We start from the raw sequence: 56,222 nt of genomic DNA, 5'->3' as shown, positions 1-56,222 counted from the left end.
AGCGGCGCCGCGGCGCGCTTGCAGGTGACGGCGAAGCCGACAACAACCGGGTCCGCCGATACGTCGCGAAATACACCATCTGCCCGGCGATCGCGCACGGCCTCGACCGGGAGATCGGCTCGGTGGAGGTCGGCAAGCTGGCCGACCTGGTGCTGTGGGAGCCCGCGTTCTTCGGCGTGCGCCCGCACGCGGTGATCAAGGGGGGCATGATCGCGTGGGCGGCCATGGGCGACGCGAACGCGTCCATCCCGACGCCGCAGCCCGTGCTGCCCCGGCCGATGTACGGGGCGGCGCCCGCCGCGGCCGCGGCCACCTCGGTGCATTTCGTTGCGCCGCAGGCGATCGAGGACGGATTGGCCGAACGGCTGGCGGTCAACCGCCGCCTGGTCCCCGTCGCCGACGTCCGCAAGGTCGGCAAGGCTGACATGCCGCTCAACGACGCGACCCCGCGCATCGAGGTCGAACCGGACACGTTCACGGTGCGCATCGACGGCGAGGTCTGGCAGGAGCAGCCCGCCGCCGAACTGCCCATGGCACAACGATATTTCCTGTTCTGATGGCCACCCTGACGACGCTGCTCGCGCTGGCCGACTCCCGGCTGCCGACCGGCGGGCACGTGCACTCCGGCGGCGTCGAAGAGGCGATCACCAGCGGGCTCGTCGTCGACCTCACGACGCTGCGGGCGTTTCTGCGCCGCCGCATCGCCACCACCGGGCTGGTGACGGCGTCGGTGGCGGCCGCCGTGCACACCGGCGCGCTGTCGATCGCCGCCGCCGACCGCGAAACCGACGCGCGCACACCCTCTCCCGCCGCCCGGCAGGCGTCGCGGGCGCAGGGCCGCGGACTGGTCCGGCTGGCGCGGCGGGTGTGGCCCGACGCCGGCTGGGACGCGCTCGGCGGCACCCCGCATCTGGCGGTGGCGGCGGGCGTCGTCGGTGCGGCGAGCGGCATGACCGCACAGCAGACCGCGCTCTCGGTCGTCTACACGACGATGACCGGCTCGGCGACCGCCGCACAACGGCTGCTGGCGCTGGATCCGGGCGACGTGGCGGCATTGACGTTCGAACTCGCCGCTGGGTGCGACGCGACCGCAGAGCTGGCCACCAAGGAACTCGCCGACCTGTCCGATCCGCTGCTCGACGCGCTGGCTGAGCGCCACAGCGCGCGCGGGCGACCCCTGTTCGTCTCCTGAAAGTCTCCTGGAAGGCCGAAACCGACACCATGCCACCACATTTCATCGACGGTCAGCCGCACCGCCATCCGCCCGACCGGCCGAAGCGCACACGCACGCCGGGGGAGCCGCTTCGCATCGGCGTCGGCGGCCCGGTCGGATCGGGTAAGACCGCTCTGGTGGCCGCGCTGTGCCGCGAACTGCGCGACGACCTGTCGCTCGCGGTGCTGACCAACGACATCTACACCACCGAGGACGCCGACTTCCTGCGCAGGCACGCGGTGCTGCCCGACGACCGGATCGCCGCGGTGCAGACCGGCGGCTGCCCGCACACCGCGATCCGCGACGACATCACCGCCAACCTGGACGCGATCGAGGATCTGATCGCCGCCCACGACCGACTCGATCTGATCCTGGTGGAGTCCGGCGGCGACAACCTGACCGCGACGTTCTCCTCCGGGCTGGTCGACGTGCAGATCTTCGTCGTCGACGTCGCGGGCGGGGACAAGGTGCCCCGCAAGGGCGGACCCGGGGTCACCTACTCGGACCTGCTCGTAGTCAACAAGACCGACCTGGCGCCGCTGGTCGGCGCCGACCTCGACGTGATGCGCCGCGACGCCGCGGCCGTCCGCGCCGGCCGTCCGACGGTGCTGATCTCGCTGGCCGACGACCCGACGGCGGGGCCAGTGCAGTCGTGGGTGCGCGAACAACTGCGGGTGGCCGAGGCATGCATTCCGACGTCCTGATCGTCGCACGGGCGGGCCTGTGGCCGCGGTTGGAGTGTGCCGGCGGCATCGCGGCCCGCGCGACCGAAACCGACACGATTCACCTCGTGTCCACCGCGGCCACGCCGCTCGGCGGCGACACGATCGTGGTGCGTGTCGTCGTCGAACCGGGCGCCCGGCTGCGGGTGCGCACGGCTGCGGCGACGGTGGCGCTGCCCGGCCGCGGCACCGCCGAGTCCACCGCGCACTGGCATCTGGAGGTGGCAGGGACGCTCGACGTCGACACGGAACCGACCGTCGTCGCCGGCGGGTCGCGGCACACATCGTCAACGCGGCTGTCGATCACCGGGGCCGGGCGTGTCCGGTTGCGCGAACGCGTGCAGATCGGCAGAACCGATGAGCGCCAAGGCTTTTGGTCCGGCATACTGCACGCCGACGTGGACGGCGCTGCGCTGCTGCGCCACCGCGTCGAGCTCGGCGACGGCACCGTGGCCCACGACGAGCTCGGGGCACCGCTGGCCTGTGTCAGCGAGTTGCGCTATCCGGACGCCCACGCCGATGCGCCCGGCTGTGTGCTGGAACTGGCGCACGGCGGCTGCCTGGCCACGTGGCAGGGCGACCGCCTGGGCGCGGCCTAGCGCTAACTGGCGGCTTTTTCGCCCTCGACGGCGGCGGCGATCTCCTCGAGTTCCTCCAGCCGGATGCGGGCGTAGGCCTGCTGCTCGGTGATGGTCAGCTGGCCGCGCCGGTTGGCGACGAATGTGGCGAACCAGGAGATCAGCGTCGTCAGTTTGCGGCGGAAACCGACCAGATAGATCAGGTGCAGGAACAGCCACGCCAGCCACGCGATGTAGCCGCCGAACTCCAGCGGGCCGATCTTGGCGACCGCGCTGTTGCGCGAGATCGTGGCCATCGAGCCCTTGTCGAAGTAGTCGAACGGCTCGCGCTCGAACGGATCGGCGCCGCGCAGTTCCGCCTTGATGGTGTTGGCGACGTACTTGCCGCCCTGGATCGCGCCCTGCGCCATGCCGGGGACGCCTTCGACGGCGGCCATGTCACCGATGACGAACACGTTCGGGTAGCCGGGAACCGACAGGTCGGGAAGCACTTTCACGCGGCCGGCCCGGTCCACTTCGGCGTCGGACTGGTCGGCGATCTGCTTGCCAAGCGGGCTGGCCGACACACCGGCCGACCACACCTTGCAGGCCGATTCGATGCGCCGGGTCGTGCCGTCGGGGTCCTTGACCGTGATGCCGTTGCGGTCGACGTCGGTCACCATCGCGTTGAGCTGGATCTCGACGCCCATCTTCTCCAGCCGGGCCTGCGCCTTCTTGCCGAGCTTCTCGCCCATCGGCGGCAGCACCGACGGCGCGGCGTCGAGCAGGATCACCCGCGCCTTCGTCGAGTCGATGGCCCGGAACGCGCCCTTGAGCGTGTGGTCGGCGAGTTCGGCGATCTGACCGGCCATCTCGACGCCGGTCGGTCCCGCGCCGACGACGACGAAGGTCAGCAGCTTCTCGCGCCGCATGGGGTCGTTGGACCGCTCGGCCTGTTCGAACGCGCCGAGGATGCGGCCGCGCAGCTCCAGCGCGTCGTCGATGGACTTCATGCCCGGCGCCCACTCGGCGAAATGATCGTTGCCGAAGTAGGACTGGCCCGCGCCCGCGGCCACGATCAGGGTGTCGTAGGGCGTGATGTAGGTGTGCCCGAGAAGCTCGGACTTCACCGTCCTGTTGGCCAGGTCGATGCCGGTGACGTCGCCGAGCAGCACCTGCGCGTTCTTCTGCTTGCGCAGAATCACCCGCGTGGCGGGCGCGATCTCACCTTCGGAGATGATGCCGGTCGCCACTTGGTACAGCAGCGGCTGGAACAGGTGATGCTGGGTGCGCGCGATCAACTTGATGTCGACGTCGGCGCGCTTGAGAGCCTTCGTCGCGGTCAAACCGCCGAAACCCGATCCGATCACCACGACTCTGTGCCGGTCGGACGGGGTCGCTCCCGGGTGGCTCATCAGCTGCTGCTCCTCGAACGGCTTCACGTTCTATTCAGCGTCTACCGTAGTCGCCCCCATCCTTGCGAGAGCACTCATACGGGTGAGATTTGCCACGTTAAAGCGTGTTTAACCCTCCAGGGCGGCTTTCAGCGCTTTGCTAGCGGCGGCGACGGCGCCGGGCTGGTGGCCGGTGAGCGGCATGTTGACGATGACGCCGTCGATGCCTTTGTCCAGCACATTGGCCTTGATCTGCTCGGTCACCCGCTCGGCGCTGCCGACGACCATGCGGCCCTTCATGGCTTCGGGGATCATGTCGTCGGTGGCCTTGTCGTCGATCACCACTGTGATCAGGGCGCTGGTCTCCAGCGTGGCGGGGTCGCGGCCGATCTCCTCGCAGGCCCGGTTCTTGGCGGCCACCTTGTCGGCCAGCTGGTCGAAGCCGGCGATGATGTTGAGGTGGTCGAACTGGCGCGCCGCCAGGGGGATGGTCTTCTTCTCGCCGCTGCCACCGATCATCAGCGGAATGCGTTCGCGGAAGCGGGGATTCGCGAGGGCTTCCTGGGTCCGGTAGTACTTGCCGGAGAACGTCGGGCGCTCACCGGAGATCATCGGCACGATGATCTCCAGCGCCTCGTAGAGCTTGTTGAACCGTTCGGTGAACGTACCGAACTCGTAGCCGAGCTGGTCGTGCTCCAGCTCGAACCAGCCGGTGCCGATGCCGAGGATGGCGCGGCCCTGGCTGATGACGTCGAGCGCGGTGATGACCTTGGCCAGCAGCGTGGGGTTGCGGTAGGTGTTGCCGGTGACCAAGGTGCCCAGCTGCAGCCGTTCGGTCGCCGTGGCCAGCGCGCCCAGCGCGGTGTAGGCCTCGAGCATCGGCTCCTCGGGCGCCCCGAGGCCGGGCAGTTGGTAGAAGTGGTCCATCAGGAACACTGAGTCGAAGCCCGCGGCCTCGGCTTCCTGCGCCTGAGAGATGACCGTCGGAAAGAGCTCGCTGACTGAAGTGCCGTAGGAGAAGTTCGGGATCTGGTAGCCGAGTTTGATCGTCACGGCGTTCACGTAACCACAGTCAAGCGGGGCGGTCACCCCGTTTAGCTTGGGGCGAACGGGGGAATAATCGCGCAGGTCAGCCGAGGTGAGCCAGGGCGCCGTTGCTGACGTGCATGGTCTGTCCCGTGATGTGCCGCGCAGCGGGCGTGCTCAGGAACAGGGCCAGCTTTGCGATCTCCGAGGCGACCGGCGCCTCGCTGCCGATGCCCGCATAACCCTCCTGGGCGCGGCGGCCCGACGCGACGGTGTTGACGGTGATGCCGCGGGTGCCGAAATGGGTGGCCTGTCCCTGGGTCCAGTTCGCGAGCGCCGCCTTGATGGCGGCGTCGGCGCTGCCGTCGCGGGGGTTTTCGGGGACGACGCTGATGATCGAGCCGCCCGAGCGCAGGTGATCGCCGACGACCTGCACCGTCAGCATCGCCGAGAGCAGCGTGGCGTCCAGGGCGTGCCGCCAGGCCGCGGCATGGTCGGCCAACGAGAACGTGCGCGGGTCGCCGGCGTCCCACATCGGGGCGGGCACGTTGACGATCGTGTCCAGGTGGTGCGGGAACAGGCTGCGGACCTGTTCGAGGCTGGCCGGGTCGGTGTTGTCGCATACGATCGCGTCGACGTCGAGCTCCTTGGCGGCGACCTCCAGGTCGTCGCGGCGGGCGCCGCTGATCACGACGCGGTGGCCTGCGTCGCGAAAGCTCTCTGCGATTGTGCGGCCCAGATCGGTGTCTCCGCCGGTGACCAGCACCTCCATCGCCATACCTCCTGTCAGCGGGGGATCCCCGCGCGTCATGGGGCGATCCGCCGACGATGTTACTGGACGGTAGCTATATGGCGAAACCCGACTCGCGTGAGGGCTATGCAGTGATTTCTCGTCGATTTCGCATCGCAATACGTCGGTGACCTAGGGTTTGGCCGTGCCGAAATCCTCCTCGTTGTCTCTCGTCCTCGCCGCTGTCCTGTTGCTGGTCGGCTGTAGCTCGTCGGAGGAGGAATCGCAGAACACGATCACCGTTTTCGCCGCCGCATCGTTGAAGGATTCGTTCACTGAGATCGGCGAGCAGTTCAAGACCGACAACCCGGACGCGTCGGTCGAGTTCAACTTCGCCGGTTCCTCCGACCTCGTCACGCAGCTGGTCCAGGGTGCCGGCGCTGAGGTGTTCGCATCCGCCGACACCAACAACATGGTCAAGGCCGAGCAGGCCGACCTCGTCGACGGCGAGCCGGTGAACTTCGCGTCCAACGTGTTGACGATCGTCACCGCACCCGGCAACCCGCAGCAGATCGCCTCGTTCGCCGATCTCACCAAGCCGGATGTGTCGGTGGTGGTGTGCGCCGCGCAGGTGCCGTGCGGTTCGGCGACCGAGAAGATCGAGGCGGCGACGGGCACCCAGCTGAACCCGGTCAGCGAGGAGTCGTCGGTGACCGACGTGCTCAACAAGGTGACCAGCGGCCAGGCCGACGCGGGCGTCGTGTACGTCACCGACGCGCGCGCCGCGGGCGACAAGGTGGCGACCGTGGAGATCGCCGAATCAGGCGCCGCCGTGAACACCTATCCCATCGCGGTGCTCAAGGACGCGCCGCAGAAGGATCTGGCGAAGAAGTTCGTCGAGACGGTGACGGGTGAGTACGGTCAAAAGGTGCTGTCCGAGGCGGGTTTCGGGAAACCTTGACGCTACCGCGGTGGATCTATCTCCCCGCGGCGGTCGGGGCACTGTTTGTTGTGGTGCCGTTGGTCGCGGTGGTCGCGAAGGTGGATTGGCCGCAGTTCTGGACGCTGATCGGTAGCGAATCCTCGCGCACCGCTTTGGTTTTGAGCCTGAAAACCGCGAGTGCCAGCACGCTGCTGTGCGTACTGTTCGGTGTTCCGCTGGCGCTGGTGCTGGCCCGCAACGACGGCCGCGCCGTGCAGTTGATGCGCTCGCTGCTGCTGCTGCCTCTCGTGCTGCCACCGGTGGTGGGCGGCATCGCGCTGCTTTACGCGTTCGGCAGGCTGGGACTGATCGGCCAGTATCTGGACGCGGCGGGTATCCGGATCGCGTTCACCACGACGGCGGTGGTGCTGGCGCAAACCTTTGTGTCGCTGCCGTTTCTGGTGATCGCGATGGAGGGCGCCGCCCGCACGGCGGGCAACGACTACGACGTGGTGGCGGCCACGCTGGGCGCCAGGCCGACGACGGTGTGGTGGCGGGTGTCGCTGCCGCTGCTGGCGCCCGGTCTCGCCTCGGGGGCGGTGCTGGCGTTCGCCCGCTCGCTCGGCGAATTCGGGGCGACGCTGACCTTCGCGGGTTCGCGTGAAGGTGTCACCAGGACGCTGCCGCTGGAGATCTACCTGCAGCGCGAAACCGACGCCGACGCGGCCGTCGCGTTGTCGGTGTTGTTGGTCGCGGTCGCGGCCGTCGTGGTGTTCGGGTTGGGCGCGCGCCGACTGCGATCGGGCAGCGTGACATGACCGACCTGTATCTGCGTGCCGTCGTCGAGCGGCGGGGGATCGACGTCGAATTCGACGTCGCCGCAGGCGAAGTGCTGGCCCTTCTCGGGCCCAACGGCGCGGGCAAGACCACCGCGCTGCATGTGATCGCGGGCCTGCTGCGACCGGATCGCGGCGTTGTGCGGCTCGGCGAGCGTGTGCTGACCGACACCGATGCCGGCGTGTTCGTCGCAACCCACGCGCGCCGGGTCGGGTTGCTGCTGCAGGCGGCGCTGCTGTTTCCGCATTTGAGCGTCGCCGCCAACGTGGCTTTCGCGCCGCGCAGCGGACACGGCAAGCGCCCGCGCCGGCAAGCCCGCGCCGCGGCCGCGCAGTGGCTCGCCCAGGTCGACGCCGCCGACCTCGCCGACCGCAAGCCGCGCGAGCTGTCCGGCGGGCAGGCGCAGCGGGTGGCGCTGGCGCGTGCGCTGGCGGCCGAGCCGCTCGCGTTGCTGCTCGACGAGCCGCTGGCAGGCCTTGACGTGAACGCCGCAACAGCGATGCGAAAGGTGTTGCGGGAGACGCTGACTCGCGACGGCCGATCGGCGGTGCTGATCACTCACGACCTGGTCGATGTGCTGACCCTGGCCGACCGCGTCGCCATCCTGGAGGCCGGGAGAATCGTCGAAAGCGGTACCACGGCAGCGGTTCTGGCCGCACCGCGCAGCCACTTCGGCGCGCGGTTCGCTGGGGTGAATCTGGTCAGTGGCACCGCAGGGCCGGACGGCACGCTGACCACCGAGTGGGGCGCGAGCTGGCACGGCACGGCGGCCGCCGATGTGGTGGCGGGCCGGCCCGCCGTCGCGGTGTTCCGCCCGGCGGCCGTCGCCGTCTACCGCGACAAACCGCACGGCAGCGCGCGCAACACTGTCGAGCTGGTGGTGGCCGAACTGGACAGCAGCGGGCCCGCCATCCGGGTGCGCAGCGACCGCCAGCCCGACGGCGCGCCCGGCCTGGCGGCCGATATCACCGCCGAGTCGGTCGCTGAACTACGGTTGGCGCCGGGGGAGCGGGTCTACTTCTCGGTGAAGGCCCAAGAGATCAGTGTCCATCCGGCCGTAACGGCGCGCGGGGAGGCGCCGACGTAATTGGCGACAACCTCGCGCCGCCGCGCGGGGACTCTGTCATGCCAGCAATTTGCCGTATAGACGCTAGCTGTTCTTATTGCACTGCCAGCAATTTCACAGATTGACACTCTGAGACCGCCGCACACTTGCGTCACGCCAGCAACACTGTAGTTTCGTCTCCATGCATGAGCCGGATGCACACCCGCAAGACCGCAAGCGTCGAACGAAGACGCTGGCGATGGCCACGCTGACCGGTGCCACGGTGGTGGCGCTCACGCTGCCTTCGGTGGCTCAGGCCGAACCCGAACCGTCGCCGTCGCCGGCCCCGCCGCCGCCGTCGGGTAACACGTTCTTGCAAGGTCCGCCGCCGGACCCGAACGCCCCGGCGCCGCCCCCTCCCGCGGACCCCAACGCGCCGCCCCCTGCCGCGGCTCCGGCACCGGCACCGGCACCGGCTGAGGCTCCGCCGCCGGCCGACCCGAACGCACCGCCGGCCGATCCGAACGCTCCACCCAACGCCGAAGCGGCGCCCGCGCCCGAACCCGGCCGGGTCGACAACGCCGCGGGCGGGTTCAGCTATGTGGTGCCCGGGGGCTGGAAGGTCTCCGACGCCACCCAGCTGTCCTACGGCCAGGCGCTGCTGACCAAGGAGCGCCCGGAAGGGGAAGCGCCCGCCGAGCCCGGCAACCCGCAACCGGCCAACGACACCAGCATCCTGCTCGGCAGGCTGGACATGAAGTTGTTCGCGGGCGCCGAGCCGGACAACGCCAAGGCGGCAACGCGGCTGGCCTCCGACATGGGCGAGTTCTTCATGCCGTTCCCCGGCACCCGGATCAACCAGGAGAACGGGGCGCTGACCGCCGGTGACATGCCGGGCGCATTCTCGTCGTACGAGGTCAAGTTCACCGACACGAACAAGCCGAACGGCCAGATCTGGGCCGGTGTCGTCGGCAACGCAACCCCGACGGTCGCGCCGGGACAGCCGCTGACGCCGCGCGGTCAGCGCAACGAGCGCTGGTTCGTGGTGTGGTTGGGCTCGGCGAACAACCCGATCGACAAGGGCGCCGCCACCACGCTGGCGCAGTCGATCCGGCCGTACGCGCCGCCGCCACCACCGCCGCCGCCGGACCCGAACGCGCCGCCGCCGCCGCCCGATCCGAACGCCCCGCCGCCTGATCCGAACGCGCCGCCCGCGCGTCCGCCGGTAGGCGTGGGTGTCCCGGTGGACCCGGCGACCGCGCCGGAGATGCTGCCGCCGAGCTGACAGCTTGGACGAATGCGGCCGATCCCGTTGACGGGGTCGGCCGTTTTCGTGCGCGGCCGAGTCGATCGTGTCCCAATCGGCGGTCGAAATGTTATGCGGCGGGCGTATACCGAAAGTATCGGAAGTGGCCCAGCGGCCGCGACAGGCAGGAGATCGCGACATGGATGCGATGGCAGCAACCGAGTTTCTCGCTCGGTCAACGACACTGACCAGCGTCGGCTGGATCGGCTACATCATCATCGGAGCAATCGCCGGATGGATCGCCGGCAAGATCGTCAAGGGCAGCGGCTCAGGCATTCTGATGAACATCGTCATCGGCGTCATCGGTGCGCTGATCGGCGGGTTCCTGCTGAGCTTCTTCCTCGACACCGCCTCTGGCGGCTGGTGGTTCACGCTGTTCACCGCGATCCTGGGTGCGGTGATTCTCCTGTGGATCGTCGGCATGGTCCAGCGCAAGAAGGTGTGACGAGCTAACCCGTTGGCGCACGGCGTTATCGACGGCCGGGCCGCCGTGCGTCACCATGAACATATGAGTACCGGCACGTCGATGACCGCGTGGCAGGTTCGTCGCCCCGGCCCGATGAGCACGCACCCGTTGGACCGCGTCACCGTGGACGTGCCCACGCCGGCGGCGGGCGAGTTGCTGGTCGCGGTGCAGGCATGCGGCGTGTGCCGCACCGATCTGCATGTCTCAGAAGGAGACCTGCCGGTGCACCGGCCGAATGTCATTCCCGGGCACGAGGTCGTCGCCGAGGTGGTCGCGCTCGGGCCCGACACCGAAGGCGAGTTCAAGGTCGGCGATCGCGTCGGCATCGCCTGGCTGCGACACACCTGCGGGCAGTGCAAGTTCTGCCTGCGCGGCGACGAGAACCTGTGCCCGAATTCCCGCTACACCGGTTGGGACGCCGACGGTGGCTATGCCGAATTCACCACGGTCCCAGCCGCTTTCGCGCTCCCGCTGCCGGAGGGCTATAGCGATACCGAGCTGGCGCCGTTGTTGTGTGCGGGCATCATCGGTTATCGCGCGCTCATACGCGCCGAGTTGCCCCCGGGTGGCCGGCTGGGGATCTACGGCTTCGGCGGCAGCGCCCACATCACCGCTCAGGTGGCGCTGGCGCAGGGTGCCGAGGTGCATGTGATGACCCGCGGCGAACACGCCCGCGAGTTGGCGCTGGCGCTGGGGGCGGCCTCGGCCCAGGGTGCCGACGAGCCACCGCCGGAGAAGTTGGACGCGGCGATATTGTTCGCTCCGGTGGGCGAGTTGGTGCTGCCCGCGCTCGAGGCGCTCGACCGCGGTGGCACGCTTTCCGTCGCCGGCATCTACCTCAGCGACATCCCGGTCCTGAACTACGAGCGACACCTGTTCTACGAGAGGCAGATTCGTTCGGTGACGTCCAACACCCGCGAGGACGCCCGCAACTTCCTCGCTTTCGCCGGGCGGCACCGCATCGCCGTCACGACGCCGGAGTATCCGCTGGACCGGGCCGAAGACGCGCTGACCGATCTGGCCGCCGGACGTATCGCAGGCGCCGCCGTGCTACGCGTTTAACCCGCTCACAGCGCCGCGAGTGCCGCGCCGAGCCGACCATCGAGGTCGCCGTGCCCGTATCGATACAGCGGGCCGGTGCCGTCGGAGAGCAACAGCCGCAGCCGGGCCATGCCGCGCGCGCTCACCGGCAGCGGCGAGTGCAGCCGCAGGGCGATCTCTTCGATGCGCTGGCGCGCTGCGGCGATGTTGCGCGCGTTGAGCGGAACCCGCGCCGACATCGGCGCGTTCCTGTCGCCGGCGTCCAGGACCGAGCGCAGCGTGCGGGCCAGGCCTACACGTTCGTCGAACGACGTCAATCGCGCGGCGTGTGCGGCCAAGGCGCTGCCCGCTGGGGCAGGCACTCCCACGGCGAGCATGCGGTCGAACTTGCCTGCGCACAAGCGCGCGGCGATGCGCTTGGTCAGGGGAGCGCGAACCACCTCTTCCCGGCGCACATCCTGGCGCTGCGCCTCCGACAGAAACCCGAGCGACATCCTGTTCTCAGTCATGGTGGCTAATCCGTTCCGTACCTGTTTCGTTTCTACTGTGTGACTGTCAAACACGTTACACAGGTCATGCATGACTAGTCAAATTGATTTACCGGTCATGAAAATTTAGACTGGGGGCATGTCATCGCCGCATGGTCACTGGCTGGGCGACACCGAGTCCAAACCGGCGCCGCCGCCGCTGAACCGCGTTCAGGCCCTGGTCAACACCCTCGAATTGCCGACGGGTCCGGACCGGTTGGCCGATCCCGCCGATGCGGTGCCGTGGCTGGTCGACAACGGTTTCGCCGCGCCGGGCGCCGACGTCGGGCCCGACGATCTCGCGCTTGTGCGCGGCGTCCGGGAGGCGCTGCGCGCGATGCTCGTGCACAACGCCGGCGGACCGCCGCCGGGCGCCAAGGCCATCGCGCCGCTGCGCCAGGTCGCGGCCGTCGGCGCGGCGCGCTCCGACCTGGGCGAGCACGGCGAAATCATGTTGTCGGCCACCGGCGATACTGTGCCCGCTCGGCTGGTGGAGTTGCTCCTGATCGTCCGCGACGCCCAGCGCGACGGCACCTGGGCGCGGCTCAAGGCCTGCGGCAACGACGAGTGCCGGTGGGCCTTCTACGACCAGTCCCGCAACCACGGCGGCACGTGGTGCGACATGGCCTCGTGCGGCAACAAGCTGAAGAACCGGCAGTTCAGGGCCCGCAAGCGGCAGGCGCGTTCAGGTTGACAGGTGCCACACCAGCGCCGCCGCCAACGCGCCGAGCCCGTTGAGCGACCAGTGCAGCGCGATCGGGGCGATCAGGCTGCCGCTGCGGCGCCGCAGCCAGGTGAACACGAAGCCGGCCACCGCGGTCGCCGCCACCGCCAGTACCACCCCGGCGACCGTGCCCAACAGGCCGCCGCCGAAGATGCGGGTGAACCCGACGTTGCTGCTGGTCAAGCCCAACGAGGTGGCGATGTGCCACAACCCGAACAGCAGGGAGCCGGCCGCCGCGACGCCCCGGAAGCCCCACGCCCGATTCAACGCGCCGTGCAGCACCCCTCGGAACGCCAACTCCTCGGGGATCACGGTCTGCAACGGGATGATGATCATCGACGCGATCAACGCGCCGGACAGCGTGGCGTAGTTGTTGTTCATGAACATCGGCCGGGTCCACGGCAGCAGCGCCCCGACGGCGATCACCGACAGCACGACGGCCACGGCCGCCACCGCATAGCCGACACCTGACTTCCAATGTTCGCGGCTCAGCCCGAGTTCGGCCCAGCCCAGACCGCGCGACCGCACCAGAAGCAGCAGGCCGACGGCCGCCGCGGGCACTGTCGCGATACTGGCCCACGGCGTGGTGAAGTGCGCGATCAGGTTGGTGATGGCAAGCACCACTACGACGATGCCGATGTCGATGTAGGTGCGGAAATGATGAAGGGCCGACAACTGAGCTACCGCGGGATGCGTGGTCACTGCGTGGTCGGACACCCCGCCGAGTCTACCGACGCCAGAAAGCGCACCGAACGTCACTCGTTGTCACCCGTGTCCTGCGCCATCGATGTCGCTTCCGACGCGCGGAAGCCAGAGTCCCACGTCCAGCCCGAGATGTTCGGGTCGTCTTCGCCGTGCTCGCGGGTGTAGCGCCGGGCGTTCAATCGCGCGTCGGCCATCCGCTGACGCAGCGTCGCCGCCTTGGTGCCGAGCCCGTCGACACGGTCGATGACGTCCATCACCAGGTGGAAGCGGTCCAGGTCGTTGAGCATCACCATGTCGAACGGCGTCGTCGTCGTGCCGCGCTCCTTGAACCCGCGGACGTGCATCTGCGCGTGGTTGGTGCGCCGATACGTCAACCGGTGGATCAGCCACGGATAGCCGTGATAGGCGAAGATCACCGGCTTGTCGGGGGTGAACACGGCGTCGAACTCGCGGTCGGACAGCCCGTGCGGATGTTCGGAGTCCGGCTGCAGCCGCATGATGTCGACGACGTTGACCACCCGCACCGCAAGGTCGGGCAGCTCGCGGCGCAGGATGTCGGCGGCCGCGAGCGTCTCGAGGGTCGGGATGTCCCCGGCGCAGGCCAGCACGACGTCGGGCACACCGGTGGCGTTGCTGGCCCATTCCCAAATGCCAAGTCCGCGAGTGCAATGCGCGATCGCCTCGTCCATGGTCAGGTAGGTCAGGGCGGGTTGCTTGCCCGCGACGATGACGTTGACGTAGTGCCTGCTGCGCAGGCAGTGGTCGGCCACCGACAGCAGCGTGTTCGCGTCCGGCGGCAGGTAGACCCGCACCACCTCGGGCCTCTTGTTGGCGACGTGGTCGATGAAGCCGGGGTCCTGATGGGACGCGCCGTTGTGGTCCTGGCGCCAGACATGTGACGTCAGAAGGTAATTCAGCGACGCGATCGGCCGCCGCCAGGTCATCTCCGAGCTGCTGAACAGCCACTTGGCGTGCTGGTTGAGCATCGAGTCGACGATGTGCACGAACGCCTCGTAGCAGTTGAACAACCCATGCCTGCCGGTCAGCAGATAGCCCTCGAGCCAGCCCTGACACAGGTGCTCGGACAGCACCTCCATCACCCGGCCCGACGGGGCGAGGTCCTCGTCTACGGGATCGATCTCGGCGAGCCAGGTCTTGTCGGTGGACTCCAGCACCGCCGACAGCCGGTTCGACGCGGTCTCGTCGGGACCCATCAGGCGGAACCGGTCGCGGTTGCGGTCGATGACGTCGCGTAGGAAGGTGCCGAGCACCCGCGTCGCCTCTGAGGTTTCGGCGGCGGGTTTGTCGACGGCGACGGCGTAGTCGCGGAAGTCGGGCAGGTCGAGGTCGCGCAGCAGCAGCCCGCCGTTGGCGTGCGGATTGGCGCTCATCCGCCGCGTCCCTTCCGGGGCGATGGCGCGCAGCTGCGGACGCAGCGCGCCGGTGTCGTCGAACAGTTCGTCGGGCCGGTAGCTGCGCAGCCACTCCTCGAGTTGGGCCAGGTGTTCCTTGTTGTTCCGGGTCTCCGCCAGCGGCACCTGATGCGACCGCCACGTGCCCTCCACCGGCTTGCCGTCGACCTGCCGCGGGCCGGTCCATCCCTTCGGCGTGCGCAGCACGATCATCGGCCAGCGCGGGCGCTGCGTCTCGCCGTCCACCCGGGCGGCCTGCTGGATGGCGGCGATCTGGTCAAAGGCCTCGTCGAAGGCGACGGCCAGCTGTTGGTGCACGTTGGCAGGGTCGTCGCCGGCCACGGTGATCGGCCGGTAGCCGTATCCGGCGAGCAGCGCCTCGAGTTCGTCGTGCGGGATGCGGGCCAGCACCGTCGGGTTGGCGATCTTGTAGCCGTTGAGGTGCAGGATCGGCAGCACCGCGCCGTCGGTGACCGGGTTGAGGAACTTGTTGGAGTGCCAGCTGGCGGCCAGGGGACCGGTTTCGGCCTCGCCGTCGCCGATCACGCAGGCGACCACCAGGTCGGGGTTGTCGAACGCCGCGCCGTATGCGTGTACCAGCGCATAGCCCAGTTCACCGCCCTCGTGGATGGATCCTGGTGTCTCGGACGCCACGTGGCTGGGGATGCCGCCGGGAAATGAGAACTGGCGGAAAAGCTTCCGCAGGCCGTCGACGTTTTCGCCGATGGCGGAGTAGACCTCGCTGTAGGTCCCTTCGAGATAGGCGTTGGCCACCAGCCCCGGTCCGCCGTGGCCGGGCCCGGTGATGTAGATGACGTTGGCGTCGCGGTTGCGGATGATGCGGTTGAGGTGGGCGTAGATCAGGTTGAGGCCCGGCGTGGTGCCCCAGTGCCCGAGCAGCCGCGGCTTGATGTGCTCGGGCGTGAGGGGCTCGTGCAGCAGCGGGTTGTCCAGCAGGTAGATCTGGCCGACGGAGAGGTAGTTGGCGGCCCGCCAGTAGGCGTCGATCAGGTTGAGCTCGTCATCGGGCAGCCGCGGTGCGGTCGAGGCGGGGTGGTTGGTGCTCATCGAGGTGCTCATCGGAACCATGTTCGTTGCGGTGGGTGAACGGCGTGAGATTTTCGGTCAGACGTTTCCGTCGACGAAGTGGTACCCGGATCCGTTCGGGCCAAGCACTAGCCTGGCTGTCGTGCTGTTGGCGGGACTGCGGGTGCTCGATCTGTGTGATGGCGAAGCCGACGCGGTGACGCGGCTGTTCGCCGACCTCGGCGCCGAGGTCATCAAGGTGCAGCCGCCCGGCGGCAGCGCCTCCCGCCGTCGGCTGCCAGCCGTTGCGGGGGTCAGCGTGCCGTTCACGCTCGACAACGCCAACAAGCGCGGCTGCGTACTCGACCCGGGCGCCGACCGCGACCGCCTGTTGGCGTTGGCCGCCGACGCCGACATCGTGGTGGACGACGGGCTGGCCGCGGCGTTCGGCACGTCGTGCGCCGAACTGTGGCGGCGTCACCCGCATCTGGTCGCGATGGCGGTCTCCGACTTCGGCGTCGACGGCCCGCGTGCGTCCTGGTGCGGGACCGACGCGGTGTTCTATGCGTTGTCGACGGCGCTGTCGCGGTCCGGTCCCACGTTCGGGCGCCCGGTGCTCCCGCCGATCGGCATCGCCTCGGCCACCGCGGCGGGTCAGGCGGCGTGGGCCGCGCTGGCGGCCTACTTTCATCGATTGCGTTACGGCACAGGCGATTACATCGACTTCTCCCGCTTCGAAGCCGTGGTGCAGTCGCTCGACCCGCCGTTCGGATCCGAGGGGCAGGCCGCGGTCGGACGCAAGCCCACCGATGAGCTGTGGCGCGGCCGGCCGCGCAACCAGCAGATCTACCCGATTTTCGGCTGCCGCGACGGCCACGTGCGAGTGTGCCTGCTGTCGCCGCGGCAATGGCGCGGCATGCGGGCGTGGCTCGGTGAACCGGAGCAGTTCCGCGATCCCAAGTTCGACACCATCGCCGCGCGCTACGCCGCCTCCCGCGAGATCAACGCGGCGATCGCCGAGCTGTTCGCCGACCGGAGGATGGACGAACTGGTGGCCGAAGGGCAGTCGCGCGGGGTGCCCATCGCCGCGGTGCTCAGCCCGGCAGAGACACTGAACTCGAACCACTTCCGCTCGGTCGGAGCCCTGACCGAGACCGCCATCGCTCCCGGAGTCGACGTGACCGTGCCGGTGGGCGCGTTCGTGGTCGACGGCCGCCACCGCGGATTAATTCAGCCCCTGTCAGAAGGGGGCGAACCGGCGTGGCGCACACCGCGACTCGACGTGTCCACCGCCGCAACAAGCGGCGGCCGGCCGTTCCACGGGTTGCGCATCCTGGACCTCGGCGTGATCGTCGCAGGCGGCGAACTCGGCCGCCTGTTCGCCGATCTCGGCGCCGAGGTGGTCAAGGTGGAAAGCGCCGCCTATCCCGACGGCTTGCGGCAGACCCCGCCCGGTCAGGTGATGAGCCGATCGTGGGCGCTGACCCACCGCAACGAGTACGGGCTGGGACTGGATCTGCGCAATCCCGAAGGCGCCGAGATCTTCGCCAGGCTGGTCGCCGAGGCCGACGCCGTGTTCGCCAACTTCAGGCCGGGAACCCTTGCTTCCCTTGGCTTTTCCTACGAGCGACTGCGTGAGCTGAATCCCCGCATCGTGCTGGCCGAAAGCAGCGCGTTCGGGGCGAGCGGCCCGTGGAGCGAACGGATGGGCTACGGCCCGCTGGTCCGCGCCACCACCGGCATCACCAAGCTGTGGACGTCTGATGACGCCTCCGGTTCGGAATCCGGTTTCTTCGACGCGACGACGATCTTCCCCGACCACGTCGCCGCGCGCGTCACCGCCTTGGCGGCGCTGGCGGCGCTGATCGGTCGCGAGCGCTCGGGAACCGGTGCACACGTGCACATCTCGCAGGCCGAGGTGGCCGTGAACCAGCTCGCTGCCCGCTATGTCACCGACGCCGCGCAGGCGGCGGGTCTCACGGTCGCCGACGACGCGACCGTGCACGGGGTGTTCGCCTGCGCGGGAGACGACGAGTGGTGCGTGATCTCGCTGCGCTCCGCCGAGGACCGCCGCGCGCTGGCGGACGTGATCGGCGCTTCCGAGCTGCCCGTCGACCGCGCGGGCCTCATCGAGGCGGTAGAGCCGTGGACGTCAACGCGGGAGAAGGATGCCGTCGCCGAGGCACTGCAGCGCGCCGGTGTGCCCGCCGCGCCCATGAACCGCGCGATCGACGTGCTCGCCGATCCCGTTCTGCGCCACCGGAAGTTGTTCACAGACATGACCCATCCGCTGTTCGACCACCCCATCCCGGCCGAAACCAGGCCCGCACGCTACGCACACATCCCGCAGGCCGAGACCCGTCCCGCGCCGATGCCCGGCGAACACACCCGCGAGATCTGCCAGAAGCTGCTGGCCCTCGACAGCGCGGAGATCGACCGCCTGACCGCCGCAGGCGCGGTGTTCACCGCGAGAGAACCCGCCGCCGAATCCGATGCCGCCGCGGGAGCGAAACCGTGACCGATCCCAGAACCCCGGTGCTGGTCGGCTACGGCCAGGTCAACCAGCACGACGAGAACCCCGACGTCGAGCCGATCGACCTGATGGCGGCGGCGGCATGCGAAGCCGCCGACCCCCGGGTGTTGCAGGCCGTCGACTCGGTGCGCGTCGTCAACATCCTGTCCTGGCGCTACCGCGACCCCGGCCTTCTACTCGCACAACGCATCCACGCCGACGGTGCCGCCACCGGCTACACCGGTCCGGGTGGCAACGTTCCGCAGACGCTGGTCAATCGGGCGTGCCTGGACATTCAGGCAGGCCGGGCCGACCTCGTGCTGATCGCGGGCGCCGAGGCGTTCCGCACCCGCATGAGGCTGCGCAACCGCGGGCTCAAGCCGACGTGGACCAGCCAGGACGAGTCGGTGCCGTTCGCCGAGGGCGCCAACGAGGATCTGCCGATGGTGGGTCCGGCCGAGTTGCGGATCCAGCTGAACCTGCCTGCCCATGTGTACCCGATGTTCGAACAGGCGCTGCGGATCAGTGCGGGGGAGTCCGTCGACGAGCATCGCCGCCGCATCGGGGCGCTGTGGGCGCAGTTCAGCGAAGTGGCCCAACACAATCCGCACGCGTGGAGTCGGACACCGCTGACCGCCGAACAGATCTGGCAGCCGAACGAGGGCAACCGGATGATCAGCTGGCCCTACACCAAGCTGATGAACTCCAACAACATGGTCGATCAGGGCGCGGCCATTCTCGTGGCCGCCGCGGAGAAGGCTGACCAACTCCAGATCCCGAGGGACCGTTGGGTGTTCCCGTATGCCGGCACCGACTCCCACGACACGTACGCGATCGGTGAACGCCTGGAGTTCTACCGGTCACCGGCCATCCGGATCGCGGGGCGCCGCGCGCTGGAGCTGGCGGGTGTCGGCGTCGACGACATCGACCTCGTCGACGTGTACTCCTGCTTCCCGTCGGCGGTACAGGTGGCCGCCGCCGAACTGGGGCTGCCGCTGGCGGATCCGGCCCGCCCGCTGACCGTCACCGGCGGTCTGACGTTCGCGGGCGGTCCGTGGAACAACTACGTCACGCACTCGATCGCGACCATGGCCGAACGATTGGCGGGCACTTCGGCGCGGCTCGGCCTGATCACCGCCAACGGCGGCTTCCTCACCAAGCACAGCTTCGGCGTCTACGGGTCCGAGCCGCCGCCGCACGAATTCCGTTGGGAGGACGCGCAATCTGCCGTCGACGCCGAGCCGACGCGGAAGGCCGAGGTCGAGTGGGCCGGCGTCGGCACCGTCGAGTCATGGACCACCCCGTTCGACCGCGACGGCGCACCCGAGAAGGCGTTTCTGGCGGTCCGCACGCCGGAGGACGCGCGCACGCTCGCCGTGATCGCCGATGCCGACGAAGCCGCGACCACGGTCCGCGAGGACATCGCCGGCGCCGCGGTGACGGTGCGCGCCGACGGAACGGCCACGCTCAGATAAGGGTATTCAGCGGCTGCTGCGGGTCGGCGAGTTTGTCGGCGTCGACGGGTTTGCGCGACCGGACCAACGCCTTGACGTCGTCGAGCACGTCCCAGACGTTGACGTTCATGCCGGCCAGCACCCGGCTGTCGCCGTCGAGCCAGAACGCGACGAACTCGCGGCCGTCGACGTCGCCGCGGAACACGACGCGGTCGTAGTCCGGCGCGTACCCCACGTACTCCATCCCGAGGTCGTACTGGTCGGTGAAGAAGTACGGCAGCTCGGCGTACTCGGTGGGCTGGCCGAGCATGCCCGCGGCCGCGAACGCCGGCTGCTTGAGCGCGTTGGCCCAGTGCTCGGTGCGCACATGCGCGTCGAACAGGGGATGACGCGCCGAGGCGATGTCGCCCGCGGCATAGACGTCGGGGTCGCTGGTGCGAAGCGACGAGTCGACGAGCACACCGCCGTCGGGCGCCATGGCCAGGGCCGCAGCTTTGGCGAGTTCGGTGTTGGGTGCGGCGCCGACTGCGACCAGCACCACGTCGGCCTCGACCGTGGAGCCGTCGCCCAGGCGCAGCCCGGTCGCGGCGCCCTCGGCGGTGGTGATCTCCTCCACGCTGGCCCCGACCCGCAGGTCGACGCCGTGATCGCGGTGCAGCTTGGCGAACACCTCGGCGACCTCCCTGCCCAGCGCGCCGAGCAGCGGCAGCTCAGCGGCCTCCACGACGGTGACGTCAAGCCCCCGTCGGCGCGCCTCAGCGGCCACCTCGAGGCCGATCCAGCCGCCACCGACGATCGCCAGCGACCCGGCCTCGGCCAGGGCGCGGTCGAGGGCGTCGGCGTCGTCGATGGTGCGCAGATAGTGCACGCGTTCGGCGTCGGCGCCGGGAATGGGTGGTCGGCGCGGCGACGAGCCGGTGGCCAGCAGCAGCTTGTCGTAGTGCACCGTGCTGTCGTCCGGTAGCCGCACGACGTGCCCACGCGGATCGATCGCGGACACCGGCGTGCCGAGCCGCACGTCGATGTGGTGGTCGCGATACCAGGGTTCGGGCTCGGCGGTGAAATCGCCGAGCTTCTTCTTTCCCGCGAGGTATTCCTTGGACAGCGGTGGCCGCTCGTAGGGCAAGTGCTCCTCCGCGGCGAACAGCACGACATCACCGTCGAAGTCCTTGTCCCGCAGAGCCTCAGCCGCCTTGGCTCCGGCGAGGCCACCGCCGACGATCACGAAGGTTCCCGATTTCGACGACATGGTTCGACGCTACGCCCGTCAGGGCGCGTCGAGCGGCACTTCGGCGTACTGCAGCGAGTATCCGTCGGCGCTGAAGGTGAATCCCCTGCCGCTCTGCTCGCTGAGGCAGGACACCCCGGTGGCCTCCTGCACATTGCACCGGAACCGCGCCGCGATCAGGGTCTGGTTGTAGTCCAGCTTCTTGGCGGGGCCGGGCACCAGCGTGAACCCGGGTTGTTCGAGAACGGTGAAATAGGCGTCGCCGTCCGGCCCGATCACGATGGCGTTCGGCGCGGTCGGTGTGCCGTCGGCGTCGGGCACCGTGCGCGGCGCGTCGGCGATGCCCAGCGAGCCGCCCCTGTTCTGGCATCCGGCCCACACTCGCGGCACGATGGCGCACTGCCAGCGGCCGCTCGGCGTGGTGAAGTAGTAGCCCGCCTCCGGCCTGCCGTCGGGATGCGCGGCGAATTCGGAGGCGTCGGCCAGGTGTTCGACGCTGGTCGGCGGCAATGAGGGCGTAACCGACGTGCTGGGCGTCGGGATGTTCGCCCACTCGCCGGTGTTGACGACGCGTTCCCCGGAGCAGCCCGCCGCGGTGAACACCGCAGCGCAGAGCAAGACCATGGCGCGCATTTGACTCAACAGCGTGCCCCAACCCCTTCGCCGCCCGACAACCGGGTCACCCTAGGGTCACTTCCATGGGCACCTACGCGGTCACCGGGTCGGCATCGGGCATGGGCGCGGCCGTCGCGCAGAAGCTCACCGACGCCGGGCATCGGGTGATCGGCGTCGACCTGCGCGACGCCGACGTCATCGCCGACCTGTCGACACCGGACGGCCGAGCGTCGGCGGCGTCGGGGGTGTTGGGGCTGGCGGAGAATCGGTTCGACGGCGCCGTGCTGGCCGCCGGGCTGGGACCCACCGCTGGCGCGGAACGGGCGCGGCTCATCATCGAGGTGAACTACTTCGGGGTCACCGAACTGCTGACCGCGTGGCAGCCGGCGCTCGCGACCGCGGGCAATGCGAAGGTCGTTGTGTTCTCCAGCAATTCGACGACCACCGTGCCGCTGGTGCCGCGCAGTTTGATCAAAGCGTTCCGCGACGGCGATGCCGGAAAGGCGTTGCGCGTGGCCATGCGGTTCCGCAAGTTCGCCCCGCCGATCGCCTACGCCGGCTCGAAGATCGCGTTGACGCACTGGGTCAGGCGCACCGCCGTCGCCCCGCACTGGGTGGGCGAGGGCATCCGCCTGAACGCGTTGGCGCCCGGCGCCATTCGCACCCCGCTGCTGGAGGAGCAGCTGGAAACCCCGTCGGAACGCAAGCAGATCGAATCGTTTCCGGTGCCCGTGGGAGGGTTCGGCGACGCGTCCCAGCTGGGCGAGTGGGCGGTGTTCATGCTGTCACCGGCGGCCGACTTTCTGGTGGGCAGCGTGGTGTTCGTCGACGGCGGCACCGACGCGTACTTCCGGCCCGACGACTGGCCAAGGCCGCCGACGCTGCCGCGGTATGTGCTCAAGACGCGGCAGTGGGCCAGGCGTCGGCGCCTCTGACTAGCGCGCCGCCACCAACTCCTTGAGCCGCCGCGCATTGCGCACCGCGTGCCCGCCGATGTCGTTGTTGAAATAGATGTCGACCCGCTTGCCTTCGTCGTGCCATTCCAGCAGGCGATCGGCCCACCACCGCAGGTCGTCCTCGGTGTAGGAGCCGGTGTACAGCGACGCCGGCTCGGGGCCGTGCATGCGGATGTAGACGAGGTCGCTGGTGGCCCGCGGGATGCACGCCAGTTTGGCGCCGCTCATCACCACATAGGCGGCGCGGTGCCGTTCCAGCAGTTCGAACACCGCGGGGTCGTTCCACGACGGGTGGCGCAGTTCCAGCGCGACCGGGATCGACGGCGGCATCAGCGTCAGGAAGTGGTCGAGTCGCGCGTCGTCACGCGCCAGCTCCGGATGCAGCTGCACCAGCAGCGCTTCGGCGCGGTCGCCGAGCGCGGCCCAACACCGCTCGAATCGCTCGACCCACGGTTCGGGGGACTTGAGCCGGCGGTAGTGGGTGAGCCCGCGATGCGCCTTGACCGCCATGGTGAATCCGTCGGGCAACCGCTGCCGCCACCCGGCGAACGCCGAATCGCGGGGCCACCGGTAGAAGCTGGCGTTGAGTTCGACGGTGTCGAACTCCTCGACGTAGCGGGCCAGCCGTTTGGCGACGGGCAGTCCGGCGGGGTAGAGGACGTCGACCCAGTGGTCGTAGGACCAGCCGGACGTCCCGATGCGGATCACGCGACCAGGTCGGCGCGCATGTCGTCGTCCAACGAGACGCGCACCAGCGCCGCGGCCAGCTTGGCCGTGTCGCGCGGTGCGAGCGCGCCGAGCGCCTTGGAGTCGGCGGGCAGACCCAGAGCTTGCGCGCCGTCGATGGCGCGTCGGTCGAAGTAGGGCCGCGCCCACGGCCATATGTCCTGTACCTCGCGCAGGAAGATGTCGGCCCCGGTGTCGCCGATTCCCTTGAACCGCTTGAGTTGTCGCTTCACGTAATCAGTGTCGCGGGTGTTGGCCAATGCGCGCAGGTCGCCGCCGTACTCGTCGCGGACACTCGCCGCGATGTCGGCCAGCCGGGTGGCCGAGCTCTCGTCGTAGCGCACGTAATGGGCACGCCCGAACGCCTTGATCATGGTGTCGCGGTCGGCCGCCAGCACCGCCTTGGGAGTGCGCAGGCCGTCGCGGAACAGTTCGCGCGCGGCCTGCACCGCGATGGCGGCGTCGATCGGCTTGCTGGCCAGCATGCACAGCGCCAGCAGCTGGAACAGCGGCATCGGCTTGTCGCGCAGCGTGATGCCGGCCTCCTCGGCGTAGGTTGTGCCCGCCGCCTTCATCAGGCGCCGAACGAGCTGCTGGTGTGTCGACCGTGCCATATGAGGGGGCTTACCCGTCGCTGCCATCGAGAAACCTGGCGCTCACTTGGGCGGTAGCGATTTCGCGTAGCCGACGCCGCGGTCCACCCACGACTTCAGCTGTCGTTTGGTCTTGACGCCGTCGTCGGTGACGCGCAGCCAACCGCGAAACTCGCGGCCCGCCATCACCATTGGTTCGACGTGTTCGCGGGCGACCAATTTGTCGGTTTCGGCGCGCGGTACCCGCACCATCAGCCCGCCGTGGCCACTGGCCACCACCGACATGTTGCCGTTGACCAGAAACGCCAATCCGCCAAACATGGGCTTTTCTTCGACGCCCTGTTCGGCGGCAACGAGTTCGCGGATTCGGTTGGCGAGGTCTTCGTCGTAGGCCATGGGCTGACGGTAGCCCTGATTCTTGCGCTGAGGGTCGTGCGGAGCTTTCCGATCACGACCCTCAGCGCAGACTCGAGAGGGGCCCGGCCCGGGATCAGGCCGCCGCGGGTGTCTCCTGCGCGGCGACCGGCTCCAGGGCCTGCTTGACGATGTCGGCGACGTCGGTCATCAGCTTGACGTCCAGCGTCTCCAACACCTCGGCCGGCACGTCGTCCAGGTCGGGCTCGTTGCGTTGCGGGATGAAAACCGTTGACAGACCGGCCCGCTGGGCGGCCAGCAGCTTCTGCTTGACGCCGCCGATCGGCAGCACCCGGCCATTCAACGTCACCTCGCCGGTCATGCCGACATCGGCGCGCACCTTGCGCCCGGTCGCCATCGACACCAGCGCGGTCACCATCGTGACACCCGCAGACGGACCGTCCTTGGGCACCGCGCCCGCAGGCACGTGCACGTGGATCTTGCGATCCAGCGTCGCCGGGTCGACACCGAGCTCCTTGGCGTGGGCCCGCACGTAGGACAGCGCGATCTGCGCCGACTCCTTCATCACGTCGCCGAGCTGACCGGTCAGCTGCAGGCCGGGCTCGCCGTCGGTGGCGGTCGCCTCGATGTAGAGCACGTCGCCGCCCATGCCGGTGACGGCCAGGCCCGTGGCCACGCCCGGCACCGCCGTGCGCTCCGCCGATTCCGGCAGGAACCGCGGACGGCCAAGGTACTCAACGAGATCGCCCTCGTCGACCACGACGGGCGTGATCGGGGCTTCGCCGCCGGATTCGGCTTCGGCGATCTTGGTGGCGACCTTGCGCATCACCTTGGCCAGCAGTCGCTCGAACTGCCGCACGCCCGGCTCGCGGGTGTAGTCGGCGGCGATCTTGCGCAGCGCAGCCTCGGTCACCGTGACCTCGTCCTCGGTCAGCGCGGCCTTCTCCCGCTGCCGCGGCAGCAGGAAGTCGCGGGCGATGGCGAGCTTGTCGTCGGCGGTGTAACCGTCGATCTCCACCAACTCCATCCGGTCCAGCAGCGCCGAGGGGATGTTCTCGACGACGTTGGCCGTCGCCAGGAACACCACGTCGGACAGGTCCAGATCCAGATCCAGGTAGTGGTCGCGGAACGTGTGGTTCTGCGCCGGGTCGAGCACCTCGAGCAGCGCCGCCGCGGGGTCGCCGCGGAAGTCGGAGCCGAGCTTATCAATCTCGTCGAGCAGCACCACCGGGTTCATCGATCCCGCCTCGCCGATCGCGCGCACGATGCGACCGGGCAGCGCGCCGACGTAGGTGCGCCGGTGCCCGCGGATCTCGGCCTCGTCGCGCACGCCGCCGAGGGCGACGCGAACGAACTTGCGACCCAACGCGCGTGCCACGCTCTCGCCGAGCGAGGTCTTGCCCACACCGGGCGGACCGACCAGCACCATCACGGCGCCGGAGCCGCGGCCGCCGACGACGGTCATGCCGCGCTGGGTCCGCCGGGCCCGCACGGCCAGGTATTCGACGATGCGGTCCTTGACGTCCTCCAGCCCGTGGTGGTCGTTGTCGAGGATCTCGCGGGCGGCCTTGAGGTCGGTCGAGTCCTCGGTCTTGACGTTCCACGGCAGCTCGAGCACGGTGTCCAGCCAGGTGCGGATCCAACCGCCCTCCGGGCTCTGTTCGCTGGTGCGTTCCAGCTTGGCGACCTCGCGCAGCGCGGCCTCGCGGACCTTCTCGGGCAGGTCGGCCGCTTCGATGCGGGCCCGGTAGTCGTCGGACCCGTCGGGTTCGCCCTCGCCGAGCTCCTTGCGGATCGCGGCCAGCTGTTGACGCAGCAGGAACTCCTTCTGCGTCTTCTCCATGCCTTCGCGGACCTCTTCGGCGATCTTGTCGTTGACCTCCACCTCGGCGAGGTGGTCACCGGTCCACTGGATCAGCGCGCGCAGCCGGTCGTCGACGTTGGGCGTCTCAAGCAGCTGCCGCTTCTGCACATCCGACAGGTATGACGCATAGCCGGCGGTGTCGGCCAGCTGCGCCGGGTCGGTCAGCTGGTTGACGAAGTCGATGATCTGCCACGCTTCGCGGCGCTGCAGCATGGCCAGCAGCAGCTTCTTGTATTCGGCCGCCAGGGCGCGGGTCTCGTCGGTGGGCTCGGGCTCTTGCACCTCGGTCACCTCGACCCACAGCGCCGCACCGGGACCGGTCGTGCCGGTGCCGATGTGCGCCCGCCGCTCGCCGCGAACGACCGCGGCCGCGTTGCCGCTGCCCGCGAGCCGGCCGACCTGGACGATCGAAGCCAACACGCCGTAGGTGGGGTAGCGGTCATCGAGCCTCGGCGCGATCAGCAGCCGGCCGTTGTTACTGGCCTGTGCGGCGTCTACAGCAGTGCGCGCGGCGTCGTCGAGTTCGATCGGCACCACCATGCCGGGGAGCACGATCGGTTCCTTGACGAACAGAACCGGCACTGAGATTGGTTCAGGCATCGATACCTCCAAAGTTAAGCCTGTCCGACTCAACTCTGTGAGGCGCCCGTTTGTTCCCATCGGCGTCATCGGCCGCGCGATTGCCCTTCATCCGTCGCGAGACGGCATCCAGACAGGCCCTTACTCGCACTTCCGCTGCCGAGATTCCGTTTCGCGGTGGAGCCGAGATGAGTGCCTTATGCAACGGCCTCGACAGCGGCGCGAATCCCCGCATCGCCGAGAGCTGAACGTGGGCCAGTGGCGGCGAGGCTCTTCTGTCGCGAAACGGAATCCACGCGGGCCTCCACTCGCGCTTTCGCTGCGCAGATTCCGTTTCGGCGCAGATGGGATGGATGAGCCCCCAATAGCAGTGAGCCTGCCGCCGGGGGAGCGACAGGCCCACTGGAGGAAGGGGTGCTGTTACGCGGAGGTGGGGGACGCGCCCAGCACCCGTTGGAGGTCGGGCTTCATCTGCTCGAGCTGCTGACCCCAGTAGCCCCAGCTGTGTGTCCCGGTCGCGGGGAAGTTGAACACCCCGTTCTGCCCGCCCGCGGCGACATACGCGTCGCGGAAGCTGATGTTGGTGCGCAGCGTGAACCCTTCCAGGAACTGCGCGGCCATCAGGTTGCCGCCGTCGTTGCCCGTGTCGAGTTCGGCCGGTGTGCCGTTACCGCAGTAGATCCAGATGCGGGTGTTGTTGGCGACCAGCTTGTCGATGTTGACCATCGGGTCGTTGCGCTTCCAGGCGGGATCCGACGATGGGCCCCACATGCTTTCGGCGTTGTAGCCGCCCGCGTCGTTCATCGCCAGCCCGATCAACATCGGCCACCAGCCCTCGGACGGGTTGAGGAAGCCCGACAGCGACGCTGCGTAGATGAACTTCTGCGGGTAGTAGATCGAGTAGGTCAGCGCGGTGCTGCCCGCCATCGAGATACCCACAACGGCGTTGCCGTCCTCCGACACGCCCTTGTTCGCCGCCAGGTACGCGGGCAACTCCTGCGTCAGGAAGGTCTCCCACTTGTAGGTGTAGTCCTGCCCGTTGCCCCGCGACGGCTCATACCAGTCGGTGTAGAAGCTGGACATGCCGCCGACGGGCATGATGACCGACAGGCCCGAGCCGTAGTACCACTCGAACGCCGGGGTGTTGATGTCCCAGCCGTTGAAGTCGTCCTGCGCCCGCAGACCGTCGAGCAGGTACACCGCGTGCGGCCCGCCGCCCTGGAACTGCACCTTGATGTTGCGGTTCATCGACGGCGAGAACACTTCGAGGTATTCGACGGGAAGACCCGGGCGGGAGAAAGCATTAGCGGTCGCCGCCCCTCCGGCGAAGCCGATCATGGCCGGCAGCGCCGCTGCCACCAAGGCGCTGGCCGCTAGCCGGCGCATCCATCTGTTCCGGCGGTCCCGGAACCTCTCTGTCCACTTCATAACGGCAACCCACCTTTCCAATTCCTTGCCACAGACATTGCCGTCGCATTGCGTGCGCAAGTGAAACATCTGCAACAGCAGTCACAGCCGTACCAACACGGGGTTGCCACATCGCGAATGGCTAACGATTACGACTCGGCGCGGACTCGGTCAGTGTGACCTGCGCAAAGACCGTCCAACGGCACGAAACGGCTAGTTGGCCGCCGTCGTGACCGCGCGGCTGATGTCGGCTCGTCGATCTTCGATGGCGCGGCCGATGACCTGCAGCAGAACCGGTTTGCGCCCGACGAGTTCCTCGATGCGCTCACGCCCGAGGTGCAGCACCGTGACCTCGCTCAGCGCGCGCGCCGACGCCGTCACGGGCTCGCGGGTCAAGGCGGTCTGGCCGAGGAAATCGCCGGCCTCCAGGGTGCGTACGTCGACCACGCCGCCGTCTTCAGTGGCGGCCTCCAGCCGGACCCTGCCGTTGACGATGAACATCATCCGCTTCGGCACGTCGCCGACGATCTGCAGGTATTCGTCGGTGCCGTAGCGGGCGAGCCGGGCGTGGGGGAGTAGCGCGTCGGCCTCGTCCTGGGTCAACCGCAGCGTGGGCGCGATGATCGCGAGCGATCGGCTGACCCGCTCGGGGGTTTCGAACTCGTCCTCGGCCTCGTCCAGATGCAGACCGGCCCGCCGCGAGGCGTACCAAACCCAGCGCAGGAATGTCACTTTGGCGGCGAAGTCGTCGGCGGGCGAGCGCACCGGGATCGACGTCGTGTACTGCAGTCCGCCGACGGCGTGGCTCGACGGTGTCCCGCCCGGCCGCAGTTGCGGCAGCCGTGACGCCACCGTGTTCAGCATCGCGCAGACATCATCGCGCGGATCGTCGACCGCGAATACCGTGGTGACGCTGAACGTATGGCTGCCATGCGGCCTGCTGTGGTTGGTGAACGAGGCCGCAGCCAACGCCGAGTTCGGCATGATCTGCAGACCGGTGCCGGTATCGATATGTGTTGCCCGCCAATTGACTTCGACGACGCGGCCGCGCACGGTGGACGTCTCGATCCAGTCGCCGAGCTGAAACGGCTGCTCGAACAGCACCAGAAGCCCCGAGATGATCTGGCCCACCGAGTTCTGCAGTGCCAGGCCGAGCACGATGGACGACACGCCCAGCGCGGTGAACAAACCGCCGACGTTGGCGCCCCAGATGTAGGCGAGGATCAGCGCAGCGCCGACCGCGATCAGCGCGAAGCGCGCCACGTCGAGGAAGATCGACGGAATCCGCTTGCGCCAGGACCCTTCCGGCGCACCCTGGAACACCGTCGCGTTCAGTCCGGACAGCAGCAGGATGAGGACGACGACGCAGAACACCGTCGACACGATGCGCACCGGCGTGGCGTCGCCGGACACCTCGATGGCCTGCACGAGAAGCAGCAGCAGCACGCCGAGCGGCAGGATGTAGTTGCGCAACAACTGAACCGGCCTGGCCAGCAGGCTGCCCCGGCGGCGCAGCGCGTTGTGGATCTCGGTCAGCAGCACCAGCACGACGGGAAAGCCCACTGCGAGTGCGACCGCCCAGAAGAACCACGGCGCACTCAGTGCGCTGCTCACGGTTCACGCTCCGTCAACCGCCAGATGGGTTCTGTCCCCTCGTCACCGGAGACCTCGCCCGCTGGGGTGAAGGTGCGGGTGTCGCGCATGACGTCGTGGACGCGCGAGGTGACGTAGATGCCGGGCTGCAACGACCCGCTCTGCACCTGATAGGCGACATTGACGGCCGAGCCCCACATGTCGTAGGCCAGCGTCTTGCGCCCGACAAGGCCGCTGCTGACTGTGCCGGTGTCGATGCCGGCCCGCAGCTTCAGGTCGTGGCCGGTTTCGGCGCTGAATCGTTCGACCACGCGCTGTATTTCAACCGCGAAGTCCACGGTGCGGCGCACATTGTCCAGCCGCGGCACGCTCAGTCCGCAGCTGGCGAGGTATCCGTTGTGTAGCGTGCGCACCTGCTCGACGCCGAGATTCTCTGCCGCCGCGTCGAACTGGCGGGTCAGCTTGTTGACGATCGCCAGCAACTGATCCGAGCTGAGTTGCAAACTGAGCTCCGACAGCCCGATGACGTCGGCGTAAATCACGGTCACGTTCTGGTGGTCCTGGGCGATGGTCTCCTCGCCGTCGCGGTAGCGTTGCACCACCGTTTCGGGCATCAGCGACAGCAGCAGGCGGTCGTTCTCGCGTCGCTGTTCGGTGAGCAGTTCCTCCTTGATGGCCAGGTTGCGGCTCATGTCGTTGAACGCGTGCGTCAAATCGCCGAACTCGTCGCGGCTCTGCACCGGCAGCGTGACGTGGTAGTCGCCGGCGCTGATCTGCTGGGCGCCGGCCTCCAAGCGGCGGATCGGCCGCACGAACAGCCGGGCGAGGACCATCGCGGCCAGGCAGACCACGAAGATGATCACCGCGGTCGACAACACCAGGGTGCGGGTGAACGCAGAGGTCGGCGCAAAGGCTTCGGCCGTGTCGATTTTGGCGATCACCGACCAGTTCAGGCCCGGCAGGTTGACGGGCGCGTAAGCCTGCAGCGTTTCATGCCCGAGGTAGTCGGTCGTGATCATCGTTCCCTCGCGGCCCTGCTGCGCCAGCCGGGTCGCCTCCGACTGCACCGGCTGAACCAGCGTGGTGCCGCCGACCCGGATGGCCTCATCGGCGACGCTAGGCGGCGTGCCCGCTTCGACGACGTCACGCTTGTACTGTTCGGGGTCCTCCAAGAACAGCCGCGAGTCAGACCGCATCAGATCGTCCGGACCGACCAGGAATGTCTCGCCGGTGCGGCCCATCCCGACGGCTTCCCACCTCTTGTCGGCGGTCATCAACCGATTGATCTTGGAGATCGGAAACTGCAGTGCCAGTACGCCTTCCACCCGGCCGCCCTGACTGACCGGGGACATCATCCACGCGGTGGGCTCGTCGGCGGGCTGGTACGGGCCGAAGTCGGTCACGCCGACGTAGTCGACGGTGTTAGACGTCAACGCCTTCCGGTAGGCGTCTTCGATGTCGGGTTCGCGGTACGGGCCGTCGTAGATGTTGCTGCCCAGATCGACGTTCTTGTACGCCGAGTAGACGATGTTGCCGCGGGTGTCCAGCAGCAGCGCGTCCTCGAATTCGAAGCGATTCACGATTTCCCGGAAGAAGTCGTTGAACCGCGCGTTGGCCGCCGACCACGCGCTGCCGTCGCGGGCGTCGTCGAGGTCGATCGCCTTGCCGGCGCCGCCGGTCGGCACGGTGTAGTAGGCCTGCAGATACCGTTGCGCGTTGGAGTCGGGCAACAGTGCTTCGATGTCGACGCGGTTGCCGTTGTGATCGGCGCCAGGCTTTTCGAACCGCTCCTTGTAGAAATTGACGATCGCCTGCCACTGCGCCGGACTGATCGTCGAGTCGTTGAGTTCATCGAAGCCGGCCGTGAAAGCGCGCAGCGCCTGAATGGTCGTCTCGCCACCGGTGTACGTGATGAGCGAATTTTCCAGGTCGGCGAACTCGGACTCCAATTGGCGGGTCTGCGACGCACGGATCTCGGTGAGCCGGTCGAAAACCGAGGCCCGCAGCGAAGACCTGCCCGACTGGTACCCGATGGCTCCCACGACCGCCGCCGACAGCACGCTCGTCACCAGAAGCATGGCCAGCACCTTGGATTGGATGCTGATCCTCGACAACACGCGATGGCGGAGTTTCGGCGGCTGTGACGCGGACTCGGCCCGCGACCGGTTGTCCGAATCGTTGGTGACTGTCGTAGAAGTCGTAGATGTCGTGGATGTCATTGAAACCCGAACATTAGCTTGGAAAACTTGCTAACAGGATGAATGTGGGCGAATCGTTGTCAAGCTCGCAACCGGATCCGTTCGATCTCGAGCGCTTCGTCAGAGCGCAGAACCCGGTGTACGACGCGGTGCTCGACGAACTTCGCGCGGGTCGCAAGACATCCCACTGGATGTGGTTCGTGTTTCCGCAGTTGCGCGGGTTGGGCAGCAGCCCAACGGCAGTGCGGTACGGGATCTCGTCGGCCGATGAGGCCCGCGCCTATCTGGTGCACGACGTACTCGGCCCCCGGTTGCGGGAGTGCGCACGGTTGGCGGCCCGAATCGAAGGCCGCACGGCCGAGCAGGTGTTCGGCTGGCCGGACAACCTCAAACTGCGCTCGTCGATGACGCTGTTCGCCCGCGTGACCGACGACAACGCCGACTTCGTTGCGGTGCTGGACAAGTTCTACGGCGGGCAGGAGGACCCGGCCACCGTCGAACGGCTGTCCTGAGAATTGCCCCGGCCTATTCCGGCGCGATGATCAGCCAGCCGTGCGGCTCGATGCGGGCCTGGGAGATGACATCCTGCGGCGGCGCCCCCGACCCCGCGGCGACCCGCCCGTTCTCGACCCCGATTTCGCCCAGCGAGAACGACATTGGGGCCTCGTCGATATTGAGGGCGACGATCAGCCGGTCCGATCCGGCTTGGCTGGTGTAGACGTACTGCGTGTTGCTCAGCTTGGCGGCCGACGTTCTCGCGGTGTGCAGCCACGGGTGGCGCCTGCGCAGGCCGATCAGATACTGGTGCAGCCGGAAGATGTCGTGACCCTGCGCGTCGACACCCATGAGGGGAGTGGTGAATTCGGGCCGCACGGCGTCGTCGCCGCCGAACCGTTCCTCTTTGACTCCGCGGTAGCCCGCTTCGTCGCCCGCATACACGCTCGGGGTGCCGCCGATGGTGAACAGCAGCACCAGCGCATGTTCTATGTGCCGGTTATTGACGAGCTTGCTGGCGATCCGGGTGACGTCGTGGTTGCCGACGAAGGTCATCGGCACGAAGACATCGAGGAAGTCGTTGTGGCGCTGCAGCGCCCAGTCGAGCTCGTACAGATTACCGTCGTTCAGGCTGCTCCAGATCGCCTTCCACAGCTCGTATTGGGTGACCGAGTCGAAGCCGGAGTTGCGGACACGCGCCGAGTAGTCGCCGTGGATGACTTCGGCGACGAAATAGGCGTCGCTGAATTCGGCGCGCACGGCAGGCAGCACGCGGGCCCAGAACCGGTCGGGCACTGCGTAAGCGGCGTCGAGGCGCCAGCCGTCGACGCCCCGCCTCAGCCAGTGCTTCATCACGTCCACGGTGTAATCGACGACCTCCGGGTTGTCGTGGTTCAGTGCGACCAGTTCGCCGTGCCCCTCGAACGTCTCGAATTGCTCGCCGTTGTAGCGGAACCAGTCCGTGTCGCCGTCGGCGACGGCCTGGCGGTAGCGGGGGAAGTCGGTGCCGACGTGGTTGAAGACGCCGTCGAGTAGCACCCGCAGGCCGCGCCGGTGCGCCTCGGCGACCAGTTGGTCGAAGTCGGCGTCGTCGCCGAGCCGCCGGTCGATCCGGTAATGGTCGGTGGTGTCGTAGCCGTGGGTGCGGGATTCGAAGATCGGGCAGAGCGCGATGCCCGACGCGCCGAGTTCCACGGCGTGGTCGAGCCATTCGACGATGCGGCGCAGACGGTGTTCGTCCGGACCCGGCGGCGGGTCGGCGGGATAGGCGCCGACGAAGCCGAGCGGATACACCTGCCACCAGATGGCGTGCTCGACCCAGCCCGGCTCGGTCATGACGCGGATCCCGACAGCCGAAACTTCGCTTCGTAGAGCGACTTCATCACCTCGGCGAATTCGGCGGCGGGCCCGTCGACCGGCACGCCGGGGGCGATCGTCGTGATCGGCAGCGTCGCCACGGGCGGCGGCGGCGCGCCCCATTCGGCGAGCCACTGGGCCAGTTGTGCGCTCGAGGTGGCGTACACGATGCGGCCCAAGCCGACCCAGCCGTGGGCGGCCGCGCACATGGGGCAGTGCTCGCCGGAGGTGTAGACGGTCGCTTCGGCCCGCTCCGCGGGCGCCATGTTGGCCGCCGCCCACCGCGCGATCGCGAACTCGGGGTGTCGGGTGGCGTCGCCGTCCTTGACCCGGTTGCGGTCTTCGAACAGCGTGCGGCCGTCACGGCTGACCAGGACCGAACCGAATGGTTCGTCGCCGTCGTCCAATGCCGTGCGTGCCAGTTCGACGCACCGACGGAGCCGGCCGAGGTCGTCGTCGCTGATCGCCACAGCGCGGAGTTTACGCAGTGATCACGCGGCTTCGAGCCGGCAGGCGCAGGAGGCCTTGATCGGCACGTCGGCGCGGGCCACGGCCAGCGCCAGTTGTTGGCCGATGATGTTCGCCTCGGCGGTGCGGCCCAGCCTCTGCAGGCACTCGTGGTAGCCGTGCAGGCTCCACACGTTGCCCGGATGCTGGCACGGCCGGCTCAGGGTCGGGTCGAGACCGAGGTCGGCGGCGTACACCGCGGCGGCCTCCTCGACGCGGCCCTGCTCGAGCAGCAGCGCGCCGTAGGCGTGCCGGGTCGGCTGCATCCACCCCCACGGCTCGTCGTAGGGCAGCGTGTCGTCGAGTTCGATGGCACGACGCAGGTGTGCGAACGCCTCCTCGAAACGCCCCTCTCGATACAGGATCTCGCCGTCGAGCATCTCGCGGGCGACGGCCAGGATGTCGCGGGCGGTGTTGTTGAACAGGTAGCGGCTCTCGGGAATCCGGTCGTAGGCGGCGGCGAAGGCCGAGCGTTCGGCGTGCGCCTGGGCCAGCTGCCCCTTCGCGGCGTGCGCGACCCCGCGGCCGTAGTGAATGGTCGCGGTCGTGGTGCAGTACAGTTCGGGGTCCTCCGGGAGCGGCTCAGCGATGAGATCGTCCCATCGGCCGAACCGGACCAGCACGTGAATCCGCAACGGCACGAACGCTTCGAGCCAATCGGCCATCGGCGGTGACTCGATGCGCAACAGTTCGCTGGTGAGCTGCCCAGCAAGCTCGTCGGCGGCCTTCGGCGCGGTCGCCGAATTGCCTTCGAACATCGCCGAGTAGACCACGAAGTGTAGGTTGTGGGCGCGGTAGAGCGAGTAGAAGTTGAGCGGGCCCTCACGCTCGACGAAGCGCTGATCAGCCTGCGCGGCAGCAAGATTCGCTACGATCGAGCTGCGGTAGTCCCCGCACAGCACGTCGATGTGGCTCGGCATGTGCTGTAGGTGTCCGGCGTCGGGCACCAGGCCGCGCAGCAGGTCAGCGGCCGGCAGCGCGTCCTGCGGGTTGGCCGACATCTCCATCGTGTGCAGATATAAATGCAAGACGCCGGGGTGTCTGCGGCCAGCCTCCGTGCGCAGCGCGTCGTCGAGGATGCGCTTGGCCTCCACCACTCGTGAGCCGGGCGCCGGTTCACCAGTTCTGGTGTCCCACAACGCCCATGCGGTGACGTTCACCAACGCGTCCGCGGCCAGCGCCTGCACGTCGATGTCGTCGGGGTAGGCCGCGGCCAGCTCCGCCATCGCGTCCGCGTAGCGGGAGTGGCCTTCGGTCAGCGCGTCGGTGTCGTTCGGGTCGTCGGTGGGGAACCTGGCCTGCAGCGCCGTGATCAGCTCGCGCTCGACGGCCGACGCGCGGCCGTTTTCGGCGAGGCTGAGCTCCTTCCTGGCGCGCGCCAGTGACGTCGCGAGGTCGACGGGATCGAATGCCTCCCAGGCCTTGTTGTAGTTCGGGCCCACGGAATATGCGATGCCCCAACGGACAATGGCCAAGTCGGGGTCGTGTTCAAGTGCGCGCTCGAAGCACCGGATCGCCTCCTCGTGGTTGAACGCGTAAGCCCACACGAGTCCGCGATCCACCCACGTCTGCGCTGCGGGCGCCGACGTGTCAATCGGTCGGTGATAGGAGCCGAGGTCGTAGTAGGGGTCGGTCTCGGTCAGCGAAACGGTCATAGGTCGCAGCATAATTAACGCGCGAGGCAGTTGCGATGGCCGCGAGTAGGGCGCCCGCCGCGCCCCACACCAGCAGGGTGGCCAGCGGTGTCCAGGCGCCGTTGCCGTCGAAGTACTGGATGCTGCGCAGCAGCGCCACACCTGAGCCTTGCGGAACGATCGAGGTGAAGGTGGCATAGAAGGGCGACAGCAGCGGCCGCCCCACCGGGCCCGCGGCGGCGGCGTTGCCGACGACCACGAGGAACAGGGTGAGCAACGCCGAAGCGGCCGTTCCGAACGCGGCCGCGACACCGGTGACCGCACCCGCCACCGCCATCGAATACAGCCACAGCGCGCCGAACACCGCCACGGTGTGGCCCGGCAGTGCGCCGAGAATGCCATCGACGTACAGCGTCACCACTCCGGCCAGCAGCGCCGAGTAGCCGGCCAGCGAGCAGGTCCGCAGCAGGAAGGTGGCGGGCCTGTGCACCCTGCCCATCAGATAGCCGAACAGCGTGGCGCCTACGGACGCGCCGATCGAGATGAAGATGATCGCGTAGAACTCGACGGTCCCCGACGGATCGGCCGCCGACGTCGGTGCGACGTCCTCGATAGACGTGGAAAATCCTGCGCGGGAGGCGATTTCTCCTCCGACATTCTCGGCGGCGGTGGCGACGCTGCGGCCGCCGCCGCTGGCGACGTAGACCTTCATCTCACCGGTCGGGGTGACGACGAACGCGGTGTCGGCTGACCGGTCCAACACCTGTTGGCGTGCGGCGGCGCCGTCCCCGACGACGTTGACCGCCAACGCATCCTGGCCGCGAATCGCGTCGACGACCTGTGGCGGCGCGGCCACCGCGACGGTGAGATGGTGCAGGGCGGGCCTGGCGAAGGCGCCGGAATAACTTGCGACCATCGCGACGACGAACGCGGTCAGCGCCAGCAGCGCGAGCACCAGTGTGCGGATCCCGGAGCTCCGTGTCTCCGGTGTTGCGTGTCGTGCCATCGGTAAGCCTTTCTGGGTCAAGCGAAGTCGATGTCAGCGTGCGCCGGCCGATATGCCAAGCAGCGCGCCGACGGTGTCCAGTGCCGCGGCGGCTCTGCCGCGCAGGTCGGTGGCGTCGGGGTCCTCCATCCACGACCGCAGCACCTCCATGAAGCCGCCGACGAGGAATCGGCTGACCGACTCCGGGGTGAGCGCTGCGACGGTGCTCACCGCGGGCATGGCCTCGGCAGCGATCTGCTCACACGCTGGTGCGAGCTCGGCGCGAAACGCAGCAACCACGCGCAACGTAACCGCGCTGGGCACCACGTTGCGGTACATCGCGCGGTGTTCGGCGGCGAGGTCGAACAGCGCCAGGATCCGCGACCGGGGATCGCCGGCGATGTGGGCGGTGGCCGCCGCAAACGCCGCGGTGAACGCGTACGCGACGGCGTCGTCGCGGTCGGCGAAGTGTTGGTAGAAGACCTGGCGGCTGACCCCGGCGCGGCTGACGATGTCGCTCACGGTCAAGCGGTCGACCGGCCCCTCGTGCGCGAGCGCAAACGCGGCGTCCCGAAGCAGGGCGCGGACCCGTTCGGCCCGGGGGTCGGCGCTGTGTGTGCGAGCGGCCATGGAATGCAGCGTAACCCAATTCGTAGACATATGACCACGACAATTTAGGTAATCTAAGACACGTCATCGGCCCCGTGTGACACCGACCGCCCCACTTTTCCCCGCGAGCAGACACTAAAGTCCGCCCCGACCTGGACTTTTGCGGGCACGAGCGTCTGCTCGGCAAGGTGGGGGTGAGGTGAGGGCAGGTGGGTTCGACAGCTGGACTAGAAACATGTTCTAGTTCAGGGGTGCTTGAGTTCACCCACATCGGTGACGTGACGTCCGACGAACTCGACCGGATGCGCGCGGTATACGAGCCGCTGGCCGAGTCGGTCCGCGCGCTCGTCGACGCGACGATCCGCACCGAGGTCGACGCCGACGAGGTGGCCGCGGTCAAGGCCGAGATCGACGCCGCGACGGCGAGGCTGCGCGCCAAGCAGATCGACGGCGCGTTCGGGGTGCGTTACACCAGCGACGGCGAAAGCATGGCGTGGGGCAACCCGGTGGTCGGCGTCGGCAATCCGATCGCACCGCCGGTGGTGATCCGGCGCGATGACGCGGGACGGGTGTACACCGACTTCGAGATGGGCGCGCCCTACGAGGGGCCGCCGGGTCATGTGCACGGCGGAATTTCGGCGCTGGTGCTCGACCACGTGCTGGGGGAGGCGGCCACCGACGGGACCATGCCGCGGTTCACCGGCACGATCACGATGCGCTACCTGCGCCCGACGCGGCTGGGCCGGTTGCATGCCGAAGCGCAGACCGACCGCGTCGAGGGGGTCAAGACCTTTGTGGTCGGCCACCTCGCCGACGACGAAGGCATCACCGTGGAAGCCGAAGGCGTGTTCATCACGCCGAAATGGGCTCGCGGCGAAGGCGAATAGGCCCCTCGCTACGAGGCCGCCCTGTCACGCTCGTCGACGGTGATGTCGGCCAAACTGCGTGTGATGGCGCCGATCTCGGCGACGAGGGCCCGTGCCGCTGACTCATCGGATGCGAGCTGCGCCGCGGCCTCGCGCAGTTGCCGTTCGGCGACGGCCAACTGCTCGGTGTCGACGCTCCACGGCGCGGCGGGGGTGGGTGGATCGCCGCGCAGGACTTCGACGAACTCGTCGACGGCCAGCACGAACTCGCGGCCCAGCGTCTCCGACGGGTGCGCTGGCAGATTGGCCTCGAGCGCCGCACAGGAACTGGTGACGGCGTTGAGCCCGGCGCGGTATGACCGCATCCACCGCCGCAACTCCCGCGACTCGATGCGGGTGGCGCCTGCGGCCGCCTCGAACGCCGCCCGGGCACGGAAGGCCCGTTGCCATGCGGCGGCCAACGTGTCCGACGGGTTTTCCAGGTCGTGCACGAAAGCCTTGATAACCGTTGCCGCATAGTCGATTTCGGTCTTCAGCAGTTCGCCGGCGCGCTGCCGCAGCCGGATCAACGCGTCGTCGGGCACCAGCACGTGGGCCAGCACGGCCAACGCACCGCCGATGGCGACGGCGAACACCACGTCGCTGACCGAAGCGGGCGGGGTACCGCTGATGTCGAGCACCGACGCGATCGTCGCGGCGAAGCCCGCCGTCGTCGCGATGAAGCCGAAGGCTGCCACCGCGTGGGTGAGGGCGAGGAACGCCACAGCCAGCAGCGCGGCGGCCAGGCCGGTCGGATGCCAGAGCGCTGTCAATGCCGAGGCGACCACGACACCGACGCAGATGGCCGCGACCCGACCGACGCACCGCGTGTAGGTGTGGGCAGTCTCCGGCCGCGTGACCAGCAGCACGGTCAGCGGAATCCAGTGACCGGCGGGCACCTCCGCGAAACGGGCCAGTGCGGTGCCGGCCGCGGCCGCCCCGGCGAGCCGGACAGCGTGGCGGGCTATCGGCGACTTGGTGTTGAGGTGCGAGTAGGTGAGTGCAGCCGCCCGTCTCACCGCGGCCGTCCAGTCCGAGAGTCGACGCCTGCCGAAGCGAAGCCCGTCCGCGCGGTGCAGCTGGCGGGAAAGCCGCTGCGCCACTGCGGCTTCCGACATGGTCACCGAGGTCGCGGCGGCGTCGGCGCCCTTCAACGCGTATTCCGCGTCCCGGCGGGCGGCCCGGCTCTGCTCGGCGATCGCTGCCAACGTGTCGGCCGCCGCGGTCAGCAGGTCGCGGATCGCGTCGTGTCCGTCGGCCTTGCCGCGCAACGCCATCAATGTCTTGGCGATCTGGTCGGGCAGCGCGTGCCAGTCCCGGTACGCCGGGGTCGGGCGGCTGGGCGCGGTGTCGTCGTTGCTGAACGCTTCCTTGAGTTCCAACAACTGCGACGAATCGACCTTGGCGTCGGGATCGGTGGCCAACCGCCGCGCATCGGCGCTCAGCGATCGGTACACCTTGCTCAGCGCTTCGCGTTCCCGGCGCCACCGTCGCGGCGGCCGCACCGCGATCAGCGCCGCCTGCGTCAATCCGGCGAGCAGCGCGAACAACGCCGACACTGCGGCGGCCCACGCCGACGCGGGCTGCTGGATGACGAGCAATAGACTTGCCGCTCCGGCGATCAGACCGGCGGGCGCGCCGACCGCCCACTGCATGCCCGCGACGAAACACCACAGTGCGATCACGCCGATGAAGACCAGGGTGACACTCGACGCCAGCGACCCGATCAACACGGCAGCGCCGAGTTGAACCGACACGGCGAGCACGACCGGGATGCGGCCGATCGGGTTGTTGTCCTGCAGCGCGATGGCCCCCGCTATCGCGCCGGCGGCCGCGGTGGACGTCGCCGCGCCTGCCGGGCCGAAATACAGCGCCACCGCGGCGAGTACGAAAACAGCCAGCAGGCTGCGAGCGACCGCACCGTGGTTCGGCACGGCCAGCCGCAGTGCCTGGCGGTTGCTCACACGATCATTCTGACCCGAGCGAGGTCGCATCCGGGTCAAGCTGCCACGTCGATCCGTCGGCGATTACGCGCGGTTGAGCCGCTCCCGAATCAGCTTCATGCGGTCCCGCAGTTCGTCTGGCGTGAACGCGCCGCGCTCCATCAACTCGTGCGCGGTCACCACCGCGGATCGGGCGTGCACGGGAAAGTCGCGATAGGTCGTCTCGCCGAGCGCATCTTCGGCATGGCGACGCTCGAGGTTGTCCAGCGTCCCGCGCCACGAGAGGCACTCACACGTCGCCTGCATGGCCGACTCCCACGGATCGGGTCTGCGCTCCAGTTCGGGCAGCGTCTCCTCCCGCCGCGCATCCGTCGGCAGCGCTTCCAGCAGCACCTCGTAGGGGTTGTCGCTCATGCGTTGACCTTCGCCCCAGACGGCGGCCCTGACGCCGTCCAATCCACTTGCGGCAGTGCGACACCGATCATCGTGTCGCGGGTGACGATCGCCGCAAGCTGCTCCTCGGACCAACCCTCGGTGCCTTCCGGGCGCATCGGCATCACCATGAAGCGCGACTTCTGATTCGAGTCGTGGACACGGACTTCCACGTCGGGGCCGAAATGCAACCCGAATTCGGCGAGCACTTCACGCGGCCACCGCACCAGGCGCCGACGGTAGTTCGGCGTGCGGTACCAGTCCGGCGACATCCCCAGGACCGGCCGGGGATAGCAGGAGCACAGCGTGCAGACGATGACGTTGTGCACCGTGGGCGTGTTCTCCAGGACGTAGAAGTAGGTGTAGTCGCTGGGAGTGCCCTCACCGGTCGGGTCGAGCCAGTCGATGCCGACCTCCTTGCAGGCTTCGGTGCCGTCGGCGAGCAGCCGTGCCTTGAACTCCGGGTCGGTCCACGCCTTGGCGACGAGCCTGGATCCGCCGCTCGGCCCGATCGATTCGGCCCATTCGGAGAACCGGCGATGGTCCTCCTCGGAGAACAGGCCCTTTTCGATGGCCAGCTCACGAACGGCGCGTTCCAGGATCTCGAACTCGCTGAGCTCATTCGAGGTTTGGATCGGATCGTGTGCACCGTGGTCGTGGTCGTGGCTCATGCCTGCTCCTCCTTCGCCGGCTCCAGCCAGTGCTCGGAAAACTCGGTCTCTAAGGTGTCGATGTCGAAGCCGGTGTAGTTCGGCCACAGGTCCTTCTGGCGGAACCGGACGACGTAGAACGGTTCGAGCCGCCCGCCGCGCTCCGGCGTGTCGCGGCCCCAGGCCTCGTCTTCGGGAATGACCCATTCCGGCCTGTACTCGACGACGACGCCCGTCTTACCGCGGGTGAACGCCTGGGTGCGGGTGTGGAACAAACTGGTGCCGTCACGAACGGTGACACGGTCGCCGATCGCGTACTTGTATTGGGTCACGCTCTGGTCTCCGTTCGGGCGCGCACCTCGTCGATCTTGGCGGTCAATTCGTCGGGAGTGATCAAGCCTTTATTGATCAGCACTTTGGCCGCAACCGTGGCCCACCGCGCGTAATAGGGCAGCCCGAAATACAGCGTGGCGCCTAGGTCATTTTCCGCACGACGACGCTCCTCGGAATTCCACGCACCGCGCCAGCCAAGGCATTCACACGTCACATAGGTGTTCATTTCCCAGTCCTCTTCCTTCTTTTCCTTGAAGGGGAGGGGCATGTCGATCTGGCCGCCGACGTCGTGCAGGACATGGCGAAGCGCCGCGTACAGCTCGTTGGAGATTTCGTACGGCGAATCCAGCGGCTCGCGATACACGGGCGCGAGATCGGCAACGCGGGCCGAAAGGGAATCGAAATTGGCGGGCGGAGACACAACACCTCCATCGGTAGGCGCTCGGCGGTTAGCTGCCGTAACCGTATCGCCTCCAAGCCTGCTGCGCGGTGTATTGCAGGAGGAAAGAAAACGATAGAAATCTTCGCCGGCGTCAATCAGCTGCACACCGATATCTCTGTCGGGCAATTGATTCCACCGTCCGCAGTCGTCATGCGCACTCGACGGCGCGGCCACATTCACATTTACCCGCGTATGGACTCCGCGTTGCCTATAGTCATTCGCTAACGGGCGAAGGCGAGTTCGTCGGAAAACATGCCCGATGTCGGAAAGGATCACAATGGCCACAACGCGGACAGCCGCTCAACGATCCCGCGCGCTCAACCTCTCCGGTGTGCGGGCGGCAGGCACGCTGGCGGGCACTGTGTTCGTGGCACTGCTGGTTCTCTACTTCATCGGCCTGGATCAAGGGGCCACCTCAGTCTTCGGCAGCAACACCGCCGTCCACGAGTTCATGCACGACGCCCGGCACCTGCTGGGCTTCCCCTGCCACTAGCCGTCCTGAGATCGGTTCGCCTACCGGCGCTCTCGGCGTAGGGCGGCGGCGGTAGGTTCACACCGTGGAGAAAGTCATCCTCACGCTGCGGGGGACTGACGTCGGCGACGCCTGGTGTGCCCGGCTTCGCGAACAGGTCGCCGCAGATCTGTTGGACCTCGGCCTTCCCGGCCTGGCGATCAACGTGCGCGACGCCGAGGTGCGCGACTCGCTGATGACCTTGACGACGATGACTCCACCTGTGGTGGCGTTGGTCAGTGTGTGGACGCAACAGCACTACGGCGACCAGATGCTGGCCGCGACCGCACTGCTGCAGAAGGAATGCGACGAGGTCGCCGCCTATCTCGTCACGGAATCGGTTCCGCTGTCACCGCCACGCACGGCACCAGGAAGACGTACCGACGGCCTGGCCAACGTCGCGCTGCTGCGCAGGCCCGCCGACCTGGACGAAGCGACGTGGTTGTCGCGGTGGCACATCGACCACACACCGGTGGCGATCGAAACGCAGGCGACGTTCGGCTACACGCAGAACGCGGTGGTGCGGTCCCTGACGCCCGCCGCGCCGTCGATCTCGGCGATCGTCGAGGAACTGTTCCCGCAGGAGGCGACCAGCAGCCTGCACGCGTTCTTCGGCGCCGCCGACGACGAGGACCTGCGCCACCGAATGGATCGCATGATGGCCAGCACCGCCGCCTTCGGCGCCAACAAGGACGTCGACACCGTACCCACCAGTCGGTACGTCTACCGAGACCCGTTCGCCGGCCAATCGGATTAGGAAGGACGTCGCGATGACGACGCTTGACGATGCAGTTGCATTGGCCCGCAACGAAAATAGCCTGGCTGTCGTGTCCACCCTGCGAGCCGACCACACGATCCAGGCCTCTCTGGTGAACGCGGGCGTGCTACCGCATCCGCGCAGCGGGGACCCCGTGCTGGCGTTCGTGACGTACGGGCGGGTGAAGCTGGCGAACCTGCGCGCCCGCCCGCAGTTGGCGGCCACGTTCCGCGACGGGTGGCAGTGGGCGACCGTCGAGGGCACCGCCGAACTCGCCGGCCCCGACGATCCGCAGCCCTGGCTGACCGACGCCGACCAGTTGCGGTTGCTGCTGCGCGACATTTTCACCGCCGCGGGCGGCACCCATGACAACTGGGATGAGTACGACCGGACGATGGTCGAGCAACGGCGCACCGCGGTTCTAGTGACACCCACCCGCGTCTACAGCAATGGATGATGCTTACGCTGCTGCGGTGGTACTGCAGATCAGTGACGAAAACCGTGTGCGCACACTCACCTTGAACCGGCCGGACGCGCTCAACGCCTTCAACGAGGCGCTCTACGAGCAGACGGCCACCGCGATCCAGGCGGCCGCCGACGACCCCGATGTCGCTGTGCTGTTGCTGACCGGCAACGGGCGTGCATTCTCCGCGGGCAGTGACCTCATGGAGATGCAAGCCCGCATCAGCGATCCGGCGATGGCGAACGTCGGCAGTCACTTCACCAGGATGATCGAGGCGCTGACCGATTTCCCGAAGCCGTTCATCTGCGCGGTCAACGGGCTGGGCGTCGGCATCGGCACCACCATTCTCGGCTACGCCGACCTGGTGTTCATGTCGACCGAGGCGCGACTCAAGTGCCCGTTCACCAGCCTTGGCGTCGCACCCGAAGCGGCGTCGTCGTATCTGCTGCCACAACTCATCGGCAGGCAGAACGCCGCATGGCTGCTGATGTCGTCGGAATGGGTGACGGCGCAGGAGGCCCAGCAGATGGGGCTGGCGTGGCGGGTCTGCGAACCCGACGATCTGCTGCCGGAAGCACGACGGCACGCCGAAATCCTCGCCGGCAGGCCGATTCCCAGCCTGATGGCGGTCAAGCGCACGATCGCTGCACCGTATCGACCCGGCATCAAGGCGGCCACCGAGCGGGAGAACGTTCATTTCGCCGAGTTGATGGGCGCGGCCGCCAACGCCGACGCGCTTGCCGCCTTCACCGACAAGCGGGGGAGGACCGGCTCATAGCGCAGTTGAAACACACTGTGCGAGAACGGATCCCGGAGGCCGACTAACGATCGGCGTGGGCCTCGATGATCGCCCGCACGGTATGCCTGCACCGCCCGCACTCGGCGCCGGCCCCGCATGCGGCGGCGACCTGCTTGGATGTCGCCGCGCCGTTGTCCACGGCATCGTTGACGACCTGGTTGGTGGCCCCGGCGCACAGGCAGACAAAATTCCGATCGCCCGTCAGGTCGCGGGGTCGATGCTCATGAGGTGGGCGAACTTGCCGACGAACTGGGTGGGGTAGGGGCCCAGCCCGGCCGTCGCCGTCCACTCCGCGGCGACGTCGGGGCGCTCGATCCACTGGCGGGCGTTGATCTCGTTGTCGATCTCCTGCAGGATCATCACCTCGTGGCCGTCGTCGAGCGCCCGGTAGACCCAGATCTTGCGGACGCCGCCGCGTTTGAACCGGTCCAGCCCGTCGTGCACCTTCTCCATCAGGGTGGGCACGTCCTCGACGGTGGACATGACGCCGACCACGATGCGGCCGACGTGGTCCTCCGGTGCCGGTTCATAGAGGTCGATCTTCTCGACGACCTCGCCGCCGAAAACCGGCGGAATGTCTTCGGCACCGGAGATGTCGAACCATTCGAAGATCTCCGGCGAGCGCAGCACGTCACGCAGCGACTTGACGTGCGCAGGCCAATCGTGACGAGGACTCGATTGGGCTCCCAAATCGACGTGTAGAGCACCACGTGGTGTGCGCCGATAGCCGCGAGGCCGTCGCGATGTTGCTTCAGCCAATTCCACATTCGGTCGACATCGTTTACCCGGAAATCGCATGCGAGAATTAATGAGTGCAAATTGTATTCACTCATATTTTTCCTTCGTCCCGCTGCGCCGGCAAGCATGTTAGCGCAGTCTAACCATAGTTAGGTCAGGCAGTCCATCGACGCTGTCCGATTCGGAACTCCGGCGCCGGATTTCGTTGCCGCAAAGCGTGAAACACTTCACCGACACACCGTAAGCGGTTCCGATTTGGCTGTCCTGCCACTAGATTGGATGCTGTTGAGATGACAGCCCTCAAGACTAACGACTCACGGCGCTAAGGAGCCAGCATGCAAGGGGACCCGGATGTTCTGAAATTGCTCAATGAGCAATTGACGAGCGAATTAACCGCTATCAATCAGTATTTCCTGCACTCCAAGATGCAGGAAAGCTGGGGCTTCACCGAATTGGCGTCGCACACCCGCGCGGAATCCTTCGACGAAATGCGACACGCCGAGGAAATCACCGACCGCATTTTGCTTCTGGACGGATTGCCGAATTACCAGCGGCTCTTTTCACTCCGGGTCGGTCAAACCGTCCGGGAACAGTTCGAAGCCGATCTCGCGATCGAATACGAAGTAGTGGCCAGGCTGAGGCCGGGGATCATCATGTGCCGGGAGAAGGAGGACGCCACCACCGCGAACCTCTTCGAACGGATCCTGGCCGACGAGGAGAACCACATCGACTACCTCGAAACCCAGTTGGAGCTGATCGGCAAGCTCGGCGAGGAGCTGTATCTGGCTCAGTGTGTGGCGAGGCCGCCCACCAACACCTCCGGCTGACCGCGCGAGCGGCGGCGTTTCGCCGTCGCTGTGACGTGCAACCCTGCTCTCCGGATCGACGTAACTTTTATAGCCAATCTAACGATATGGCTTGGGGAGATTCGTCGCACGGAAGGCAGGTATGAGCACTCAGGCATCCACGGCCGCTGTCACCGAACCGGACTCGAGCACCTCGGTCGTCAGCGCGCAGCGCCGCAACCTCATCTTCGTTGCGGTGCTGCTGGGCATGCTGCTGGCCGCCTTGGACCAGACGATCGTGGCGACCGCGCTGCCGACGGTCGTCGCCGATCTCGGCGGGGCGGGCCACCAGTCCTGGGTGGTCACCAGCTATCTGCTGGCGTCGACCATCGTCACCGCGATCGTCGGGAAACTCGGCGATCTGTTCGGACGCAAGGCCGTCTTCCAGGCGTCGGTGGTGTTCTTCCTCGCGGGATCGGTGCTGTGCGGGCTGAGCCGATCGATGGAGATGCTCGTGGCCTCGCGCGCGCTGCAGGGTATCGGCGGCGGCGCGATCATGGTCACATCCATGGCGGTCATCGGTGAGGTGATCCCGCTGCGCGACCGCGGCCGCTACCAGGGCGCGCTCGGCGCGGTGTTCGGCGTCACCACCGTGATCGGTCCACTGCTCGGCGGGTTCTTCACCGACCACATGAGCTGGCGGTGGGCGTTCTGGATCAACATCCCCGTCGCGGTCGTGGTGTTGCTGGTGGCCGGTGCGACGATCCCGACGCTGGCGCGGGCCGGCCGCCCGGTCATCGACTACGCCGGGATCGCGTTCGTCGGCCTCGGCGCTTCCGGGCTGACCTTGGCGACCAGTTGGGGCGGCAGCGAGTACGCATGGGGCTCGCCGGTGATCATCGGCCTGTTCGTGGCCTCCGCGGCGGCGCTCGCGATATTTGTTTGGGTGGAAACGCGTGCGGCCGAGCCGATTCTGCCGATCCGGCTCTTCGCCAGCCCGGTGTTCACGGTGTGCTGCATCCTCGGCTTCATCGTCGGGTTCGCGATGCTCGGCGCGCTCACCTTCCTGCCGACGTTCATGCAGTTCGTCGACGGCGTCTCGGCGACGACGTCGGGCCTGCGCACGCTGCCGATGGTCGCGGGCATGCTGATCACCTCGATCGGCAGCGGTAACCTCGTCGGCCGCACCGGCAGATACAAGGTGTTCCCGATCGCGGGCACGGCCACCATGGCGGTGGGCTTTCTGTTGTTGTCGCGGATGGACGCCACCACCCCGGCCTGGCAGCAGTCGGTGTATCTGTTCGTCCTCGGCGCGGGCATCGGGCTGTGCATGCAGGTGCTCGTGCTCGTCGTGCAGAACACCGCCAGCTTCGCCGATCTGGGTGTTGCCACCTCGGGCGTGACGTTCTTCCGCACCATCGGAAGTTCGTTCGGCGCTGCGATTTTCGGCTCGCTGTTCGCCAACTTCCTCGCCAGTCGGATCCCGCCGGCCTTGGTCGCCAGCGGGGCGCCGCCACGCGCGGCCGAATCGCCGCAGGCGCTGCACGCCCTGTCTCCGGAGATGGCGGCGCCGATCGTCGACGCCTACGCCGACTCGCTGGGCAAGGTGTTCCTGTGCGCGGTGCCGGTCGCGGTCGTCGGGTTCGTCGTCTCACTGTTCCTGCGCGAGACGCCGCTTCGCGAGACTCAGGCCGTGTCGGCCACCGACATGGGCGAGGGGTTCGGTATGCCCAGCACCGAGACCCCGGAACAGATCCTTGAGGTGGCCATCGGCCGGTTGCTGCGCCATTCGCCTGAGATCCGGCTGCGCAACATCGCCGGGCAGGCCGGCTGCGAGTCCGACGTCGCGCTGTTGTGGGCGCTGCTTCAGATCTACCGGCAGAGCCAAGTGTTCGGCTCGGCCCGGTTGACCGATATCGCCGAGCGCCTGCGGATCCCGCCCGAGGTCATCGAGCCGACGTTCAACCGCCTCATCGACCGCGGCTATGCGTTGCGCACCGGCGACCGGTTGTGGCTCACGCAGCCGGGCGCCGCGCAGGTGGACTGTGCGTCCAATGCGCTGGTGAGCCGGATCGTCGAGAAGCTCGAGTCGTCGCCGACCTTCGAGGGCAGGCCCGACCGCGAGCAGGTGGAGGCGGCGCTGGAGCACATCGGCCACAAGGTGCTGGTGCAGCGCGACTGGGACGACCGCACCCTCCCTGCGGACACCACCGACGCCGCTCCACCAGCCCGCGCCGGCTGACCCCCGCACCCTTCAACGCCCAAACCGACATTTCGCAGGAAAAGTGCGAGTAGGTCGCGCCAAAAGGTCGGGTTCGCGCGTCACCCCAGGGGGCTGGTCCTGCGCCCCCATTTCTAGAACGTGTTCCAATTCAGTGTGGCCGGGCGTACGATTCCGGCCATGAGCCGCATTGGAGACTTCGCTGACGACGACGCAGCCGCCTGGGCGGTGAAGTCGCCCGACATCGGGTCCGGGCTACTGGCGTTCACCAACGCCGTCTACCAGAAGAACCGGCTGCCGATGCGGGTCAGGGAGCTGGCGCGCATGGTGATCGCCCTGTCCAACGAATGTGTGGTGTGCCAGAACACCCGCGACTCCGACGGTGTCGCGGCCGGTGTCGACGAAGACCTCTACGACCACGCGGCGCAGTGGCGGACCTGGCCGGGCTACAGCGAGCAGGAGCGCATTGCGGCGGAGTTCGCCGAGCGCTTCGCCAGCGACCACACCGGACTGCGCGACGACGAGGACTTCTGGCAGCGCGCCCGCGAGCATTTCAGCGACGAACTGATGGCCGATCTGGCGCTGTCGTGTGCGCTGTGGTTGGGCATGGGCCGAATGCTGCGCACGCTCGACATCGGCCAGGCATGCAAGATCACGCTGTGAGCGCGCCGCACTAGTGGAACAATGGCCCTGTGACTTCACCGTCAGCCAAACCTCTCGCCGCAGCAGCCATCGCCCAACTCGAGTCCGACGGGGTCAACACCCTCATCGGAACGGTCGTCAACCCGGCCGGGCTCACGCATGCCAAAGCCATACCGCTTCGCAAGATGGGCGCGTTCGCCGATCCCGGGTTGGGCGCCAGTCCCGTGTGGCACGTCTTCACCATTGACCAAACCGGCATCGTGTTCAGCGACGCCACCGGCGTGGTCGGCGATCAGCGGATCCGCATCGATCTCGGCACGCTGCGCATTCTCGGCGACGGATTCGCCTGGGCACCAGGCGGTTTCTTCGACCAGGACGGCCAACCCGACCCCTACTGCAGCCGCGGAGCACTGGCCAGGGTCGAGCGTCGCCTCGAAGATGCCGGGCTCACCGCGCTCGTCGGCCACGAGATGGAATTCGTGCTCGTCGCGCCCGACGGTAGCCAACTGCCGTCACATCTGTGGGCGCAGTACGGGCTGGCCGGGATCCTCGAGCACGAGGGTTTCGTGCGCGACGTCATCAATGCGGCGACCAGTTCGGGCGTCTCCGTCGAGCAGTGCCACCCCGAGTACGGGCGCAACCAGTTCGAGATCTCGCTGACGCCGCAGTCGCCGATCGCGGCCGCGGACCACCTCGTGTTGATGCGGGTCATCGTCGGCCGGGTGGCCAGGCGTTACGGGATGCGCGTCAGCCTGTCCCCGGTACCGTTCGCCGGAAGCGTGGGATCGGGTGCACACCAACACATCTCACTGAAGAGGGGCAAGACGCCGCTGTTCTCCGACAGCAGCGGCGCGCACGGCATGACATCGGAAGGGGAGTCGGCGATCGCAGGCCTGGTCGCCGGTCTGGGCGAAGCCCAGGGAATGCTGTGCGGTTCCATCCTGTCCGGCCTGCGCATGCAGCCGGGCCACTGGTCGGGCGCAAACCTGTGTTGGGGCACCGAAAACCGTGAAGCCGCAGTGCGTTTCCTGATCGGCGGGGGCAGCAACCCGCTGGGCGCCAACGTCGAGGTCAAGATGATCGACCCGTCGGCCAATCCATATCTGGCAACCGCGACCATCCTCGGCCTTGCGCTCGACGGCATCGAGCGCAAGCTGACGTTGCCGAAGGAGACCGCCGTCGACCCGTCCTCGCTGTCCGATCAACAGCGCAGCGAAATCGGCGTCACGGTGTTGCCGACGCAGCAGTCCGAGGTGCTCGACCGGCTCGACAAATCGAGTCTCATCCGCGGCATCCTCGGCGACGCCCCCGTCGACGCCACGGTGGCGGTGCGCCGCTACGAGCACGAGACATACGGCCATCTCGGGCCCGACGATCTCGCCGAGAAGTTCCGCATGGCCTGGAGCGTCTGAAAACCCCTAAACCAGCCCGGTGGCGTCAAACATCCAGGACATGTCGGCGTTGGCGAAATCATCCAGCCAGTTCGGCGGCGCGTGGTTGGCCAGCGCGCCCATGTCCCAGTAGTCCTTCCACAAGGTGATCTTGCCGCCCACCACGCGGTGCACGGAGACGAAATTCAGCGCCGCCGATTCACCTGTGGGCCAACGCCATTCCTCGGAATGCTCGTACATCACGTCGATGCCGTTGTCGAGCATCAGGCCGGGGAAGTTCTGGTAGTCGGTCAACGGTTCGAGCCCGATCTTCAGCCGTTTGACGATGTCGTCGGGACCCCGTGCCGCGGCCGTCGGCCCCACCGGCATGTCGAGATAGATGCAGTCGTCGGACAGGTAGGCCTTGACCAGTTCCCAGTCGCGGTCGGACAGGGCTTTCCACATGCCGCGAACGGTTTCCTCGACAGACATTCGCCCATCGAACAGCCGGGATGTCGCGAAGTCAACACTATTGAAAAGTTGTCTACTCGACGCATCCACGCAGACCGCTCAGCTCCAGCTGTCGGGTTGGCGGCCGTCGATGTCAGTGAAGCCGTACTCGCGGGCGAGGTCTGCCGAGGTGACCGAGCGCTGATTCCAGCGCGCCCGGTCGGGATCGGCGGCGATCGCGACCACGCCCCTGCCGACGTAGCGCGGTGACTCCGACTGCGCGAAGCCCGGCGGCGCCGTCGGCAGGCCGCCGCCGCGGTCGGGGTCGAGCGCCCGCTGCCAATCGGGCTCCGTGACGCCGTAGTTGTCGAGCATCATCTCCGAACGCAACCACCCCGGCGTGACGGCGACGGCCGTGCCGCCGTAGGGCTGCAGTTCGTGTCCGTGCGCGAACGCCAACCGGTTCACAGCGGCCTTGGCGAGGTCGTAGAACACCGAGAGCCGGAAGTTGTGCTCGTTGTACTCCCGGGTGCCGTCGGTGACCTCGATCAGCAGCCCGCCCGGCCGTTCTGCCAACAGCGGGTGCAGGCAGTGGCTGGTGATCAGGTGCGTGTCGATGCCAAGCCGCAGGATGCGCAGCCCGTCGCCGAGGTCGTGTTCCCAGATCGGCCGGTTCCACGTCGGCGGGGGCCCCTTGAGCACCTCGGCGCCCCAGATGTCGTTGACGAGTATGTCGAGCCTGCCGTAGTCACCGCGGATGCGGTGGGCGAGCGCGCGCACCTCGCCCGCGTTGAGGTGGTCGACCTGCATGGCCACGCCCTCGCCGCCGAGCTCGTCGACGAGAGCGGCTGTCTCCTCGATGGTTTCGGGTCTGTCGTAATCGGATGTGGTGTTGCCCGACATCGAGCTGCGGCCGGTGCACACCACCGTCGCGCCCGCCTCGCCGAGCGCAGCGGCAATACCGCGGCCCGCGCCTCTGGTCGCCCCGGCCACCACGGCCACCCGGCCACGCAGCGCATCGACTTGCGGCGTCCACGTCACGCTTCGAGTATCCCCCTTATCTCGAAGCGCTTGCTCCTTCTTCGAAGCGCCTACCCGACACCGGCATTCAGGCGCATACTCGCCAAGGTGACTCCATTACAGCGGTACATTGCCGAGGAAATCGCGACCGACCATGTCGAAGGGCTGCTGTCCAGGCGGGAGGCGCTGCGCCGGCTGGCCCTGCTGGGGGTGGGCACCGCGGCGGCGAGTTCGTTGATCGCGGCCTGCGCCGAAAACAGACAGGAAACGACGACGGAGGAGACCGCCTCACCGACGGAGGCGGCGACGACCAGTGAAACGACCGAGGCGAGCGGACCGCCGCCCGGATCGGACAAGACGCTACCGACCACGCCGATCACCTGGGCGGGCCCGCAGGGCGAACTGCAGGCGGCGTGGGCCGAAGCACCCGACCCTCGCGGCGGTGTGCTCGTCATCCACGAGAACAAGGGTCTCAACGACTGGGTGCGTTCGGTGGCGGGCCGCTTCGCCGGGATCGGCTACTCGGCGCTGGCCATCGACCTGCTGTCGGGTCAGGGCGGCACCGCCAAATTCGCCGATCCTGCCGAGGCCACGGCGGCGCTGGGCAACATCGGAGACGAGGAGTTCATCGCGAACCTCAAGTCCGGCATCGGTGAACTGCAACGACGCGTGCCGGACAAGAAGATCGCGGCGGTCGGCTTCTGCATGGGCGGCGGGCTGGTCTGGCGCCTGCTGGCCGCGGGCTCGCCCGAACTCGCCGCGGCGGTGCCGTTCTACGGGCCGACGCCAGACAATCCGGACTTCTCCGGCTCGAAAGACGTTGCGGTGCTGGCGTTCTACGGCGCACTCGACGAGCGGGTGAACAAGACCGAACCCACCGCGCGGGCGGCGCTGGAGAAGGCGGGTCTGGTGCACGAGTTGATCACCGAGCCCGACGCCAACCACGCGTTCTTCAACGACACCAACCCCGAACGCTACAACGCCGCCGCCAGCGCCGACGCGTGGCGCCGCGTGCAGGACTGGTTCACCAGATACGTGGGCTGAGCGACGGGCCGAGCGGGTCGAGCTGTCGTCCTGTCTCACCCGTATCTCGTTGCCAGCCGGATATTTCCGTTCACCGGTTCCGCAATGTCGGCGGCCTGATGCGGTTCATGGAGTCGGCCCACGGACGTCCTGACCAAGAAACAGGGCGCAGGCCCGTCACGCCGTGTACGGCAGTCTGCTCCTCGACCGAGGTCTGAGGTGTGCGCGCGATCTGGCTGCCCGCTGGCTTCCTCGCCGTGACGCTGTGCCTGTTCAACGACTTTTCATCGCCTGTTCACCGTCGACGGGCAGAACTGATTTTTGCCTCGGCTGAACCAGTTCGGGCCGCGATTCGTGTCGCGTATGGACGAACAGATCGAGTAAGGGGGCGCGGATGAAGAAAATCGCGATGCTGGTGGCTGCTTCGGCGGTCATCGTGGCGATCGGCACGGCATGCGGAGGATCGGGCAACGGCGGATCGAGCAACGGCGGCGAAGCCACGAACGCCGCAACGGCAACCGAATCGGCTGAATCGCCGGTTGCGCCGCAAGACGACAGCACGGCCGCGGCCGACGCCGCGACGATCACCATCGAAAACATGGCGTTCGGTGAGCCGATCACGGTCGCGCCCGGCGCCGAGGTCCGCGTCGCCAACAACGATTCGGTCGAGCATTCCGTGACGTCGCAAGCCGAGGGCATGTTCGACACGCACGTCGACGGTCAGCAGAAGGGAACGTTCACTGCGCCGACGCAGCCCGGCGAGTACCCGTTCTACTGCGTGTATCACCCGTCGATGAAGGGCACGCTGATCGTCGAATAGCAGCCCCGCCGCCGTGAGCGCTCGTCCCTGTACGGTCTGCGGCTCATTTTCTGTACAAGGTTGAGCGCTGGCGGCTACGCGGAGGCGGCGATCAGCGCGGGGTCCACGCAACGGGCAGGCGCTTGATGCCGTGGATGAAGGCCGAGTGCAGCCGATCCGGCTCTTCGGTGGCGGTGATGTCGGGCACCTGACGGTGCAACTCCTCGAACGCGACGGTGATCTCGCGTCGCGCGAGGTTGGCGCCGAGGCAGAAATGCGCGCCGCCGCCGCCGAAGCCGACATGCGGGTTGGGATGGCGGCGCACGTCGAACGTCCACGGGTCGGCGAACTTCGACTCGTCGCGGTTGGCCGAGCCGTACCACAACGTGACCTTGTCACCCGCGGCCATCTTCACCCCGCCGAGTTCGACGTCACGGGTGGTGGTGCGGCGCATGTAGGCGACCGGCGAGGCCCACCGCACGATCTCCTCGACCGCCGTCGGCGCCACCTCCTGGTAGTTGGCCCACCAGTCCGCCCGCTGGTCGGGGTAGCGGCTCATCGCCAGCACACCGTGGCTGATGGCGTTGCGCGTGGTCTCGTTGCCCGCCACCACGAGCAGGATGAAGAACGACGCCACCTCGGCACTGGTGAGCCGCTCGCCGTCGACCTCGGCCTGCACCAGGCTGGTGGTCAGGTCTTCGCGCGGGTTGCTTCTACGGTCGTCGGCCAGCGCGGTGGCATAGCCGCCGATGTCCACGGCGACCTGGAAGAACTCCCCGTAGTCGGTGGCGATGTCGGGGTCGCCGAACCCCAGGATGACGTTGGTCCAGTGGAAGACCTGCTGATGGTCCTCCTCGGGGATGCCCATCATGTCGCAGATGATCTGCAGCGGCAGCGGCCCCGCCAGGTCGGCGACGATCTCGCCGGTGCCATCAGGGTTGTTCGCGGCCATGTCGTGCACCAGCCGTCGGGCCCGGTCGCGCACCGAGTCCTCGACCATTGCCAGCACCCGCGGCGTGAACGCGCTGCGCACGATGTTGCGCAGCCGGGTGTGGCGCGGGTCGTCCATCGCGATCATCGAGCCGAAATACTCACTCAGCTCGGGCTTCTGGTCGCCGATCGTGATGCCGGACGCCGAGCTGAAGATCTCGGGGTGTCGGCTGGCGTAGAAGACGTCGTCGTAGCGGGTCAGCGCCCAATGGCCGGCGCCGGGGGCGAACTCCGGGTCGATGAACGCCTCGTGAAACGAGATCGGCGCCTCCCGGCGCAGCGTCGCGAACGCGCCGTCGCGGATGTCGTCGTCGAGCCCCCAGAAATCCCAGGAGCCGAGGTCGATCTCGGATAGTGCCACATCGGGTGGAACAGCGCCGTTCACCCGGGTCGCGATACCCACACCGGAAGTCTACGGCCGCCCCTCGTGGCCGGGTTGCCCCTTGGTGCGCCGCCTCTCCTTCATCTCGGCTTCGAACACATGCCGCACGCCGTGCTGCAACTCGTCGCGCACCCGATGCTCGTGCTCGCGGAACACCGACCAGTAGTTGTCGTCGAAGTCCTCGACGATCTGGAACGTCCACCGCCCGTACAGCACGTTGCGGCCCACCATTTCGGTGGCCAGCCGGTCGGCGACCTCGCCGTGACCGGCGTCGCGCAGCAAGTCGCAGGCGTCGCCGAGCAGCAGATCGGCGCGGCCCATGAGCTGATGAAACGAGTACAGGTGGCCGCGGGCGCGGTCGACGTACTCGAGGGCTTCCGAAACTTTGCCGACTGCCTCGACGGTGTCGTCGCTGACGCCCTCCGGGCGGCGGCCGAGGTTCTTACTGGACTCGTTCGATTCACTCACCGGGTCCAAGTACCCCACTTCGCCTCGCGGCAATCGGCTGCGCTCGCAGAGCCGAAGATGGTAGCACTTCTGTCGTGCGCAACCCACATGCCGGGCAGCCGTTTACGACGCCCGACGAGGAGATCGCCGCGGCGCTCGCCGACGTCAGCATCCCCACGTTGATGCTGTCACTGGTGCACATGTCCGGTGACCCGCAGCTGATCCGCGGCGACCTCAGGCCGGCCGGCCTGTTCCTCAACGAGGTGCAGGGCTTCATGAGCGAAGAGGACAAGGCCGCGGTCCGCAAGCTCGCGCTGGAGATCATCGCCGACTACCGCGACCGCGGATGTCCCGAGCCCGAACCGGTCAGCGCCGAACTGCTGCACGAGATGATGCAGTGGCTGGTGTGCGAGCCGGTGCCGCAGGAGTACGTGCCGATGCTGCTCGAGGAGATGGAGCTCGACGGACGCGACGCGCGGGCCAGTCCCATGCTGGCTCAGGCGGCGCGCGACGAGTTTCCCGTCGTGGTGATCGGCTGCGGCGAGTCCGGGCTGTTGGCCGGAATCCGGTTGAAGGAGGCCGGTATCCCGTTCACGATCATCGAGAAGAACGCCGGCGTCGGCGGCACGTGGTGGCAGAACACCTATCCCGGCGCCCGGGTCGATGTGGGAAACCACTTCTACTGCTACAGCTTTGAGCCGACCGATGGCTATGTCAACTCGAATTGGCCCCGGCTGGGCGGTTCGAAGTGGCCCCGCCCGGGGAAGGCTGGAGTTGCCGT

The 56,222-nt window shown here is 67.8% G+C and carries 58 protein-coding genes and 1 pseudogene (1 of these 59 running past the window's edge); 27 read left to right on the top strand and 32 right to left on the bottom strand.

Features of this window, described 5'->3' with window-relative positions; translation table 11 throughout:
• The 4 genes in view from CQY20_RS19615 to CQY20_RS19600 are tightly spaced (at most 29 nt apart) and all read left to right on the top strand, a layout consistent with a single transcriptional unit that may run on beyond the window.
• On the top strand, nt 1-557 hold the end of the coding sequence (locus tag CQY20_RS19615; protein WP_097941747.1) for an urease subunit alpha. It extends 1,165 nt beyond the left edge of the window; 557 of the gene's 1,722 nt are visible here — the last part of the coding sequence; the start codon falls outside the window, past its left edge; it ends in the stop codon at nt 555-557.
• Nucleotides 557-1,192 carry an urease accessory protein UreF gene (locus CQY20_RS19610; protein ID WP_097941746.1) on the top strand — a complete coding sequence of 212 codons (636 nt, stop codon included), beginning with the start codon at nt 557-559 and terminating at the stop codon, nt 1,190-1,192. The genes CQY20_RS19615 and CQY20_RS19610 overlap by 1 nt, the downstream gene beginning before the upstream one ends.
• A gap of 29 nt (nt 1,193-1,221) precedes the next feature.
• Nucleotides 1,222-1,917, top strand: a complete 696-nt coding sequence (gene ureG, locus CQY20_RS19605; RefSeq protein ID WP_097941745.1) for an urease accessory protein UreG — start codon at nt 1,222-1,224, stop codon at nt 1,915-1,917.
• Nucleotides 1,899-2,534 (top strand): urease accessory protein UreD, encoded by a 636-nt coding sequence (locus CQY20_RS19600; protein WP_097941744.1) that lies wholly within the window; start codon nt 1,899-1,901, stop codon nt 2,532-2,534. The genes ureG and CQY20_RS19600 overlap by 19 nt, the downstream gene beginning before the upstream one ends.
• Nucleotides 2,535-2,536: 2 nt before the next feature.
• Here CQY20_RS19600 and CQY20_RS19595 read toward each other — a convergent pair whose 3' ends face one another.
• The 3 genes from CQY20_RS19595 to CQY20_RS19585 all read right to left on the bottom strand — a co-directional run bounded on the left by CQY20_RS19595 (nt 2,537) and on the right by CQY20_RS19585 (nt 5,690).
• Nucleotides 2,537-3,907, bottom strand: coding sequence for a type II NADH:quinone oxidoreductase Ndh (locus CQY20_RS19595; RefSeq protein ID WP_097941762.1), 1,371 nt, complete (start codon nt 3,905-3,907; stop codon nt 2,537-2,539).
• A gap of 108 nt (nt 3,908-4,015) precedes the next feature.
• Nucleotides 4,016-4,939: an LLM class F420-dependent oxidoreductase gene (locus tag CQY20_RS19590; protein WP_097941761.1), complete on the bottom strand. Its 924-nt coding sequence runs from the start codon at nt 4,937-4,939 to the stop codon at nt 4,016-4,018.
• Between the two features lie 76 nt (nt 4,940-5,015).
• Nucleotides 5,016-5,690 carry an SDR family oxidoreductase gene (locus tag CQY20_RS19585; protein ID WP_174814722.1) on the bottom strand — a complete coding sequence of 225 codons (675 nt, stop codon included), beginning with the start codon at nt 5,688-5,690 and terminating at the stop codon, nt 5,016-5,018.
• 157 nt (nt 5,691-5,847) lie between these two features.
• Here CQY20_RS19585 and modA point away from each other — a divergent pair, with 157 nt between their 5' ends.
• The 6 genes from modA to CQY20_RS19555 all read left to right on the top strand — a co-directional run bounded on the left by modA (nt 5,848) and on the right by CQY20_RS19555 (nt 11,280).
• Nucleotides 5,848-6,603, top strand: coding sequence for a molybdate ABC transporter substrate-binding protein (modA, locus tag CQY20_RS19580; RefSeq protein ID WP_234816322.1), 756 nt, complete (start codon nt 5,848-5,850; stop codon nt 6,601-6,603).
• On the top strand, nt 6,600-7,382 hold the full coding sequence (locus tag CQY20_RS19575; protein ID WP_097941742.1) for an ABC transporter permease: 783 nt from the start codon (nt 6,600-6,602) through the stop codon (nt 7,380-7,382). The genes modA and CQY20_RS19575 overlap by 4 nt, the downstream gene beginning before the upstream one ends.
• On the top strand, nt 7,379-8,488 hold the full coding sequence (locus tag CQY20_RS19570; RefSeq protein WP_097941741.1) for a sulfate/molybdate ABC transporter ATP-binding protein: 1,110 nt from the start codon (nt 7,379-7,381) through the stop codon (nt 8,486-8,488). The genes CQY20_RS19575 and CQY20_RS19570 overlap by 4 nt, the downstream gene beginning before the upstream one ends.
• A gap of 160 nt (nt 8,489-8,648) precedes the next feature.
• Nucleotides 8,649-9,731 carry an APA family fibronectin-binding glycoprotein gene (locus CQY20_RS19565; RefSeq protein WP_097941740.1) on the top strand — a complete coding sequence of 361 codons (1,083 nt, stop codon included), beginning with the start codon at nt 8,649-8,651 and terminating at the stop codon, nt 9,729-9,731.
• Nucleotides 9,732-9,891: 160 nt separating this feature from the next.
• On the top strand, nt 9,892-10,197 hold the full coding sequence (locus CQY20_RS19560) for a GlsB/YeaQ/YmgE family stress response membrane protein (protein WP_097941739.1): 306 nt from the start codon (nt 9,892-9,894) through the stop codon (nt 10,195-10,197).
• Nucleotides 10,198-10,278: 81 nt separating this feature from the next.
• On the top strand, nt 10,279-11,280 hold the full coding sequence (locus tag CQY20_RS19555) for a zinc-binding alcohol dehydrogenase family protein (RefSeq protein ID WP_371871072.1): 1,002 nt from the start codon (nt 10,279-10,281) through the stop codon (nt 11,278-11,280).
• A 5-nt stretch (nt 11,281-11,285) separates the two neighbouring features.
• On the opposite strand, the gene CQY20_RS19550 is transcribed toward CQY20_RS19555, so the two are convergent.
• A complete protein-coding gene (locus CQY20_RS19550; RefSeq protein ID WP_234816321.1) occupies nt 11,286-11,768 on the bottom strand; it encodes a hypothetical protein in 483 nt (160 codons plus the stop codon).
• A gap of 118 nt (nt 11,769-11,886) precedes the next feature.
• On the opposite strand from CQY20_RS19550, the gene CQY20_RS19545 reads away from it, so the two are divergent.
• The gene (locus CQY20_RS19545; RefSeq protein WP_097941737.1) at nt 11,887-12,480 is read left to right on the top strand and encodes a CGNR zinc finger domain-containing protein; all 594 of its coding nucleotides are present in this window, start codon (nt 11,887-11,889) and stop codon (nt 12,478-12,480) included.
• On the opposite strand, the gene CQY20_RS19540 is transcribed toward CQY20_RS19545, so the two are convergent.
• Nucleotides 12,472-13,227, bottom strand: coding sequence for a CPBP family intramembrane glutamic endopeptidase (locus CQY20_RS19540; protein ID WP_097941758.1), 756 nt, complete (start codon nt 13,225-13,227; stop codon nt 12,472-12,474). The genes CQY20_RS19545 and CQY20_RS19540 overlap by 9 nt on opposite strands.
• 38 nt (nt 13,228-13,265) lie before the next feature.
• On the bottom strand, nt 13,266-15,695 hold the full coding sequence (locus tag CQY20_RS19535; RefSeq protein WP_097941757.1) for a phosphoketolase family protein: 2,430 nt from the start codon (nt 15,693-15,695) through the stop codon (nt 13,266-13,268).
• On the opposite strand from CQY20_RS19535, the gene CQY20_RS19530 reads away from it, so the two are divergent.
• Together CQY20_RS19530 and CQY20_RS19525 are read left to right on the top strand one after the other, a co-directional pair.
• The gene (locus CQY20_RS19530; RefSeq protein ID WP_371870978.1) at nt 15,640-18,171 is read left to right on the top strand and encodes a CaiB/BaiF CoA-transferase family protein; all 2,532 of its coding nucleotides are present in this window, start codon (nt 15,640-15,642) and stop codon (nt 18,169-18,171) included. The genes CQY20_RS19535 and CQY20_RS19530 overlap by 56 nt on opposite strands.
• Entirely contained in the window at nt 18,168-19,640 is a 1,473-nt protein-coding gene (locus CQY20_RS19525) for an acetyl-CoA acetyltransferase (protein ID WP_097941735.1), read from the top strand. The genes CQY20_RS19530 and CQY20_RS19525 overlap by 4 nt, the downstream gene beginning before the upstream one ends.
• Here CQY20_RS19525 and CQY20_RS19520 read toward each other — a convergent pair.
• Nucleotides 19,633-20,868, bottom strand: coding sequence for an NAD(P)/FAD-dependent oxidoreductase (locus CQY20_RS19520; protein WP_097941734.1), 1,236 nt, complete (start codon nt 20,866-20,868; stop codon nt 19,633-19,635). The two genes, CQY20_RS19525 and CQY20_RS19520, sit on opposite strands and share 8 nt — an antisense overlap.
• An 18-nt stretch (nt 20,869-20,886) precedes the next feature.
• Complete coding sequence (locus CQY20_RS19515; protein WP_097941733.1) at nt 20,887-21,480, bottom strand: hypothetical protein; 594 nt, start codon at nt 21,478-21,480, stop codon at nt 20,887-20,889.
• Nucleotides 21,481-21,545: 65 nt separating this feature from the next.
• Between CQY20_RS19515 and CQY20_RS19510 the strand changes: the two genes are divergently transcribed.
• Nucleotides 21,546-22,397, top strand: coding sequence for an SDR family oxidoreductase (locus CQY20_RS19510; RefSeq protein WP_097941732.1), 852 nt, complete (start codon nt 21,546-21,548; stop codon nt 22,395-22,397).
• On the opposite strand, the gene CQY20_RS19505 is transcribed toward CQY20_RS19510, so the two are convergent.
• From CQY20_RS19505 to CQY20_RS19480, 7 genes are all read right to left on the bottom strand, one after another.
• On the bottom strand, nt 22,398-23,126 hold the full coding sequence (locus CQY20_RS19505) for a DUF72 domain-containing protein (RefSeq protein ID WP_234816320.1): 729 nt from the start codon (nt 23,124-23,126) through the stop codon (nt 22,398-22,400).
• Nucleotides 23,123-23,758, bottom strand: coding sequence for an HhH-GDP family DNA glycosylase (locus CQY20_RS35555; protein ID WP_234816319.1), 636 nt, complete (start codon nt 23,756-23,758; stop codon nt 23,123-23,125). Before CQY20_RS35555 ends, CQY20_RS19505 begins: the two co-directional genes overlap by 4 nt.
• A 42-nt stretch (nt 23,759-23,800) precedes the next feature.
• Nucleotides 23,801-24,133, bottom strand: a complete 333-nt coding sequence (locus CQY20_RS19500; protein WP_097941730.1) for a TfoX/Sxy family protein — start codon at nt 24,131-24,133, stop codon at nt 23,801-23,803.
• A gap of 94 nt (nt 24,134-24,227) precedes the next feature.
• Nucleotides 24,228-26,576, bottom strand: a complete 2,349-nt coding sequence (gene lon / locus CQY20_RS19495; protein WP_097941729.1) for an endopeptidase La — start codon at nt 26,574-26,576, stop codon at nt 24,228-24,230.
• A gap of 399 nt (nt 26,577-26,975) precedes the next feature.
• The gene (locus CQY20_RS19490) at nt 26,976-27,983 is read right to left on the bottom strand and encodes an esterase family protein (protein ID WP_097941728.1); all 1,008 of its coding nucleotides are present in this window, start codon (nt 27,981-27,983) and stop codon (nt 26,976-26,978) included.
• Between the two features lie 192 nt (nt 27,984-28,175).
• Nucleotides 28,176-29,576 (bottom strand): mechanosensitive ion channel domain-containing protein, encoded by a 1,401-nt coding sequence (locus tag CQY20_RS19485; protein WP_097941727.1) that lies wholly within the window; start codon nt 29,574-29,576, stop codon nt 28,176-28,178.
• Nucleotides 29,573-31,774: an adenylate/guanylate cyclase domain-containing protein gene (locus CQY20_RS19480; RefSeq protein WP_207767301.1), complete on the bottom strand. Its 2,202-nt coding sequence runs from the start codon at nt 31,772-31,774 to the stop codon at nt 29,573-29,575. The genes CQY20_RS19485 and CQY20_RS19480 overlap by 4 nt, the downstream gene beginning before the upstream one ends.
• 38 nt (nt 31,775-31,812) lie before the next feature.
• Here CQY20_RS19480 and CQY20_RS19475 point away from each other — a divergent pair, with 38 nt between their 5' ends.
• Nucleotides 31,813-32,265 carry a DUF1810 domain-containing protein gene (locus CQY20_RS19475; protein ID WP_097941726.1) on the top strand — a complete coding sequence of 151 codons (453 nt, stop codon included), beginning with the start codon at nt 31,813-31,815 and terminating at the stop codon, nt 32,263-32,265.
• 13 nt (nt 32,266-32,278) lie between these two features.
• Here the strand turns inward: CQY20_RS19475 and CQY20_RS19470 are convergent, their stop codons facing one another.
• From CQY20_RS19470 to CQY20_RS19450, 5 genes are read right to left on the bottom strand one after another with little or no spacing between them, the layout of a single operon-like run.
• Complete coding sequence (locus CQY20_RS19470) at nt 32,279-33,583, bottom strand: alpha-amylase family protein (RefSeq protein ID WP_097941725.1); 1,305 nt, start codon at nt 33,581-33,583, stop codon at nt 32,279-32,281.
• Entirely contained in the window at nt 33,580-34,074 is a 495-nt protein-coding gene (locus CQY20_RS19465) for a nucleoside deaminase (protein WP_097941724.1), read from the bottom strand. The genes CQY20_RS19470 and CQY20_RS19465 overlap by 4 nt, the downstream gene beginning before the upstream one ends.
• 21 nt (nt 34,075-34,095) lie before the next feature.
• The gene (locus tag CQY20_RS19460) at nt 34,096-35,766 is read right to left on the bottom strand and encodes a tetratricopeptide repeat protein (protein ID WP_097941723.1); all 1,671 of its coding nucleotides are present in this window, start codon (nt 35,764-35,766) and stop codon (nt 34,096-34,098) included.
• A complete protein-coding gene (locus tag CQY20_RS19455) occupies nt 35,702-36,751 on the bottom strand; it encodes a hypothetical protein (protein WP_097941722.1) in 1,050 nt (349 codons plus the stop codon). The genes CQY20_RS19460 and CQY20_RS19455 overlap by 65 nt, the downstream gene beginning before the upstream one ends.
• A 33-nt stretch (nt 36,752-36,784) precedes the next feature.
• On the bottom strand, nt 36,785-37,360 hold the full coding sequence (locus CQY20_RS19450) for a TetR/AcrR family transcriptional regulator (protein ID WP_097941721.1): 576 nt from the start codon (nt 37,358-37,360) through the stop codon (nt 36,785-36,787).
• A 230-nt stretch (nt 37,361-37,590) separates the two neighbouring features.
• Between CQY20_RS19450 and CQY20_RS19445 the strand changes: the two genes are divergently transcribed.
• Nucleotides 37,591-38,226 carry a PaaI family thioesterase gene (locus tag CQY20_RS19445; RefSeq protein WP_097941720.1) on the top strand — a complete coding sequence of 212 codons (636 nt, stop codon included), beginning with the start codon at nt 37,591-37,593 and terminating at the stop codon, nt 38,224-38,226.
• An 8-nt stretch (nt 38,227-38,234) separates the two neighbouring features.
• On the opposite strand, the gene CQY20_RS19440 is transcribed toward CQY20_RS19445, so the two are convergent.
• The 5 genes from CQY20_RS19440 to CQY20_RS36105 form a co-directional block, all read right to left on the bottom strand.
• Nucleotides 38,235-40,208 carry an FUSC family protein gene (locus tag CQY20_RS19440; protein ID WP_308494405.1) on the bottom strand — a complete coding sequence of 658 codons (1,974 nt, stop codon included), beginning with the start codon at nt 40,206-40,208 and terminating at the stop codon, nt 38,235-38,237.
• A 63-nt stretch (nt 40,209-40,271) separates the two neighbouring features.
• On the bottom strand, nt 40,272-40,601 hold the full coding sequence (locus tag CQY20_RS19435; protein WP_097941718.1) for a ScnB: 330 nt from the start codon (nt 40,599-40,601) through the stop codon (nt 40,272-40,274).
• Nucleotides 40,598-41,290: a thiocyanate hydrolase subunit gamma gene (gene scnC, locus CQY20_RS19430; protein ID WP_097941717.1), complete on the bottom strand. Its 693-nt coding sequence runs from the start codon at nt 41,288-41,290 to the stop codon at nt 40,598-40,600. Before scnC ends, CQY20_RS19435 begins: the two co-directional genes overlap by 4 nt.
• Nucleotides 41,287-41,601, bottom strand: a complete 315-nt coding sequence (locus tag CQY20_RS36110; RefSeq protein WP_337425501.1) for an SH3-like domain-containing protein — start codon at nt 41,599-41,601, stop codon at nt 41,287-41,289. Before CQY20_RS36110 ends, scnC begins: the two co-directional genes overlap by 4 nt.
• On the bottom strand, nt 41,598-42,023 hold the full coding sequence (locus CQY20_RS36105; protein WP_097941715.1) for an SH3-like domain-containing protein: 426 nt from the start codon (nt 42,021-42,023) through the stop codon (nt 41,598-41,600). Before CQY20_RS36105 ends, CQY20_RS36110 begins: the two co-directional genes overlap by 4 nt.
• Before the next feature lie 298 nt (nt 42,024-42,321).
• Between CQY20_RS36105 and CQY20_RS19415 the strand changes: the two genes are divergently transcribed.
• The 4 genes from CQY20_RS19415 (at nt 42,322) to CQY20_RS19400 (ending at nt 44,553) form a co-directional block, all read left to right on the top strand.
• Nucleotides 42,322-42,537 (top strand): CbtB domain-containing protein, encoded by a 216-nt coding sequence (locus CQY20_RS19415; protein WP_097941714.1) that lies wholly within the window; start codon nt 42,322-42,324, stop codon nt 42,535-42,537.
• 64 nt (nt 42,538-42,601) lie between these two features.
• Nucleotides 42,602-43,312 carry an EthD domain-containing protein gene (locus CQY20_RS19410; protein WP_097941713.1) on the top strand — a complete coding sequence of 237 codons (711 nt, stop codon included), beginning with the start codon at nt 42,602-42,604 and terminating at the stop codon, nt 43,310-43,312.
• A 13-nt stretch (nt 43,313-43,325) separates the two neighbouring features.
• Entirely contained in the window at nt 43,326-43,769 is a 444-nt protein-coding gene (locus CQY20_RS19405) for a PPOX class F420-dependent oxidoreductase (protein WP_097941712.1), read from the top strand.
• A gap of 16 nt (nt 43,770-43,785) precedes the next feature.
• On the top strand, nt 43,786-44,553 hold the full coding sequence (locus CQY20_RS19400) for an enoyl-CoA hydratase/isomerase family protein (protein ID WP_097941755.1): 768 nt from the start codon (nt 43,786-43,788) through the stop codon (nt 44,551-44,553).
• A 43-nt stretch (nt 44,554-44,596) separates the two neighbouring features.
• Here CQY20_RS19400 and CQY20_RS19395 read toward each other — a convergent pair whose 3' ends face one another.
• Both CQY20_RS19395 and CQY20_RS19390 read right to left on the bottom strand, forming a co-directional pair.
• Nucleotides 44,597-44,779: a (2Fe-2S)-binding protein gene (locus CQY20_RS19395; RefSeq protein WP_097941754.1), complete on the bottom strand. Its 183-nt coding sequence runs from the start codon at nt 44,777-44,779 to the stop codon at nt 44,597-44,599.
• Nucleotides 44,776-45,407: pseudogene (locus CQY20_RS19390) on the bottom strand (fatty-acid--CoA ligase). Before CQY20_RS19390 ends, CQY20_RS19395 begins: the two are co-directional and overlap by 4 nt.
• Nucleotides 45,408-45,647: 240 nt before the next feature.
• On the opposite strand from CQY20_RS19390, the gene bfr reads away from it, so the two are divergent.
• The 4 genes from bfr (at nt 45,648) to CQY20_RS19370 (ending at nt 50,372) form a co-directional block, all read left to right on the top strand.
• Entirely contained in the window at nt 45,648-46,139 is a 492-nt protein-coding gene (gene bfr, locus CQY20_RS19385; RefSeq protein WP_097941711.1) for a bacterioferritin, read from the top strand.
• 121 nt (nt 46,140-46,260) lie between these two features.
• On the top strand, nt 46,261-48,339 hold the full coding sequence (locus CQY20_RS19380) for an MDR family MFS transporter (protein ID WP_097941710.1): 2,079 nt from the start codon (nt 46,261-46,263) through the stop codon (nt 48,337-48,339).
• A gap of 159 nt (nt 48,340-48,498) precedes the next feature.
• Nucleotides 48,499-48,981 (top strand): carboxymuconolactone decarboxylase family protein, encoded by a 483-nt coding sequence (locus CQY20_RS19375; protein ID WP_097941709.1) that lies wholly within the window; start codon nt 48,499-48,501, stop codon nt 48,979-48,981.
• Between the two features lie 29 nt (nt 48,982-49,010).
• Nucleotides 49,011-50,372 (top strand): type I glutamate--ammonia ligase, encoded by a 1,362-nt coding sequence (locus CQY20_RS19370; RefSeq protein WP_097941708.1) that lies wholly within the window; start codon nt 49,011-49,013, stop codon nt 50,370-50,372.
• Between the two features lie 6 nt (nt 50,373-50,378).
• Here the strand turns inward: CQY20_RS19370 and CQY20_RS19365 are convergent, their stop codons facing one another.
• A complete protein-coding gene (locus CQY20_RS19365) occupies nt 50,379-50,822 on the bottom strand; it encodes a nuclear transport factor 2 family protein (RefSeq protein WP_097941707.1) in 444 nt (147 codons plus the stop codon).
• A 78-nt stretch (nt 50,823-50,900) separates the two neighbouring features.
• Nucleotides 50,901-51,821: an SDR family oxidoreductase gene (locus CQY20_RS19360; protein WP_097941706.1), complete on the bottom strand. Its 921-nt coding sequence runs from the start codon at nt 51,819-51,821 to the stop codon at nt 50,901-50,903.
• A gap of 87 nt (nt 51,822-51,908) precedes the next feature.
• Here CQY20_RS19360 and CQY20_RS19355 point away from each other — a divergent pair, with 87 nt between their 5' ends.
• Nucleotides 51,909-52,844: a dienelactone hydrolase family protein gene (locus CQY20_RS19355; protein ID WP_097941753.1), complete on the top strand. Its 936-nt coding sequence runs from the start codon at nt 51,909-51,911 to the stop codon at nt 52,842-52,844.
• Between the two features lie 252 nt (nt 52,845-53,096).
• On the opposite strand, the gene CQY20_RS35545 is transcribed toward CQY20_RS19355, so the two are convergent.
• Nucleotides 53,097-53,414, bottom strand: a complete 318-nt coding sequence (locus CQY20_RS35545; protein ID WP_234816317.1) for a hypothetical protein — start codon at nt 53,412-53,414, stop codon at nt 53,097-53,099.
• 7 nt (nt 53,415-53,421) lie between these two features.
• Here CQY20_RS35545 and CQY20_RS35540 point away from each other — a divergent pair, with 7 nt between their 5' ends.
• Nucleotides 53,422-53,643 carry a cupredoxin domain-containing protein gene (locus CQY20_RS35540; protein ID WP_234816316.1) on the top strand — a complete coding sequence of 74 codons (222 nt, stop codon included), beginning with the start codon at nt 53,422-53,424 and terminating at the stop codon, nt 53,641-53,643.
• A gap of 91 nt (nt 53,644-53,734) precedes the next feature.
• Here CQY20_RS35540 and CQY20_RS19345 read toward each other — a convergent pair whose 3' ends face one another.
• Entirely contained in the window at nt 53,735-55,015 is a 1,281-nt protein-coding gene (locus tag CQY20_RS19345; RefSeq protein ID WP_097941704.1) for a cytochrome P450, read from the bottom strand.
• Between the two features lie 9 nt (nt 55,016-55,024).
• A complete protein-coding gene (locus tag CQY20_RS19340; protein ID WP_097941752.1) occupies nt 55,025-55,462 on the bottom strand; it encodes a hypothetical protein in 438 nt (145 codons plus the stop codon).
• 74 nt (nt 55,463-55,536) lie between these two features.
• Here CQY20_RS19340 and CQY20_RS19335 point away from each other — a divergent pair.
• Nucleotides 55,537-56,222: NAD(P)-binding protein (locus CQY20_RS19335; protein ID WP_165789277.1), on the top strand; the 686-nt coding region annotated here is incomplete at its 3' end.

This window comes from Mycolicibacterium agri, assembly GCF_002553505.1.
Taxonomy (GTDB): Bacteria; Actinomycetota; Actinomycetes; order Mycobacteriales; family Mycobacteriaceae; genus Mycobacterium; species Mycobacterium agri.
The sequence above is the reverse complement of the archived record's forward strand: the minus strand, read 5'-3'. Positions and strand labels throughout refer to the sequence as shown.

Coding starts and splice junctions, on each gene's coding strand:
- CQY20_RS19610 (WP_097941746.1), top strand. CDS start 557: ATGGCCACCCTGACGACGCTGCTCGCGCTGGCCGACTCCCGGCTGCCG.
- ureG (WP_097941745.1), top strand. CDS start 1,222: ATGCCACCACATTTCATCGACGGTCAGCCGCACCGCCATCCGCCCGAC.
- CQY20_RS19600 (WP_097941744.1), top strand. CDS start 1,899: ATGCATTCCGACGTCCTGATCGTCGCACGGGCGGGCCTGTGGCCGCGG.
- CQY20_RS19595 (WP_097941762.1), bottom strand. CDS start 3,907: ATGAGCCACCCGGGAGCGACCCCGTCCGACCGGCACAGAGTCGTGGTG.
- CQY20_RS19585 (WP_174814722.1), bottom strand. CDS start 5,690: ATGGCGATGGAGGTGCTGGTCACCGGCGGAGACACCGATCTGGGCCGC.
- CQY20_RS19570 (WP_097941741.1), top strand. CDS start 7,379: ATGACCGACCTGTATCTGCGTGCCGTCGTCGAGCGGCGGGGGATCGAC.
- CQY20_RS19565 (WP_097941740.1), top strand. CDS start 8,649: ATGCATGAGCCGGATGCACACCCGCAAGACCGCAAGCGTCGAACGAAG.
- CQY20_RS19560 (WP_097941739.1), top strand. CDS start 9,892: ATGGATGCGATGGCAGCAACCGAGTTTCTCGCTCGGTCAACGACACTG.
- CQY20_RS19555 (WP_371871072.1), top strand. CDS start 10,279: ATGACCGCGTGGCAGGTTCGTCGCCCCGGCCCGATGAGCACGCACCCG.
- CQY20_RS19550 (WP_234816321.1), bottom strand. CDS start 11,768: ATGACTGAGAACAGGATGTCGCTCGGGTTTCTGTCGGAGGCGCAGCGC.
- CQY20_RS19545 (WP_097941737.1), top strand. CDS start 11,887: ATGTCATCGCCGCATGGTCACTGGCTGGGCGACACCGAGTCCAAACCG.
- CQY20_RS19535 (WP_097941757.1), bottom strand. CDS start 15,695: ATGAGCACCAACCACCCCGCCTCGACCGCACCGCGGCTGCCCGATGAC.
- CQY20_RS19520 (WP_097941734.1), bottom strand. CDS start 20,868: ATGTCGTCGAAATCGGGAACCTTCGTGATCGTCGGCGGTGGCCTCGCC.
- CQY20_RS19515 (WP_097941733.1), bottom strand. CDS start 21,480: ATGCGCGCCATGGTCTTGCTCTGCGCTGCGGTGTTCACCGCGGCGGGC.
- CQY20_RS19510 (WP_097941732.1), top strand. CDS start 21,546: ATGGGCACCTACGCGGTCACCGGGTCGGCATCGGGCATGGGCGCGGCC.
- CQY20_RS35555 (WP_234816319.1), bottom strand. CDS start 23,758: ATGGCACGGTCGACACACCAGCAGCTCGTTCGGCGCCTGATGAAGGCG.
- CQY20_RS19500 (WP_097941730.1), bottom strand. CDS start 24,133: ATGGCCTACGACGAAGACCTCGCCAACCGAATCCGCGAACTCGTTGCC.
- lon (WP_097941729.1), bottom strand. CDS start 26,576: ATGCCTGAACCAATCTCAGTGCCGGTTCTGTTCGTCAAGGAACCGATC.
- CQY20_RS19490 (WP_097941728.1), bottom strand. CDS start 27,983: ATGAAGTGGACAGAGAGGTTCCGGGACCGCCGGAACAGATGGATGCGC.
- CQY20_RS19480 (WP_207767301.1), bottom strand. CDS start 31,774: ATGACATCCACGACATCTACGACTTCTACGACAGTCACCAACGATTCG.
- CQY20_RS19475 (WP_097941726.1), top strand. CDS start 31,813: ATGAATGTGGGCGAATCGTTGTCAAGCTCGCAACCGGATCCGTTCGAT.
- CQY20_RS19470 (WP_097941725.1), bottom strand. CDS start 33,583: ATGACCGAGCCGGGCTGGGTCGAGCACGCCATCTGGTGGCAGGTGTAT.
- CQY20_RS19460 (WP_097941723.1), bottom strand. CDS start 35,766: ATGACCGTTTCGCTGACCGAGACCGACCCCTACTACGACCTCGGCTCC.
- CQY20_RS19455 (WP_097941722.1), bottom strand. CDS start 36,751: ATGGCACGACACGCAACACCGGAGACACGGAGCTCCGGGATCCGCACA.
- CQY20_RS19450 (WP_097941721.1), bottom strand. CDS start 37,360: ATGGCCGCTCGCACACACAGCGCCGACCCCCGGGCCGAACGGGTCCGC.
- CQY20_RS19435 (WP_097941718.1), bottom strand. CDS start 40,601: ATGAGCGACAACCCCTACGAGGTGCTGCTGGAAGCGCTGCCGACGGAT.
- scnC (WP_097941717.1), bottom strand. CDS start 41,290: ATGAGCCACGACCACGACCACGGTGCACACGATCCGATCCAAACCTCG.
- CQY20_RS19415 (WP_097941714.1), top strand. CDS start 42,322: ATGGCCACAACGCGGACAGCCGCTCAACGATCCCGCGCGCTCAACCTC.
- CQY20_RS19405 (WP_097941712.1), top strand. CDS start 43,326: ATGACGACGCTTGACGATGCAGTTGCATTGGCCCGCAACGAAAATAGC.
- bfr (WP_097941711.1), top strand. CDS start 45,648: ATGCAAGGGGACCCGGATGTTCTGAAATTGCTCAATGAGCAATTGACG.
- CQY20_RS19380 (WP_097941710.1), top strand. CDS start 46,261: ATGAGCACTCAGGCATCCACGGCCGCTGTCACCGAACCGGACTCGAGC.
- CQY20_RS19375 (WP_097941709.1), top strand. CDS start 48,499: ATGAGCCGCATTGGAGACTTCGCTGACGACGACGCAGCCGCCTGGGCG.
- CQY20_RS19365 (WP_097941707.1), bottom strand. CDS start 50,822: ATGTCTGTCGAGGAAACCGTTCGCGGCATGTGGAAAGCCCTGTCCGAC.
- CQY20_RS35545 (WP_234816317.1), bottom strand. CDS start 53,414: ATGGTGATCGTCGCGGCGTCGGCCGCGGCCGTGCTGTCGTCTTGCGGC.
- CQY20_RS35540 (WP_234816316.1), top strand. CDS start 53,422: ATGGCGTTCGGTGAGCCGATCACGGTCGCGCCCGGCGCCGAGGTCCGC.